The following is a 55,933-nucleotide window of genomic DNA, read 5'->3' as shown; positions in this document are numbered from 1 at the left end:
TGGCCGCCCATCCGGAAGACGCTGCGCAGTACGAGGGCTGCATCGAGTGTGCCGTCGGCGTCGCAGGTCAGGACCGCGCCCGCGTATAGACCGCGGGGATTGCCTTCGAGCGCCCGGATGAGGGGATACGCCTGGGCTTTGGGGATGCCGGTGGCGGTGACGGCGGGGAAGAGGGCCGCGAACGCGTCCCAGCAGCCATGGCCAGGGAGGAGGCGGCCGGTGACGGTGGAGGCCAGGTGCTGGACGGAGCCTCGGTCGAGGACGGTCATGTACTCGCTGACACTGGTGTCTTCGCATACCTCGTCGAGGTCTTGCAGCGCGAGTTTGACGGAGATGGCGTGCTCGTGGATCTCCTTGGGGTCGCCGAGGAGATCAGAGCGCAGCCGGGCGTCGTTCCCGGCCGTTCCCGTCCGGGCTCGGGTGCCGGCCAGAGGCCGGGTGGTGACGTGGCCATCAGTGGTGACCTCTGCGACCGTCTCCGGGCTGAACCCGGCCGCCTGGATACCGCCGAGGTCGAGCAGGAACGAACGGGCCGGGGTGTTGGCCCGCCGCCCCGCGACGTAACTGGCGACCAGATCCACCTCCCCGGGTACTGGAACCCGCCGGGAGAGGATCACCTTCTCCAGCGGGCCTTGCCCCTGCAGTTCCACCAGGGCTGCCGTAACCGCCGCCTCGTAGGTGCCGGTGTCCTCCAGGGGCAGCGCAATCCGCCCGGCCGGTACCGGCGGGACCTCGGCGTCCCCTTCCCGCACGTGGTCGACGAGCAGATCCAGCCGTTCGGCGGTCAAGGAACGTACGAGGACGTGTGTTGCGTCGCAGCGCAGCTCGTCCGATGGCACGATCAGGTTTAGCAAGGTTTCCATGCTTTCCGGGTCTGCTCCGGCGAGCACAGCTCCTAGCTCGAACTTCACCCAGCCGTAGGCCCGCCAGCCCGCCACCGGGACCTCTGCGAGCCGCGCCCCCACCTTGCCGAGGTCCCTGGCCTCGTGTCCACTCAGCCGGACTGAAGCCAGGACGTCGCCGGCCAGGGACCAGCCGGAACCGTTCTCATACACGACGTACTGGTCGAACAGGCCACTGCGGACCAGCCGAGCCATCAGCAGCAGCGGATCTTCCTGCAGCGGCAGGCGCACTTCCAGGTAGGTGTTGCGCGTCATCACGGCACTTCCTTCTCGTGCGGCCGACGGCCCCGCGCACTGATCAGCGGGTAGGAGTTGACGACGAACTCCGGGCGCTTCAACAGCGCCCGGAACTCATCCAGGTCACCGGCGCTCACGCCGGATGCGGCCAGCCGGTCGGCGACCTGGTCGGTGTTGTGGCGGTGCAGGGCAATGCCTGTACCCCCACCCGGCCACGCCTGGGCGTACGTGGTCGCCGTGAGCTCCTGCAGCCCGGCAACCGCCATCGCCCCCAGCACCCGCCGCCCCCACAGCGGATCGGCACCGGCCTTCTCGAGCAGGCCCATCAGCGCCGTGTGGACCCGGTCGAACAACAGCACCGACGCGTCGTCGGGAGCAGCCAGTACCGGCGTCCAGCCGCAGTCGAACTCCTCCAGCACCAGCCACCCGCCCGGCCGCAGGGCCGCCACGAGCCGCGTGAGCACCTCGATCCGCTGCGGCAGGTGCAGCAGCACCAGCCGGGCGTGGATAAGGTCGTAGTCCTTTCCCGGCAGCGGGTCACGGACGACGTCGTGCCGCAGCAGGCGCACGTGATCCGGGCGCTGCCGGGAGGCGGCCCAGCGCGGTTCGAGCTCGGTGACTGTCACCTCGCCCTGCGGCCCCACACGCTCACCCAGCCAGTCGCCCAACGATGCACTCCCCCCGCCGATTTCCAGGCATCTCCAACCCCTGGCGAGCCCGGTCAGCTCCAACTGGCACCGGGAAACAGGGTCATAGCAATTCTCCAGAACGGTGAAACGGCCGACGGCATGAACGTCGGCACTGTCGAAGAGGTAACGGGACACAGGATTCCTCAATGCGCAGAAGGGGGCAGTGCCCTCACACGGTCACGATGCAAGAGACACCAAATCGCTGCAGGCCCCAGGGGCCCGTGCCTCCCGTAACGCCATGCCCATCAGGCAACGGCCCATCCGAATCAGCGGGGGCGCATGACAGCATTACGGCGGCGCCATCGCGCGCATCCATCTCATTTCGTGAGGGATGTTCCCTATGCATCCGATGCCGCGTGGGCAGTGATCGGGCCGCCTTGCCGCCTGCGGGCCGGGCTCGTGGACGGTGGCGGCCTGCGAGCAGAGCCAGAAGCCGTTGTCGTTGCTGGTCACGGCGGGTCAGCGGGGTGACAACCTGTCAACGGCCATTGGGATGCCCAGGTGGGTGGCCGTTGGGTGTCCAGGCTGGCGGCCATCAGAAACCCAGGTGTGTGGCCGGTGGTGCTCCTGGGGGTGGGGGTCAGTTCAAGGGGACCACTCCTTTCCCGGTGAGGGCCTCGGCTAGGCGGGTGTGAGTCGCCGGTGGTGGTCACGAGGTGAGCGTGGCATGAGGCGATCGGTGCTCGCGCCCGCGAGAGTCTTCGGCATGATCGTGTCGAAGCCCGAGGGGTGAATGTTGCTGGTCACCGGGATGGACCGGCGTTCGTAGGCGGCGTCGATGATCCGGTAGAACGTCTCGGCGGCGTCTTCCCCGACAGGCAGCAGGCCGATGTCGTCGATGACGATGAGGTCTGCGCGGCAGATCCGGGCGACGGTCCGTGCGGTGGACCCGTCGACCTTCGATTTCCCGATCGCGGCGCTCAGCGTTTCCAGGGTGAACCAGGACACCCGCAGGTCCTTCTCGATCGCGGCCTGGGCCAGGCCCTCGGTGAAGTGGCTCTTGCCCGTCCCCGACGGGCCGGCGATCACCAAATTCTCGGCGCGGCCGATCCACTCCAGGGTGATCAGGGAGTTCTGGGTGGGTTCGGGGATGGTGGAGTCCTCGGCCCGCCAGGAGCCCAGGGTCTTACCGGTGGGGAAGTTCGCCGAGTGGCGGCGTCGCGGCCGGTGACCTCCTCGGCGATCAGCAGCCGCAGGACCTCGGCGGGGTCCCAGCGTTGGGCTCGGGCGGTGGCCAGGACGTCCGGGGCCGCTTTGCGCATGTAGGGCAGGCGCATGCGGCGCATGAGCTTGTCGAGCTCCTCGGGCAGCGCCGGGGCCTGGGGAAACGTCATGGTCGTCAATTCCTTCGTCGGTCGGGGTGAGCGCCGATAGGTTCGGCGGATGATCAATATGTCGGTGCGGGGCGACCGCGGGAACGTCGTGGCCCGGGCCCAGGGTGGTGTGGAGTGGACCGCTGCATTCGCGGATCTGGACCCGGCGGAGTTTCCGATGCTCTGGGCCATGGACCCGTATGGCGACGCGGTCTTCAACCACCGGCAGGTGCCGCTGCTGCTGGCGGAACTCGACCGGCTCCCGGCCGCTCGCGGCGGTGACTGGGTCGGGCAGACCCGCGAGTTGTGCCAGGTCCTCCAGCAGAACGGGCACCGGTATCTGTGGTTCGTCGGGGACTGACCGCGGTCAGCCGGCCGTCAATTCCCTGGGGACGGGTGACGGTTGACCGAGGGCCTGCCAGCCGATGGTTCCGTTCTGGACGGAGTGGGCTTCGTCCGCGCGGACGACCTCGCCAGCGGACTTGCTGTCCGCGATGTGTCCCAGGACCGAGAGCAGGTCGTCGTCGGCGAAGCACCCGGCCGTGGCCGCCAGACCGAGGGCCTGGTCGACTTTGTCGTTGCCCAGGACGGTGGCCAGCTCAACCGCGCGGGCCGTCTTGGCGCGGATGCCGGTGGCGCCGGCGGGTCCGGCTTCCTCGAGCCAGCGGCCCGCTCCGGGGCCGATGCCCACGAACGCGATGAGGGCGAATACGATGAGGGCGAATGCGGACCTATCGATTCAAGGTACAGAAGAGCGGCTTCGGGCTGTTTCTCGGGATCGCAGCCGAGGCCACCCGCCTGACGACCCCGCCGACCATAGGCGCCCGCGTCAGCGACCGGGTCTGGCTGGACGCTTCCGAAGTCAACAACGCCTACTACGGGAACCGGCTGGCACTCAACGAACGCGAACTTGCCTGGTTGCGGCTCGGCCTGGGCAAAGTAACCGGCGGCGTCGAGCTCGTCGACACCAGTCCTTACGTCCTGATCTCAGTCCGGACGCTGCAGATCGTCGAGGTTGACTACGCGGAGGCGGCCCTTGCTCCGGCGATCGCCGGGTGGGTGGCAGCGGAGTTCTCTCTGGCGCCCGTCCGCTGCAACGTCAGCCGCGATAGCTCCACGGGCCAGTTCACGTTCGACTGGGGCGAGTGCCCTACATGACTACAACGGAGCCAGTGATCGTGGCCAAGCCCCGTGCATTCGGACAGGTCTGCTGCTCTCGGACCAGCCGCGTGGTCAGTTGCGGCGGACACGTGATGCCAGTGCCTGGGAGGGTGTGCAGAGCCACTCCACGATGGTGCTGGTCACGGCGAGGTAGTGGACGCTGACCTGGCCGTGTTCCTTGTCGACTGGGGCCGGTGCGCCGTCGCGGTAGATCCAGCGTACGTAGCGGCTGCGCAGGTGAGCCCCGGCCACAAGGAGGACCGGGGAGGCGATGACGGCCGCCAAGGCCGCTCCGGCCCTGGTGGCCGTCACCTTGGCAGTCTCATCGATGCGCATGGCATCAGTGTCCTCGGTAGGTGCTGTGTCCAGTAGTGCAGCGCCGCATTGATCTTGCGGGGGCATGTGCCCTGCCGTCAGCGGCGAGGCGGGCTGCTGACGGCGGGCGGTGATGCGTCAGTTCTTGACGAGCACGGTCGCGAGGGCGGATAGCGCGGAGTTGACCTGAGCTGCGTCGAAGGCTGCGGGGTCGAACTGGTCGGCAGAGTCGAGGCCCAGCCATTCCAGGCGGTCTTCGTGTTCTTCGTGGCGGGGGTCGGCAAGGATCTCGATGAGGTAGTCGTATCCCCAGATGCCGCCGCAGTCCTCAGGCGGGCAAGCCCGGCGGCCGGTGAGGCATCGGGGGTAGGCGGTGCCGGCCTCCGGCGCGGTGACGTCCTCGACAAGGATGTCGTGTTCCCAGTCGTCGCCGAAGTCGTAGGTGTAGCGGAGCCGGTCGCCGACGTGGGGAGCCACCTGGCCGAGCCGCTTGGAGGCGGCGTTGCGGATGCCCAGGTCGCGGTCAGCGACGCCGTATCGGTCCCGTCCGCTCTCGAAGGCCCACATGTGGTAGTCCTCCCAGCCGAAGACAGCCTGGATGACGTCGTGCAACTCGCGCAAGGTGATGCCTGACGGCACCTCCAAGCGGCGCCAGATCGGAGGCCGGGAGTCCCGCAAGGTGATCTTGATCTTGTGTGCGGTCTGACCCGGTGCCGTCCGCGAGTTCGGCCTCGCGCTCCTGCTGTTCGCCATGGCGGCCATCCTGCCACCCGCGCTCGCCCTGCCCTGGCGGGACGTGTGCCCCTTCCCACCACAATGATCACCGCGATGCATGGAGTCGAAGGGGTGGGGGCACGTGCCGGTGGCAAGTCCGTTCCAGGTGGCCTGGGACGGTGAACAGCGCAAAGTACTGGAAGAGTTGACGCGTTCGCGGACCGCGCCGTTGCGCCGGGTGCAGCGGGCCCGAGCCGCGCTGGCCTGTGCAGAGGGTGACACAAACGCGGCCATCGCCCGCGCCCTCGGCGTGCATCTGGACACCGTACGGCGCTGGCGTAAGCGATTCGGTACCGAGGGCCTTTCCGGGCTGGAGGACCGGCCCCGGGCGGGCCGCTCCCGCCGCTACGGACCCGAGGTGCACCTGGCCATCGTCGCCACCGTCACCTCCGCACAGCCCGCCACCGACAGCCACTGGACTCACCGCGCCATCGCCCATCGCCTGGCCTCCACCGGGATCTCAGCGTCCCAGGTCGGGCGGATCCTGGCCGACCTCGACCTCAAGCCCCACCTGGTCCGCGGCTGGCTCACCCGCCCGGATGACCCGGACTTCCACGCCAGGGCCGCCGAAGTCTGCAGCCTCTACCTGCTCTGCCCACCGCACTCGGTGGTGCTCAGCGTGGACGAGAAAACCGCGATGCAGGCTCGCTCCCGCCGCCACCCGACCCGCCTGGTGAAGCCCGGCCAGATCGAGCGGCGCGAGTTCGAGTACCGCCGCCACGGCACCGCCTCCATAATCGCGACCCTGGACGTGCACACCGGCCAGGTCCTGGTCGAGGACATCATCCGCAACGACTCGGCCGCCTTCATCCGCTTCCTGCGACTGCTGGATCAGAGCATCGACCCGGCCCTGACCATCCACTTGGTCCTCGACAACGGGTCCTCCCATGTCTCCAAGGCGACCCGGCCTGGCTGGCAGCGCACCCGAGGTTCGCCGTCCACCACACACCCAAACACGCCTCCTGGCTCAACCAGGTCGAAATCTTCTTCTCGATTCCGGCCCGCCGGCTGCTGCGACGCGGCGAGTTCACCTCGCGCCAGGACCTCATCGACCAGATCCGCGACTTCACGCTCGCCTACGACGACGAGGCCCGCCCGTTCCGCTGGACCTACGACGGAACCCCACTCAAAGCCGCATGACCCTCGCAAGATCAATGCGGCGCTGCACTAGCCACCGGGACAAGTGCCGCCCCAGGCCATCGGCGCCTTCCACGGCCCATCGTCGCTCGGGCCATTTCCGGGCCCAGGCCAGCAGCCTGCGGTAGTCGCCCAGGGTGGCCTCGATCCGGATCGTGGAGATCGGCCGATTGGCCGTCGGATCCACCGCGGTGGCGGTGTGCGTGGACTTGTGCGGGTCGACGCCGAGCAGAATCATCGGCTGCGGCTCCTCAGGACGGGACGGCAGGAGATCCGCAGCCGACACGCCGACTTCCGGAACCAGCCAAGCCGGGTCACGCCTCTGTTGAGGCAGGCCGCGGACGGGCACCGGATGGGGAACACACCCCGGGAGAGCCATAGTTCGGCAAGCGGTTCACGAGTCACCCCAGCCGGCGCCCTGCAGCACGTTACGGACGATCGTTTCGGCCATGTACTGCTCCTGCTGAGTCCGCGCCTGCCCCGTTGCATGGGCTGCCGGCCGCCCGCAGTCCGGTGTTTCGGAGCCACGCGCATTCCCGGTCAGCGACTTCGAGGCCGTCGGCCGCCTTGCCGTTCGTCACGGATGGTGACGGCTCGCAAGACAGATTGCCGACGTCATCACAGGGATGCCGGGTCGGCGTCGGCGAGGGCGGCATCGACCAACGACTCTGCTATGGATCGCGCGCACGCACCGGTGTCGCTGCTGTTGAGTACGGTGCCGCGTGCGGCCGCGCCGTCGAAGAGCAGTGCCAGTTGCTCACCAAGAGTTTCCGGGTCTGCGGCCCCGGCCCGCCGTGCGATGTCCGTGAGGCGGCGGGCGAACTCCCTCTTGTACGCCGCGGCCAGCTGGTGGGTGGAATGCCCGGGGTCCGGTACTTCGACGCCGACGTTCAGGAACGGGCATCCCCGGAACGGAGCGGTGGTTTGCGGCAGCTCCCAGTCGAAGACGCCGAGGAGTTGCTCACGCAGGCTCGGTGTCGGTTGGGCGGATGACGGGGAGGCGGGCAGGAGATCGTCCACCAAGGACTGCAGGTAGGCCTCGACGAGCTCGTCCTTGCTCGGGAAGTGCGTGTAGAGAGTGCGTTTCGACACTTCGGCGACGGTCGACAGCTGGTCCATCCCGGTCGCATTGATCCCCTGCGCCGTGAACAGCTGGGTCGCCGCCTTCAGGATCCGTTCCCGGGCACCACGCCCTCGCCGCCGACGCACGGGGTGAGATTCGGTCACACCCTAAGGATACCGATCGTTTTACATAAGCCAGGCAGGGCAGCTACGGTGGAGGCTTAAGTAGACCGATCATCTTACTTACGCACGCCCCACATCCCGCGGTACGCGGATGGGTGGTTCGCCGGCGCCGGACCCGCCACCGTCCGCCCCAGCCGTCGATGCGAGATCAGCACCAAGGAGACCTGATGCGTTACACGACCTTTGGACGACGGACCGGACTGCGCGTTTCCGAGTACGCACTCGGCACGGGGAACTTCGGCACCGGCTGGGGTGCCGGTGCCGAGCCGGACGAAGCGCGCCGGATGTTCGACAGGTTCGCCGAAGCCGGCGGAACGTTTCTCGACACCGCGGACGGCTACCAGTTCGGCGAGTCCGAAGAACTGGTGGGGAAGTTCGTCGCCGCCGACCGGGACCACTTCGTCCTGGCCACCAAGTTCACCAACGGGGCCGGCCCCCAGCCCGGCATCTCCAAGACGGGCAACAGCCGCAAGAACATGGTCACTTCGCTGGAGGCCAGCCTGAAGCGCCTCGGCACCGACTACATCGACCTGTACTGGGTCCACTTCCCCGACGACCTCACCCCCATGGAGGAGATTCTGCGCGGAATTGACGACCTGGTCAGCTCCGGCAAGATCCTCCACGCGGGCCTGTCCAACTTCCCCGCATGGCGTGTCTCCCGCGCCGCCACCCTCGCCGACCTCAAGAACTGGGCACCGGTCACGGGCATCCAGATCGAGTACAGCCTCGTCGAGAGGACCCCCGACCGCGAGCTGCTGCCGATGGCCGAGAGCCTGGGCCTCGGCGCCGCCCTGTGGTCTCCGCTCGGCGGCGGACTGCTCACCGGCAAGTACCGCCGCAGCACCGAGGGACGGCTGAGCGACTTGAAGACGCTCGTGCACACCGAAAGCACCGACCAGAAGACCGCCGTCGTCGACACCGTCCTGGCCATCGCCGAGGAGACCGGCGCGACGCCCGCCCAGGTGTCGGTGGCCTGGCTGCGTGAGCGTGCCGCCCGGGCGTCCACCTCGTTCGTGCCGATCATCGGCCCGCGCAGCCTCATCCAGCTCGACGACTATCTGGGCGCGCTGGACGTCCAGCTCGCCCCGAAGCAGTTCGCGCGCCTGTCGGACGTCAGCGCAATCCCCCTCGGAGTGCCCCACGAGGCGACCGCTCGCGCCCGAGACGCCGTCCAGGGCGGTGACGCCTCCCTCGTCATCCAGCCCGCAGTGCCCGCGGCCTGAGCTGCGGATCCTGCCGCGGGCGGCCCCATGCCGTCGACGCCCCTTCCGTCCCGCATCGTGCGCACAATTCGGGGCGGAGCCGTTCGCCTGGCCGCGCCACGTCACCGCCAGGTGTCACAGCCCCATCGTGTCGCTCGATTGACGACGGTGTCTCGGCTATACCGAGCGGGCTCCACGACCAGGACGAGGGCTCACGAGGCATCTTCCTCGGCCACCACCTCGGATCTCCCCAACAAGGGATCAGGGCCCCTTGGCCGCTCGAGGTCGCGAAACCGATCCGAGCACCAACGGGCCCTGTTCCCGCCGCGTCGAGCACCCCGCTACATGTTGATCATGTGGCCCGCGAGGCCGTGGACGGCCTCCTTGACCGCCTCGCCCAGCGTCGGGTGGGCGTGGACGTTGCGGGCGACCTCGTGGACCGTGAGGTCCCACTGCTGGGCCAGGGTCAGCTCGGGGAGGAGTTCGGTGACGTCGGGGCCGATGAGATGGGCTCCGAGGAGTTCGCCGTACTTGGCGTCGCTGATCAGCTTCACGAAGCCGGTCGCGTCGCCCAGGCCGTGTGCCTTGGCGTTCGCGGTGAACGGGAACTTGGCGACCTGGACGTCGAAGCCCTTCTCCCTCGCCTGCGCCTCGGTGTAGCCGAAGCTGGCGATCTGCGGCTGGCAGAAGGTGGCGCGCGGGATCATCGCGTAGTCCAGCTCCATGGTCTCCGCGTCCGCGATCGTCTCGGCGGCGACGACGCCCATCGCCTCGGCGGCGTGCGCGAGCATCAGCTTCGCGGTGACGTCGCCGATGGCGTAGATGTGCGGAACGGAGGTGCGGCAGCGGCCGTCGACGTCGATCGCGCCGCGCTCGGTGACGCGCACGCCGGTGTTCTCCAGGCCGTAACCGGTGACGTTCGGCGCGAAGCCGATCGCCTGCAGGACCTTGTCCGCCTCCAGGATCTGCTGGGCGCCGTCCTTTCCGGTGACCGTGACGCGGACCTGCGGGCCGGACTCGTCGATGGACTCGACGCGGGTGGAGGTGAGGACGTCGATGCCCAACCTCCGGTACTGCTTGGCCAGTTCGGCGGAGACCTCGGCGTCCTCCAGTGGGGCGATCCGGTCCAGGAACTCCAATCGCCGCTGCGGCGGACCGGGAGGACGCCCTGACCCGGACGTTCCGGGCGATCACCTGCTGATGTCGGGCCTGGCGGCCGAGGGCATCAGCGCCCGTGGTTGACCTGAACCGGCGCTTGGTGGACTGCGTCGGTGCAGGGCGACCCACCTCGGCCGGCATGGCCTGTCGCTACCGTGCCGCCTCCTCCTCGATATCGCGAACCAGGTCGATGGCCCGACCCAGGGTGGCGAGTCGGGCGTCGAGGGTCTCGCCGGCGGGATAGAAGCGAACGGTGTCGACACCGGCGTCGCGCCACACGCGCAGCCGCTCGCGCACGATGTCCTCGGTTCCGATCAGCGTGGTCGCCAGCACCATCTCGTCGGTGACCAGACCGGCCGCGCCGTCCCGGTCCCCGGCCTGCCACCGGGTGCGAACCTCGGCCGCCACCTCGGCCCATCCCTGGCGGCTGTAGGCGTTGTTGTAGAAGTTCGTGGTCGCGGAGCCCATGCCGCCGAGACTGAAGGCCAGTTCCTTCTTGCGTCCGGCCACCATCGCGCGCAGCGCGTCCTCATCGTCCGCGAAGGCGACCTCGGCGCCCTGGCAGATGTCGAGGTCGGCCCGCGTACGACCGGCGTTGGCCAGGCCCCGGTCCAGGTGGTCGAAGTACGCTTCCTTGGCGCCTTCAGGTACGAAACTGGTGCCCAGCCAGCCGTCGGCGATCTCACCGGTCAGGTGCAGCATCTTCGGCGAGAGGGTGGCCAGGTAGACCGGGATGTCATGCTCTGCGCGCATGGACAGGCGCATGGGCTTGCCGTCCCCACCCGGCAGCGGGATCTGGAATTCACGCCCGGAGTGGGAGACTTTCTCCCCCGTGGCGGCCTGCCGAACGATCTCGACGGTCTCGCGCATCCGTGACAGCGGCCGGGCGAAGGGCACGCCGTGCAGCCCTTCGATCACCTGTGGTCCGGAGGGGCCCAGCCCGAGGAGGAAGCGCCCCTGGGAAATCTGCGACAGTGTGATCGCGGCGCGGGCTATGGCCGTCGGAGTGCGGGTGCCGAGCTGGATGATTCCCGATCCGAGAAGCATGCGCTCCGTCTTCGCGGCGAGATAGCCCAACGGCGAGGGCGCCTCGGAGCCCCACGCCTCCGCCACCCAGCAGATGTCCAGACCGAGTTTCTCCGCCTCGGTGACGTAGTCGACGATCTCCCGCCAGTCGCCCCCGGAGGCTTCGATGGTGGTGGAGGTACGCATCACAGACCCGCCTCGCCCGAGGTTCGGGCGCTCTCGGCCAGCTTTTTGATCTCTCCGAGGGTGAAGGTCATGTTGGTCTCGAACTCCCGCATGCGCACGAAGACGATCTTCTGTTCCTTCTCCGGCATGCGGTCGATTGCGAAGGAGAGACCCGAGCGGGCCGGGCCCATCTGCATCCATTCCCGCAGCAGAGTGCCACCGTCCTGCGGCTCCAATGTGAACCGCCAGATCGCCGTCGGGTGCTGCGGATCCTCGACCGCCCAGGCGAGCCTCCTCGGCGGCTCGTACTCGACGATGTGGGACGTGGTGGTCCACTCCCCCAACGCTTCGTGCTTGCTCCGGCCGACGAACCGGGCGCCGAGCGCGGGGCCGCACCTGCCGTCCAGCCATTGCACCGACCGCAGCTCGGGGCTCATGCGCGGCATCACCTCGATGTCGGACACCAGCGCCCACACGTGTGCCGACGCGGCGGCGATCCAGGTGTGGACCTCCACCGTCGGCTTGTCCGCATAGCGTGCGCCCGTCCACTCCATATCCCGATCCTCCTGCCCGCCAAGAACGCTCACGTGAGCACCTGAACAGTAAAGTTGCGTAGATAGACTTAGCTGTCAAGGGTGCCATGGCCACCACAGGACTGCCGATTCAGCCCGCGAATCGCTCCCGCACATCCGGTCGCTCGGCCAAATGTGACGGATAGCCGGGGCCCATCCGGGGGCGGGTGTTGTCCGCGGTCATGGGCTCGCCGCAGGCGTCGCACACCACCTCGGCATGGGTCTCCTGCCCGCACACCTCGTGCCGCATCGCCACCGGCGGGCCCGCCTCACCGGCCAGCCAGCGGTCTCCCCACCGGTTCATCACCAGCAGCACGCCGAAGAAGTCGCGCCCCTTCTCGGTGAGCACGTAGTCGTACCTGACCGGCTCCGTCTGGTACGGCCGCTTCTCCAGCAGTCCCTCCTCCACCAGCCGGCGCAGCCGGTCCGCCAGCGTGTTGCGGGCGATGCCGAGCGACTCCTGGAACGCGTCGAACCGCCTGATCCCGTAGAACGCCTCACGCAGCACCAACGGCGTCCACCAGTCCCCGAGCAGGTCCATGGTCCGCGCGATCGAGCAGGGCCACTGCGCAAAGGATGTCCGTCTCATGACTGCCAGCATAGGTTCGTCCAGTCATGAGACCCAGCAGGTAACTCGAGCAGCGGCCGGTGCGCGGTCTCTTGTGTTCCATCAATAACGAAGTTATGTTGCCGCCATGAAACGTGACTTGCAGGGCAGAAAGCTGGTTGTCACCGGAGGGGCACGCGGCATCGGCGAGAAGGTGGCCCGACTGTCTGCCGCGCGAGGCGCTCATGTGACCGTGATCGGACTGGAACCCGATCGGTTGCGCGACCTCGCCGCGAACCTGGGCCCCGCCGCCGCCTGGCGCGAGGCCGACGTGCGTGACGGCGCGGCTCTACGGTCGGCGATCGATGAAGCCGCGGAGATCATGGGCGGCATCGACCTCGTCGTCGCCAACGCCGGGGTCGTGGCGTACGGGACGGTGCGCCAGACGGACGAGGCGTCGTTCGAGCGGGTCATGGACATCAACCTGAACGGCGTCTTCCGCACCCTCAAGTACGCGACGCCCCATCTGGAGCGCAGCCGGGGTCACGTGCTGGTCGTGGCGTCCGCGCTGTCGTTCATGCCGCTGGCCGCGATGGCCTCGTACGGCGCGAGCAAGGCGGCGGCCGAACTGCTCGCCCTGACCTATCGCCAGGAGGTGGCACATCTCGGGGTCACGGTCGGCCTGGTGCACCCCTCCTGGATCGACACCGACCTCGTCCGGGGCGCCGAGGCGGACCTCCCCTCGTTCCAGGGCCTGCGCAACCGGCTGCCCTATCCGGGCAACGTCACCACGAGCGCCGACCGGGCTGCCGCCGCGATCGTCGACGGGCTCGTGCGCCGACGCAGCCGCGTGTACGTGCCGCGCGCGGTCGCCGTGGCCAACTGGGCGAAGGGAGCGCTGAATTCACCGCTGGCCTGGCCCTGGGCGCGACGCTTCGCGGCCCGGGCGGTTCCGTCCCTCGAACGGGAGGTCGCGGCGCTGGGAAGGCATAACCAGCTCACGCCGGGTACCCATGCCCGTGGTGCGGGGACCAGGTCGTCCTAGCCGCCCGCGGGACTGCACCCAACCGCCCGGCTTCTCACTCGCCTTGGAGGATGGAGTCGTACAGGCGCGCGCCGGCCTCGTGCGAGGCCTCGGCACGTTCACGCTTGTCACCCAACCCGACAGAGAAGTTAACGCCCATCGGCAGGAGCACCTGCATCACGGCGTCATCGAACTCAACGAAATGCTCGGCCAGTTCAAGGGTGATGTAACCGTGCACGAAACTCCACAACTGGGCGGCCATGACCTCGGGTTCCTGCCGCTCGACCCTGCCTGAGTGCACGAGCCGTTCGCAGGCCGCAGCGACATGAGCGTGGGCTTCGCGAAAGGCCGGGGAATGCCCACTCCGACGAAGGTCCGCATCCGACAGAGGCCGGTACGTCGCCCGGGTGGACAGCCCGAACATCAGGTCGTAGAGGTGAGGGTTCTCGCGGGCCAGCCGACGACAGGTCAAGGCCATGGCGAAGAGATCCGCGATCGGGTCCTCCGTCACCGGTACCCGGGCGAACGCCCTGCCGAGTTCCTTGAACCCATGGTCGGCAACAGCGCTCATCAGCTCGGGGATCCCACCGAAGTGGCTGTAGACCACCATCGTCGACAGTCCACTCGCGGAAGCAACCGTGCGCGCCTTCACAGCCGACGGCCCCTGCTCGGCCAGCAGACCGATGGCCGCCCGCACAAGCCGTTCCGGTGCATCGTCAAGCCTCGCCCGCCCTGCCATGTCTCGCACGCCTCCAGCATTGACACGCTCAAAATAACTTGGTTATGTAAATCTTCACGGCAATAGTACACATCGCACGTGACGTGCCGTCCCGGATACACGCGTCCGTCCTTGAACGCGTCATCACGCGCTGTTCCAGTCTCGTGCCGCCTGTGCGGACCCAGCCCGTTGGGGCGAAAACCGACCCCATCGCCGCGACACGCATCCGCGGCTGTCCCACGCACTTCCCACCCCCATGAACTCAGCACGGGAGCAGATTCATGCCGTACAAAGACAAGGGCCATCTGGAGATCGAAGATCGCGGGGCCGTCATGATCGTCCGGGTCGACGGCGGCCCGCACCAGGAATTCGGCCTCGACATCGCCAATCAGCTGGACAAGGTGGTGGCCGGGGCCGACCGCGATCCGAGCATCCGTGCCGTCGTCTTCACCGGGGCGCATCCCGAGCGGTTCATCAGCCATGCCACGGTCCGGTGGCTACAGGAAGAGGGCGCCGCGAGCCCCACAGTCGGCCGACGCGGTGCCGCCGCCGTCGTGCGCATGGCGAAGCATGTGGACCGGTCCCGTCTCCTCGGACCCGTCATGCGCAGGACCCCGATGCGGGGAGCCCTCCAACTGGAGCGTCTGCACACGACCTTCCTCCGGATGAACGCCAGCGGTGTCCTCTTCGTCGCCGCCCTCAACGGTTCGGCTCTCGGCCTCGGCGCCGAGTTCGCCTGGGCGTGCGATCTGCGGGTCATGGCCGACGGGGACTACTTCATCGGCCAGCCGGAAATCCTCCTCGGCATCATCCCGGGTGGAGGCGGCACCCAGCGGCTGACCCGCCTCATCGGCACCCACCGGTCCCTGGCCGCGATCCTCGAAGGCAAGCCGTTCACGCCCGCGGAGGCTCTCGCCAACGGAGCGGTCGACCAGGTCGTTCCGCAGCACAAGGTCGTCGCCCAGGCGGTCGAACTCGCCGAGCACTTCGGCAAGCGGTCCAAGGGTTCGGTCGCGGCCGCCAAGAGGTCGGTGTACTTCGGCGGCTCGATGTCGCTGGAGGACGGCCTGCACGTCGAACGCGCCGAGTTCTTCACCAGAGTCATGTCGAAGGAGGGGCAGGAACTGATGCTCGACTACATGGAGACGACGGACGCCACCGGCGAACTCCCGCTCTACCGGCCGGACACCTACGCGCAGGCGCTCGCCGCGGGCAGTGTGCCCGGGCGCCGCTCGACGAAGACGAAGCGGCGGTGAGCCGGCGATGACCACCGCGCACTCCTTCACCCGTCACGACATCACGTTCCCCGCCGGCGACAGCACCTGTGCCGGGTGGTTCTACCTCCCCACGGGCGTCACCTCCCCGCCCGTCGTCGTCCTCGGGCACGGCCTGGGCGCCACCCGTGAAATGCGCCTGGACGCCTTCGCCGAGCGTTTCGCGCAGGCCGGCATCGCCGCCGTGGCCTTCACCTACCGGCACTTCGGCGACAGCGGCGGCCACCCGCGCCAGCTTCTGTCGATCAAGCGTCAGCTCGTCGACTGGGATGCCGCCCTCGCCTACGTCCAGGCCCGCCATGACGTCGACCGCTCCCGTGTCGCGGTCTGGGGCAGCTCCTTCGGCGGCGGCCACGCCATCACCGTCGCCTCACGCCATCCCGAACTGCGCGCGGCCGTGGCCCAGTGCCCGTTCACCGACGGTCTCGCCTCCGCGCTCGCACTGGGCCCGCTCGCCTCACTCAGGATGACTCCCGTGCTCGCCCGGGATCTGGCGACGAGGGTCCGAGGCAGGGCGCCCGCGATGGTTCCCATCGCCGCCGCCTCCGGTTCACCGGCGCTCATGAACGCCCCGGACGCACTGCCCGGATACCAGGCGCTGCAGCCGCCCGGGACAACGTTCCGCAACGAGGTGGCGGCACGGGTGATCCCGACCATCGCCGCCTACCGGCCCGGGCGTGCGGCGAAGAAGGTCACCATGCCGATCCTCTTCTGCGTCAGCAACACCGACTCGGTCACACCCCCCGCCCAGACCCTCCGGTACGCGGCCACCGCGCCCCGGGGAGAGATCAAGAGGTACGACGCCGGCCACTTCGACTTCTACACCGGCGACGCCTTCGAGCAACTGGTCCGCGACCAGATCGAGTTCCTCACCCGCCAGCTGCACCCGGCACCCGCCGCATCGACTCCCTGACCGGATCGCATCACACCGAGACAGGTACGCCTCGCCATGAACTTCGCTTCCCTGCCCGACCGCCGTGCCGAGCTCGACCCCCACGGGGCCGCGGTCTCCGACGGGCACCAGTCCCTCACCAACACGCAGCTGCTGAGCCGGGTCCGCATGGCAGCGCGTCAGCTCCAGGACCACGGAATCGGTCCCGGTGATGTCGTCGCCCTCAAGCTGACGAACCGCGTCGAGTTCGTCGTCCTGCTCTTCGCCGCCTGGCGGCTCGGCGCCACCATCACACCGGTCAACCCGAGCATGACCTACGTCGAAGTGGTCCGACAGCTCAAGGACTCCAGTGCACGCCTGCTGGTGGTCGAGGACGACGGGGCGGTAGCGGCGCACGGTATCGCCGTACTCGCCGTCGGCGAACTGTACGAAGGAACGGTAGAGCCGGATCAGGCACCGCTTCTGAACCCGGCCACGCTGGCCCTGCTCATCTACACCAGCGGTACGACCGGGGTGCCCAAGGGCGTGATGCTCGACCACGCCAACATCGACGCGATGGTGGAGATGGGGCGCCAGGCGTTGGAGGTCGGGCCGGCCGACCGGTGCCTGCTGATCCTGCCGCTCTTCCACGTCAACGGCATCGTGGTCAGCGTCCTTCTGCCGTTGCTCGTGGGCGCGAGCGTCGTCATCGCGGGCCGGTTCGATCCCCGTACCTTCTTCGATCTCGTCGAGCAGGAGCGCCCCAGCTTCTTCAGCGCGGTGCCGACGATCTACAGCATGCTCGCGGCACTCCCGGACCACGTCCGGCCCGACACATCGTCGCTACGCTTCGGCGTCTGCGGCGCCGCCCCCGCCTCCGCCGAACTGCTGACCCGGTTCGAGTCCCGCTACGGATTCCCCCTCATCGAGGGATACGGCCTGTCCGAAGGAACCTGCGGCTCCACCATCAACCCCGTCAACGGCCCTCGACGCGCCGGAACCGTGGGACTTCCTTTCCCCGGCCAGGAGATCCGGATCCTCGGCGCCGACGGCAGCGAAGTGACACCGGGCAAGGACGGAGAAGTCGCCGTGCGGGGCCCCAACGTCATGCGCGGCTATCTGGGCCGTCCGGACGAAACGGCCCAAGTCATCGTCGACGGCTGGCTGCACACGGGCGATGTGGGCCACCTCGACGCCGAGGGCTATCTGACCCTGGTCGGGCGCTCGAAAGACATGATCATCCGTGGCGGAGAGAACATCTACCCCAAGGAGATCGAGGACGTGCTCGCAGGCGACCCGTCGGTGCTCGAGGCCGCCGTGATCGGCGTACCCGACGAAAAGTGGGGAGAGGTGGTTGTCGCCTACGTCCAGCCACGACCGGGGTCGACCGTCGAGCCGTCGGCACTGAAAGCCCTCTGCGCGCGCAGCCTCACCGGCTACAAGCGCCCAACCGCGTTCTTCGTGGTGGGAGCCATCCCGAAGAACGCGGTCGGCAAGATCGACAAGGTCTCGTTGCGTGCCGGCCACACCGTACTCTCGGCTCCGTCCTGATGATCAAGTGGATGAGCGACGCGGCAAGCAGGTACCACGCTACGAATCCGGGCATCGGCGAGCCAGCCGGACACCCCCGCAACACCGCCGCCGGTCAGCCCATAAGGCGCAGCCCGTCCTCGAAGTCGACGCGCGCGAGATCGGCGCGCGAGAGGATACCGAGCTTGGGGAACACGTTGGCCAGATGATGACCAGCCGTACGAGGGCTGATCAGCAGCTGTGCCCCGATCTCCCGGTTGGTGAGCCCCTCCGCCGCCAGCCGTGCGACTCTCAGCTCCTGCGGGGTGAGGATCGTTGTCGTGTCCCGGGCCGGTGCGGAGTCGTGGCGCGGTTGCTGCCCGGTCAGCTCCTGTTCGGCCCGGGTGCGGGCGAGCAGCGGAGCCGCGTTCAGTCGCCGGAAGGTTTCCGCGGCTTCGGCCAGCTGTGTCCGGGCGTCGGTACGGCGGCGGGCCCGCCGCAGCCACTCGCCGTACAGCCTGGCGCTGATCCCGCTCGCCCTGCTGCGGCTGGACGAGAGCCACGGCCCGAACCCGACCCTCGACCTCGTCGGCACCGTCCTTGCCAGCGGCGGCCTGTTCGGCATCGTCTACGCCCTGGTGCGCGGCAACGCCGACGGCTGGACCAGCACCCCGGTGCTGGGCGGCTTCTTCGCCGGTACCGCCCTGCTCGTCGGCTTCGTCTTCTACGAACTGCGCGCCGAGCACCCGATGCTGCCGGGCTGATCCCGCGCTCTGGGTCGGAGCCGGTGCCGTCGCCCTGGCAGCGGCTGTGGCGTTGCTCATGCCCCGGCAGCGCAAGGCCGACGGCACGGCTGCCGGCCTCGCTGCAGGGAGTGCTCCGGCCGGCGCCCCGGCCGCGATCTGAAGCCGGGGCTGAGGGGCGGTCCAGCCGGCTACGGCGGGGCCGCCCCTCAGCTGTCCTGCCCTGGCCTCCAGGCTCGTTCGTCGGGGTCATCACACCGTGGGTCGAAGCCCCCGGACAGGGCTCCCCTCGGGTCGACGCTGAAGGGCCTGGGGGGGCACCGCTTCCGTCACCGTGGGGCTCGCCGACTCGTCCTGCCGGCCAGGAAAGGCCGCAGATGCGCCAGCAGCGCCTCCGGTTGCTCCTCCGCGATGAAGTGGCCGCACTCCGGGATCTCGGCACCGGTCACGTCGTCCGCGTAGTCACGCCAGATGTCCAGTGTCGGCAGGCGGGCAGGCAGCCCCGCGGAACCCCACAGCGCCAGCAGCGGCATGGCCAGGCGGCGGCCTTCGGCGGCGTCGATGTCGTCGAGGGTGGTGTCCTCCTCCATGGCACGGTAATCGTCGAGGCTCGCGCGCAGGGCACCCGGGCGGGAGAACGCGCGGACGTAACCGTCGACTGCGTCGGCTGTGAGTCCGTGGCGGTTGTAGCTCCAGCGCTCGAAGAAGTACTCGAGATATCCGCGGACGTCGCGTTCCACGAGGCGCTCGGGCAGATCGGGCTGCATGTGGAACAGCCAGTGCCAGTACCCGGAGGCGAGTGAGGCGTCCAGACGACGGAACATCTCCCGGGTGGGAACGATGTCGAGCACGGCCAGCCGCTCCACCTGATCCGGGCGGTCCAGCGCCCAGCGGTGCCCCACACGAGCGCCGCGGTCGTGGCCCACGACCATGGCCCGCTCGAAGCCGAGCGCCTCGACGAGGCCTGCCATGTCGGCGGCCATACGACGCTTGTCGTAACCGGTGGTGGGCTTGTCGCTCAGGCCGTATCCGCGCAGGTCCGGCGCCACAACGGTGTAGTCGGCGGCGAGATCCGCCAGCAGCGGCCGCCAGCAGTCGGAGGTCTGCGGCCAGCCGTGGAGCAGGACGAGCAGAGGTCCGGACCCGGCTCGGACGTAGTGCAGGCGGACCCCGTCCACCTGCGTCACTCCGGTCGTCACTGTCGGCTGTCCCATGGATGCGCCTTCCTGACACGAGCTAACCGTCTTAGACGGTTAAGCTAGCGGGCAGAATGGAGACGTGGCAACGGACGACATGTGGATGTGGGACGGCGGACGGGTCTGCCTGGACTTCGTCAACACCCTCCGAAGCCGGTGGAGAACCACTCCGGAGGAGACACTCCGGGGACCGGACGACCTGATGGGCTGGCTCCGGGAGGCCCTTCTGCTCGCACCGGGGAGCACCGATCCCGCCACGGCAGCCGTTCTCATGTCCGCCCGACAGCTGCGCGAGAGCGTCGACCGGGCCGTACTGGCGGTCGCCGACGGCCGACTGCCCACATCCGGCGACGTGACGCTGCTCAACCGATCGGCAGCTGCGGCCCCCAGACCCGCCCTGCAACTCGTCATCACCCACGACCGCCTGGAGCCCGTCGGCACCACGACCCTCGCCGCCGACCCCGCACTCGCGCTGGCGCTCATCGCCCAGGACGCCGTCGACCTGCTCCTGTCCGCCGAGATCCGGCGCGTACGCGTCTGCGGAGCGGACCGTTGCGCACTGCGCTTCCTGGACCGCTCACCGGCCCGCAACCGTCGCTGGTGCTCCATGTCCCGCTGCGGAAACCGCACCAAGGTCCGCCTCCATCAGGCGCGTACACGACAGAGCGGCCGGCATACGGAAAGCTGACGGGGAGTCCTCAGCTCACTCGGACGACCTCATACGAAAGGCTGGGCCGGGGACGCTCTCGATGTCCTTCGCTTGCACCGGATGGCCCTGTTCGCAGCGGATCTGGACGTCGACGTGCGCGCCGCACTCGCGGTGTCGCGCCAGGACCGCCGGCCCCTCCGGGTCGGCGCGGTAACGGTCACCCCACTGCAGCAGCCCCATCACGGCCGGCACCAGATCCATGCCCTTAGGGGTGATCACATACTTCGGCCGACTCCGTGAACCGGGCTCCTTGTACGTCTCGGTCGCCAGGATCCCTTCCTCCACCAGCATCCGAAGCCGCGTCGCCAGAAGGTTACGAGGACAGCCCAGGACACGTTCGAAGTCCCCGAACCGGGACGAGCCGTACCACACCTCACGCAGGATCAGGATCGTCCACTTCTCGCCCACGATCTCAAGAGTCCGCGCGATCGAGCAGTTGGACGTGTCCCGGTCGAGCCGGGGGTCCATACCGGTGTCTTCAAGGACTTCGGTCCATGCATCCATGGGAGCGATTCTAACCGAGTTTGAGTTTACATTTAGATACTCAGCCGACGCCACATTGCCTGACGGGCATAACATTACGTGCGTCAGGCCATGGACTGGGCTCGGGTTGCAAGGCAGCGGTCCGACATTGCTTACATTGCGACGGGAGGAAGCCTGTGGCGCGCTACACCAAGGAGCACAAGCAGGTGACGCGGCAACGGATCATCGAGAAGGCCGGCCGCCGTTTCAAGCAGGACGGGATAGACGGCTCGGGCATCTCGACCCTGATGGCGGACGCCGGGCTCACCAACGGTGCGTTCTACGCCCACTTCGCCTCCAAGGACGACCTCGTCGCCAAGGTCGTCGCCGAGGAACTGCGCACACAGGTGGAGAGGTACGGCACGCTGCGGCCCGGCCGACAGGGACTCGAGGACTTCGTTCGCGCCTACCTGTCGCCCGAGCACCGTGACCGGCCCGGCACCGGATGCCCCTCCGCCGCACTGCTGGACGAGATCGGCCGCTGCGCGGACGGGACCAAGCAGGCCTACACCGAGGGCGCGACGGCCATCGTGGAAGAGATCGCCGCCCGCCTGGCGCCCGCGGATCCGCAGTCCGCTCGGGGCAAGGCCATCGGGCTCTTCACCATGGTGGTGGGGACACTGCAACTGTCCCGCGCCCTCGCCGACCGCAGGTTCGCCGACGAGGTCCTCGAACAGGGAATCGAGAACGCCCTCACGTTCATGCGCTGAGAGGAACGATCGAGCCGAGACAGTGCAGGGGTCGGCCTCCACCGGGCGACGCGCGAAGGCATTGAGCCGAGCCCGGTCGCGATAACCGTTCCACGCGTCCCGGCATGGCCACTCGCGGCCGCTCGGGGCCTCGTGAAGTGGCCTCGGCGACCTCGACTCCGATCCGACCGGTTGACGGACGTCGACCACCCGGCCCGGAGAAGCTTCCGACGCGCCCGGCGCACGTGCCGCCCGCCCCTGACACCCACTACCGCTCGAGGAAGTCGAGGGCTTCCGCCACGAACTGCTCGTGGAACTGGAAGATGCCTCCGTGGCCGGCGTCTGGATAGACGACCACGTCGGCGTTCGGCAGTCGCCGGGCCAGTTCGAACGAGTTCTTCGTCGGCACCATTCTGTCGCTCTCGCCGTTGGCGACGAGCACGGGCTGGTGGATGACGGAGAGGTCCTGGGGCTGCGCGAGCCCCCAGCGGTGGATGGCCTTGAGCTGGGCGAAGTAGGACGTGAGGGAGATCGCCTTGTCCCGGGCATGGGTGCGCTCCTTGAGACGGGCCAGGAACTGCTTTCCGGCTCGGCGCCCGTTCACGGTGCGGGTGAAGAAGAGGAACTGCTTCGGGTCCTGGAGCGTGAACAGGGCCCGGACGGTGTCGAGATGGGACAGTCGGCTCACGTTCTTGATGCCCTCGCCGCCCGCGGGGCCGGTGCCGGTGAGGATCAGCCTGCGGACGAGCTGCGGTTCGTCCTGCGCGATCACCTGGGCGATCATGCCGCCCATCGAGAAGCCGTGAATGTCGACCTGCTCCAGCCCGAGTCCCCGTATGAAGGTGACGGCATCCTTCGCCATCTCCTCGATGGTCTTCGGCGTCGAGCCGCTGGATGCGCCGACGCCTCTGTTGTCGAAGGTGATGACGCGATGCCTGGCGGCGATGCCGTCGACGACCCGGGGGTCCCAGTTGTCGAGCACAGCGGAGAGGTGGTTGAGGAACACCACCGTGACACCGGTCTTCGGGCCCAGGTCGCGGTAGGCGAAGGTCACTCCCCCGGCGGTGAGGGTGCGGGTGGGCGCCTCCTTGTACGACGTCACCACGTCGCCTCGCACTCCATGTGCGTCGTTCACGGCCGTGCCCTTCTGCATGGAGTCTCCGGACTGCGGCTGCAGTCCGTTCGGTCGCCGACAGAACGCCCGCAGGAGTAGGAACCCTGTTCGGTTGAGTCCTTCGGCACGCCGGTCATTGAATTATGACCATACTTCCATGCGCCCGCAAGAGGCACGCTGGAGGCAACGACGGTGCGGTCCCGATAGTGAATCGACCCTTCCGGACGCCCACCCCCTCTCCCGCGAGGCGAGCCCTCGAACCTGAGGCGGCACACGAGGCCGCACCGCCAGGGCGCACCGACCGCCGGCCGGGCCTCACGCCACGGAGCCACAGACCTGCTCGCGCGATATCTCGAAGACGTGCGACAGCGCAATCGCGCGCACGCGGGGGCTCCGACCAAGAGAGAGGGCTGCCATTCAGGCGGACATGTGATCGAGTGGCGACACTCGATCACCCAACGAACAGGCATCGACACCCCGGAACCATTGTATTACGTTCGACATACGATGCAGTGAAGGAGCAGGCGGAGGGCGAGCGGCCCTCCTGGGCAGCGAAGGAGCATGGGGTGCGATACGGGAAAGAGCACAAACCGTTGACCAGGCAGCGCATCATCGAGACGGCCGGACGCCGGCTCAAGCGGGACGGCATCGACGGCTCGAGCGTCTCGACGCTCATGAAGGACGCGGGGCTGACCAACGGCGCTTTCTATACGCACTTCACGTCCAAGGACGAGCTCGTCGCCACCGCGGTCGCCGACCAACTGCGTACACAGAACGTGAACATCGTCGCGCACGCGGCACCCGGCAGCGACGGACTCGAACAGATCGTGCGGTGGTACCTGTCCGCCCAGCACCGCAACAGCCCTGACGACGGCTGCCCGTCCGCCGCCCTGCTCGACGAAATCGGGCGCTGCACCGACCCCATCAAGCAGGCCTACACAGACGGCGTACTGATCGTCATCGACGGCATCGCCGTCCGCCTGGCGCACAGCGATCCACGCTCGGCCCGCACCAGGGCACTGAGCGCCTACGCCATGATGGCCGGGACTCTGCAGCTCTCCCGGGCCCTCGCCGACGAGCAACTTTCCGATGAACTCCTCGAGGAGGGCATCCGTAACACCCTCGATCTGCTGGACGTAACGAACGAGCCCGCCAGGCGGACCTTGAACTGACGCGCCCGCCTTCGCGGCAGCAGCTGCTCCCCCCGTAAGCCCGACGGGGTCGAGCGTCATCACGCAGGGCCCCGCGAGCGACTCCCGATCGGAGCCCCCGCCCCGCCGACCGGCGCCGCGCCCACCACGAGACATGGCGCACACGAGAGAAGAGCCCCTCTTGCGGCCCGCCGACCGGCCATTTAAGATGATGACCGTAATTTAATGAGCGGAGCCCGGTGTCGTCACCCGCAGCCATGACGTGCGGTGAGGCTCCTCCGAAGAGCTCTGCCAACGAGGCGAGCCCCGACCACTGCACCGGGTGCGCCTGACGCGCGCTCGTCATCCCAGGGCTACTGCCCTCTGCCAGCCAGAAACGAGCCACGAAGGGCGTGCGAAGGGCGACCAGTTCGCCTCAGGGACCCCTTTCATCCGGCAACGAGACCGCTCTGACACCCCTACCAGAAGGACCTGGACATGAGCGCACCGCGGAACTCCCCATCCGCCTCACGATCGGCATACAAGAACACGCCGACCCACTCCGTGGCCGTCGACGGGGTGGACTTCGTCTATCGGGAGCTCGGCCCCGAGGGCGGCGTGCCGTTGATCCTCCTGGTTCACATGGCCGGAAACCTGGACAACTGGGATCCCCGCGTCGTCGACGGACTCGCCGCAGAACGCCGGGTGATCACCTTCGGGAACCGCGGGGTGGGCCGGTCGGGCGGCTCCACGCCCGACACGATCGAAGCGATGGCCCACGACGCGGTGCGGTTCATCCGCGCCCTTGGCCTCGACCAGGTCGATCTGTTCGGCCTGTCGATGGGCGGCTTCATCGCACAGGTCATCGCGGAAGAAGAACCGCGCCTCGTCCGCAAGCTCATCCTCGCGGGCACCGGCCCCGCCGGCGGCGATGGCATCGACAAGGTTCCGGCTCTTGCCATCAGGGCGACGATCAACGGCGCCCTGACCCGTCGGGACCCGTTGCCCTCCCTCTTCTTCACCGACACCGCAGGCGGGCGACGGGCAGGACGCGCCTTGCTTCAACGACTGAAGGAGCGCACGGACAACCGGGACAAGGACATCTCACTGCCGACGGTCCGCGCCCAGATGAAGGCCGTCAAACGATGGGGCCGCCAGGCACCGACAAACCTGTCGGCAATTCGCCAACCGGCCCTCGTGGCAAACGGTGAGAACGACCGGATGGTGCCCAGCCAGAACACACTCGACCTGGCCGCACGTCTGCCCAAGAGCGAACTTGTGCCCCTCTACCGCGATGCCGGCCACGGGGCGGTCTTCCAGTACCACGAGGACTTCGTCACAAGGGCACTTGCGTTTCTCGGGTCCTGAGCTTGATCGATACCGCTGGAGCGAGCCCCACCTGGGCCGCATTGACACCCGGACCACGGGCGCGATGGGATCTCCGGCTGATCTCGCACCGGCGGCCCTTCATGAGGGAGTCTAGAAATTAACGTATGATCGTAATAGTATGACCGTTCGTTATTGAGAGGCCAGGGGACCTCCCATCTCTCGGCCTCTGGGCCCGCCACATCAACGCCTACAGAAACGAGGCCCTCCGTGCGTGATCTCCCGTTCCAGTCAGCCGCGGACCAGCTGAGCGCGCTGGCCTCGGGGAAGGTGTCGAGTGAGGAACTGCTCGATGCCTATCTGAGCCGCATCGACGCCCACAACGAGACGCTCAACGCGATCGTCACGCTTGACGTCGAACGGGCGCGGCGGGAGGCCCGGAAGGCCGACGCGAAACGCGCGAGTGGGCCAGAACTCAGCCCGCTGCACGGCCTGCCGATCACGCTGAAGGACAGCTACGAGACCGCTGGTCTGCGGACCGTCTGTGGTCGGCCCCACCTCAAGGACTACGTGCCCGAACAGGACGCCGAGGCGGTGCGACGGCTGCGTGCCGCAGGTGCGGTGATCATCGGCAAGACCAACATGCCCGCGGGGAACCAGGACGTCCAGGCGGACAACCCGGTGTTCGGACCAACGCTGAACCCGTGGAACACGGCCCGCACGTCCGGAGGCTCCGCAGGGGGCGGCGCTGTGGCTACGGCCGCGGGGCTGACCGCTTTCGACTTCGGCTCGGAAATCGGCGGATCCACTCGGATCCCAGCACACTTCAACGGCCTCTACGGACACAAGGCGACCTGGCGGTCCATCCCGCTCATCGGCCACGTGCCGGGCGGACCCGGTGTCGGGCGGTGGGGGGAGATCGACCTCGCCTGTGCGGGCGCCCAGGTACGTGAGGCGCGCGACCTTGTCCCCATCCTCCACGCGACGGTGGGACCGCCCGAGCGCGACGGCGGATTCAGCTACACCCTCGCACCCCCCAGGGCGAGCGAGCTGGACGGCTTCCGGGTCGCGGTGTGGCCCGAGGACCCCTCGTGCCCCGTCGACCACGACGTCGTCACCGCGATGGACGACGCCCTCAATGCCCTCAAGGCGGCCGGCGCGAAGGTCGAGGTGCGACCCTCCGCCCTCCCCGATGACATGGCCACCAGTCATGACATCTTCCTGCGCCTGCTCTTCGGTGCGTTCACCTACGACCGATCCGGACTGACAGCGGCCTCCAACACTGCGCTCCTCGCGCGTCTTGCCCAGCATCCTCGTGGAGAGGCGCTGTACGCCTTGCGAGGAACCTTCCAGTCCCACTACAGCTGGCTCCAGGCGGACGTGGCACGCCATGAGCTGCGGCAGCGGTGGACCGAGTTCTTCCGGGACTTCGATGTCCTGCTCATGCCGGTCACACCGACCGCGGCACCGCCTCATCACAACAAGCCGATCGACAGATTCGGACGGCGGATCCAGGTCGACGGGCGGTCCCGCCCGTACTGGGACCAGGTCAAGTGGAGCGCCATCGCCAACGTGGCCGGCTCTCCGGCGACGACCGTTCCCGTCCGAACCGGCCGGGACGGTCTGCCTGTCGGGCTCCAGGTGATGGGTCCGAGCGGCGGCGACCTCACCACGATCAAGTTCGCCGAGCTCCTCGGCCGGGAACTCGAGGGCTACCAGCCCCCTCCGGCCTTCATGTGACGGTCCGCCGACCCGCACTCCCCCGAACCCGCCCCCAGCCACTCCCGGCTGACCCCGACCACACCGAAGAAGAGCCCGGATGAATACGCTGGACACCCCCCTCACTCTCCCGAACGGCCAGATACTGGCCAACCGCCTGATGAAGTCGGCGCTCAGCGAGTCGCTGGGAAACAGGAACAACGCACCCGACGGACGCCTCGGCCGTCTGTACTCCACATGGAGCCGAGGCGGCTACGGCCTCATGATCACCGGCAACGTCATGGTCGATCGCGCACAGCTCGGTGAACCGGGCAACATCGTCATCGAGGACGAGCGTGATCTCGACGCGCTCTCGCGCTGGGCCAAGTCAGCCCAGGAATCGGGCGGTTCGATCTGGGCACAGCTCAACCACCCCGGACGCCAAGCCAACCCCCTGGCGATCGGACATACGTCGGTGGCCCCCAGCCCGATCCCGCCGAAACTTCCCGGGGCCACGACGCCGCGCGAACTGCGACCGACCGAGATCGAGGAGATCATCGAGCGCTTCGCCACGGCCGCGGCCGTGTGCGAGACAGCCGGCTTCAACGGCGTACAGGTGCAAGCGGCCCACGGGTATCTCATCTCGCAGTTCCTGTCACCGCTGTCGAACCGGCGCGACGACGACTGGGGCGGCGATCCCGAGCGGCGGATGCGTTTCTGCCTCGAGGTCGTCCGCCGCATCCGCGGCCGCGTCAGGCCCGGCTTCGCGGTGGGTATCAAACTCAACTCGGCGGACTTCCAGCGGGGCGGATTCACCGAGGACGAGTCCCAGGCCGTGCTGGCCGCGCTCGCCCGCGAAGGCATCGACCTCATCGAGGTCAGCGGCGGTACTTACGAGTCCATGGCGATGAGCGGCTCGGCTGCCACCAGTACCAGGGAACGCGAGGCGTACTTCTTGGAATACGCCCGCACCGTTCGCAAGCTCGTGGGCGACATCCCACTCGCCGTCACAGGCGGATTCCGCACCCGCGATGCCATGCAGCGTGCCGTACAAGCCGGCGAATGCGACGTGGTCGGCATCGGCCGGCCGGCGATCACCACGCCGGACGCGGCCCGGCTCATCCTCGAAGGGCAGACCGAGGCACTCACGGCACACCAGGTGCGCTACGGCATGCGAACCCTGCTTGGCAAGATCGCCGACCTCAAGTCCCTGGACGGGGTGCTGGACATCAGCTGGCACACCGACCAGATACATCGCCTCGGGAACGGCCTGCACCCCGACCTGAATCGCGGCAGCCTTGCAGCCACCGTGGCGATGGTTCGGCGAAACGGACGCACCTCGTTCCGCACCAAGCGAGGCGGGTCATGAGCGCCCGCACCTTCAACGGGCTGGAGCCCACGCTGAGCGCGCCTCGGGAAGGGCTGCACCACCCGATGGGGTATCTCAGCGCCGATCACCGGCTCCGACAGCGGCGCCTGGCTGTTGCCTGAACCCCACCGGGTCCAGCGCGACCTCACCGGCCCCATGTCACTGGAGGTCGTGGTGAACGCCTCACATGCCCTTCCGCCCATGGTGCTGATCCCACCTGGGTCCCCTCCCCGAGCCTGAGACGTCATCCGCTTTCCGCTCGCGAGGGTTTAGTTCTGGTGGGCATGAACTCCGGTCGGCTGCGGGAGAGATGGGAGTGGTTCGTCCACTTGTACGGCTCGCCGTCGGGGCGTCTGACGGTCTCCACCGCTAGGCGGAGCTTCTCAGCTGCCCAGTCGATCAGCCGCCTGGCACAACCGGCGTCCGCCCACACCAGGCGGATCGGGTCCTCGTTCTTTCCCCTTATCGACGGTGTGCAGAGTCATCCGGCCACCCGGCGGGTGGTCGGCGTCGAGAGTGGGGACGCTTACAAAGCGGACGCGTCTCGCGGACCAGATCTGGCAGCGAGACGTCGGCATCCCACACTGCCCAGATCTCGACGGACGTCCACAGCGACCGCGAGGTCGCCAGGGAGGCCGACCCCGAACCCCCGGGGCGACTTCGCGGCCGGTCTCCGACCCCACCACTCAATGCTTGCCCTTGCCCAAGGGTTGTCCCGTAAATGATCTACGGCGTGCTGGTGGCCTGCTGGTTTCTGGGTCACCCTGCCAGGACGAGGTTGTGCAGGCGGGCGATGCCGAGCATGGCGTGGTGAACGCCGTCGCCTTTCAGGCGGCAGTCGCGGAGGACGGGCGCGTGCTGTGTGGCGATGGCCTTCCCCCGGCCGTGGCGGTGCGCCGGTTCATCACCGCGTACGCAGAGCGGTGTGTGTGGTGGCGCTCAGTGCGTGGGGGTCAGGGTGCCGCGGAAGGTACGCCGGTAGGCGAGCGGCGAAACGCCAATGGCGGCATGCAGGTGTTCTCGTAGCGATGTGCCGCCGGCAAAGCCGACTTGGCCAGCGATCTCGTCCACCGGCAGGTCGGTGGTTTCCAGGAGGTGTCGTGCGCGGTCGACGCGCTGCCGGATCAGCCAGCGTCCCGGGCTCATGCCCACCTCTTCCGTGAAGCGACGGACGAAGGTCCGCAGGCTCATGTGGGAGTACTCGGCGAGGTCCGTCAGAGTCATGGGCTCGTGGAGGTTCTCCAGGGCCCACTGGCGGGCGGTGGCCGTTCCGGTGGCCGTGGCCTCGGGTACCGGGTGCTGGATGTACTGCGCCTGCCCTCCGTCGCGCCACGGAGGGGCGACGCATATACGGGCCACCTGGTTGGCGACTTCGCTGCCGTGGTCCTTGCGGATGATGTGCAGGCAGACGTCGAGCCCGGACGCGGCGCCCGCTGAGGTCACTATGTCCCCGTCGTCGATGAACAGGGCGTCCGGATCGAGTGCGACCTGAGGGAAGGATGCGCGGAAGAGGTCCGCGACCATCCAGTGGGTGGTGGCCGACCGGCCGTCGAGGAGACCGGCGGCGGCGAGGACGAAGGCGCCGGTGCAGATGGACACGAGGCGGGTGCCGGAAGTTACGGACGCGAGCGCCTGGACCACGGTTTGCGGCACTTTTGGGGGCACGGCGGTGGTGGTGAAGGGTGGGATGACGACGGTGTCGGCGGCGCGCAGCGCCTCCGGTCCGTGCTCGACGGTGATCGAGAAGTCGGAGTTGGTGCGTACCGGGCGGCCGTCGACGCTGCAGGTGAGGACCTCGTAGCGGCCGTCCGCCGCCTCGAAGACTCGGCTGGGAATGCCCAGTTCGAAGGGGTACACACCGTCTACGGCCAGAACGACGACTCGGTGAGTGGATGCCATGGCGTGATCCCGTCGAAAGTTGGCATTCACGCCATGGTATCGGACGGTGACGGCGACACGCTGGACGCATCACGCACAGCGTCACCTTCCCCAGGTCACCGTTGATGGCACCGTTCCCGCCGTCCGCATCGTCAAGGGCATGCAGACCGCCGCCCACGGACAGAACGATGCCGGGCAGGCACCCGATCGTATGGATCACCCTTCGGCGGGGCAGTAGCCCTCCGGCTCGGAACGTGGCCCGCCACTTTGAGCGCGGACCGACGCGATCCCCGACCCGCTGTTCACGTGTGCCGGCACCTTACAGCTCCCCTCCGTACGCACTCGCACAGGAGCAGAGGCCATGGCACACCAAGCGAGAGAGCAACCTGGTGATCCGATCCACCACCGGGACGCGTACGCGAAGGTTGCCGCTGGGGGCAGCATGCCCGGAAGCGGTCCGAACCAGCGGCTGCGACTGGCCGGATCGGCCTGGTTCTTTTTCCCGAGAGCGGCCCAGGCCATGGCAGACATGGGGGGAGGTGACGGCCCCTCCTATAGCCGAGGGCCGTCGTCACTCCCCGGGCCGACGGCCTCCTACAGTGCGGCATTCTGTCCGGCGCCCAGCTCTCACGCCCGACCGACGCCGCGGTGCGCAGGTGATGGACGCCCTGGTTCTCCCTACTCGGTGCCCATCTCGCCTTACCGGCTGACAACGTTCGACTGCGGACCTCCAGGGCCTCACCGGAGTCGACGCTCACCGGCGAGGCAGACTGTCAGACAGTGTGCTCACAGTGCCGGCACCGGGAAAGGCAGGGACGCCTTGGCGCCCGTTACCCGTGTTGGCGCCGGGCTCACGGCCCGCACCACGGCCCGGGTCCGGCCACGGGCGAAGACGAATACACGCAGTACCAGGAAACGTCCGATACCGGCGAGCCCGGCGGCGGTGAGGTAGACGACCTGCTCGTAGAGCACTCCGGCCGAAGGCCGCACGAGGTGCAGGACGAGCACCGCGGTGGAGGTCACCACATAGGCAGCTGTGGCCGACCCCGCGGACTGCCAGTGCTGGCGCCATCCGGCATGCCCTGCCCCGAAGGTGAAGCGTGCGTGGAGCTCTGTGCTGAGGAGAGTCGAGGCGACGGTGATCAGAACATTCGCCACAGCCCAAGGCATCAGTCCGGCCAGCCCGGCCACGGCAGCGCTGGACGCGACCCCGACACCACCACCGAAAAGGACGAACCTGGCGAACGAGGCGAGTGGACCGGGGGCACCCGGGTTCCGTCGCCCCGCGGCCGTTTCGGCGTCCGCCCGTTCCGCACCCCACGCCTCGCCCACTGCCCCTGGCGTCACCTTCGGCAAGACCAGCGCCTTCATGGCAGTCCCTTTCGACTGAGATTACTGCTGGGCCTCTGTGGCCAGAGGCTTCGCAGGCCGCTGCGGCCGTACGCTCGCTGGACTTTCACATTACGACCGTACGACAATAAGCAGGGGGTAGCTGTGCGGACAAGGACCTGACCAGATTTTGGATTATGACCGTACTCACATGTTTGGCGAGGGAGCAGATTCACCACGGCACTCACGCCCGGTGCAACGACCGCTCGGCTACTGCGAGGCCACCGGCTCGGGTGGCCTCGCATCCTGCCCGTGGCTTGCCACCGATGCCCCTCCACGCGCAACCTGCAGCGGCACGGGAACAGGGCTGCCGCCGAACCGGGAAGACTCCGCTACCGACCGCCGCACGCAGCAGCCCCCGGCTGCGGCAGCATGAGCAGACGGACGCCTTCGTCTCGACGACGGCCTGCCACGACGGTCTTCCTCGTCGGACGCCACGTCGCATGAGGGGCCGACGAGGCCGACTTGACCGGGTGAACTGACCCAACGTGAAACGGAGGCCCAGGTGGCGTCGGTCCTGACGGCGCTCCCCTGCGCCTGCGCCTGTCCCCGCTCGCCGCACCTCCGCGGCTTCGGCTCGCCCCTCCCCTCTTCCCAAACCTGCGCCGCCTCGGGAGAAGCCCGCGAGGCCGGAGCAACTCGTCCCGATCCAGGTACGCAGGTACGCGGGATCCGAGTGCGCAGCACTTTGCAGGTGCCGAGGCCCGTAACGCGAGGAAGTTGGCAGGCACGTGCCAGGAGGACATCGCCGACCGGCAACTCGTTCGTGCTGGGCAGCAGGTACTGCGCCGAGGCGCGCAGCACACTTGCGTCGAATCCGTATCCCGCGAACACGAATGTGCCGTAGCTGACCAGGAGCCCGGCGAGATGGGCGAAGATCACCGGCCGTGGGTGAACAACCGCATGTCGACCAGCGACTCTGACACCTGCCGCTCGACCAGCACCCATACGGCGCCCAGGGCGGCGGCACCGGCGAAGCAGCCGATCGTGCTCAGTGAGCCGACCCGGGGTGCCTCTGTATCTGTCAACCGGCTTGCAGCAGTCGTCTCTGGTTGCGCCGTTCGTCAGTGAGCATGACGCGCCAAACGTGGTCGGCCAGGGGACGCTTGAGACAACGCTTGGCTTCCTTGGCGGTCTTGCCTTCAGCGATCTTTCGCTCGTAGTAGGCCCGTCCGGGAGTATCCGACATCCGGATCTGGATCATCGCGATGGTATGCAGTACCGAGTTGAGCTGCCGGTGCCAGCGCGGGAGAGGCGATGGCGGGCCTTATCCGCGCTCGCGATCTCCACCGGTGCAGTCCCGCAGTAGTTCGCGTAGGCGGCTGCCGCGGGGGAACCGGGTGGGTCGCCCTGTGCGGACGATCGCTTCGGCCACGTACTGCTTCTGCTGTACAAGTCGGCGGTTCACTGCTCGGCGTCCAACAGGGCGAGAGCGTTGCTTATCCCCTGATCGAGGAGCTCGTGGGCGAGTTGACTGTCCGTCAAGGCGCGCGAGAGCTGCAGTGTCCCGGCCATCAGGCCGAGGAGGCTGAGCGCCTTCACACGCGCTGAGGACGGGGCGTCGGGCGCCATGCGGGCGGCAATGCCGTCGATGAGGACCAGCACGCCGTCGGTGTATGCCCTCCAACGCCGACCGGAAGGGCCGGTTGACCTTCACCTACTTCGCCCATTCTATGGTATTGCGAACGTAATCCAAAAAATCGACAGCGACGACGGCCGGCCACCTTGTCGCCAGTTGCCCGCCGGCCGCACCGGCCTCCGGATCTCCCCCGGCAACCCCTTCAACGACATCGCCGAGAGCGACACCCACGAGCTGTACCCCGCCCTCGTACGTGCTCTCGCCCCGCTCAACCTCGCCTACCTGCACATCGCCCACGGCGGCGACGACGAACTCCTGCACACCCTCCGCAAGTTGTGGCCGACCACGCTGCTCCTCAACCGCGCCGGCACCGACATACCCACTCGCGTCAAGGACATCGAAAACGGCCTGGCCCACGCCGTCACCGTGGGCTCGATGGCCCTCGCCAATCCCGACCTGGTCGAGCGCGTACGCACCGACGCCCCGCTCAACACCCCCGACCCCGCCACCTTCTACGGCGGCGGCGCAGTGGGCTACACCGACTACGCCACCCTCACCGCCTGAGCAGAACACCCGGGCGCCCGAGGGAAACGTCTCCCCCCGGACGCCCGGGCATGGCTGCGACACACCAGCCTCACAACCGACGAGTCACCGGGGGCAGTGGGCCGCCCGCCGAGCGGACTTCTGTGCACTCCCCGTTGTCCCAGCTGCCCCCGCGTAACCGAGGGCCCTGCCTGCGGAGTCACGCCCGAGGGTCAGGCACCGGGAAGAGCATGCAGCTGCTGGTGGCGTGGGCGAGCAGTCGGTCCTTCTCGTCGACCAACTGCGCCTGGGCAAGGGCGGTTTGGCGTCCCTTGTTGACGACCGTGCCGATGGCGCGTACCGGGCCCGTGTCCACGGTGATCGGTCGCAGGAACTTCACGGTCAGATCGAGCGAGGTGTACGCCATGCCCTGCGGGAGGGTGGAGTGGACAGCGGCGCCCGCCGCCGAGTCGAGCAACGTGGCGAAGATGCCACCGTGCACGCTGCCGATCGGGTTGTAGTGCTCCTCCCCCGGCGTCAGGGAGAAGACCACCCTGCCGGGCTCCACCTCATCCAGAGTGAAGTCGAGGGTGTAGTTGACAGGCGGTCCCGGCAGTCGTCCCGTATGCAGGTCACGCAGGAAGTCGACGCCAGCCATGCGGCCTGCGGCTTCCGCCAGGATCGCGGGATCGTCCCACTGAAACGTACGCGCTCGCCCCACGACCCAGCACCTTTCATCTGACTTTTATAAATGAAGCTAACCGCCCGTGCACTTGACTGTCAATGACGAAGCCAGGCTCTACGATGGCGGGATGGAGTGGCTTGAGGCGAGCACGGAGAACTGCCCCGTCCAGCGCACGCTCGACGTGATCGGGGAGAAATGGACGCTGCTGATCCTGCGTGACGCCGTCAACGGCGTCCGCCGCTTCGACGACTTCCACCGCCACATCGGCCTGTCCGAGGCCGTCCTCAGCGACCGCCTCCGCAAGCTGACCTCGGCCGGCATCCTCAAGACCGTCCCCTACCGGGAGCCCGGCAGCCGCTCCCGCAACGAATACCGCCTGACCCGCAAGGGCTGGGACCTGTGGCCCGTCCTGATGGCGCTGAGCCAGTGGGGCGAGGCATACGCCCTCGGCCCCGAGGGTCCGGTACTGGACGTCCGCCACACCGACTGCGACGCCCCGGTCCGCGTCGTCGTCGAATGCTCCACGGACCACTCCACCCTCACTCCCCGCGAAGTCACCGCCCGGCTGGGCAAAGGGGCCCGCCTCCGGTCGTGAGCCATCGACCTCACGGTCGCGGGCCAGACTGCGGTGAGACATCGGCTGAGTGCCGTGGGCTCAGCACACGGTCGGCTTCGTCGCGCCGGCCGAACAAAGCCCGATGGGCGCTCCGGTCGCAGGGCTTAGCGCCTTCGCCGTCCCCGCCATCGCCAGCGCGCCGACCGCACCGATGAGCGGTTTTACGGTGAGCGTCAGACCTGTGAGGTTCCCCCGAGACGCGGGGATGGGTGACAGAGGGGCAGATGGGTCTCATGAGAGGAGCCCCACTGGCCTCGGCATCCCCGGCGAGGCTGTACTCGCGGATCATAGGGATGTCTCCGCCGGCCGAGTTCCTGATGTCGGCATGGATCAAGTCGCAGACGCGGTCGTGCTCGTAGCAGATGACGTCCCGCAGTTGCTCGCCGGTCGGCGGGTCGCGGTCATGCCAGCGGTTTGGTCCTCGCCGCACGAGAATGCAGTGCACGGTGGCTGGCGCGACCTGGACGCCATGCAGCCGCTTGAGGTCGACAGCAGAGCGAGCGGGCCCGTGCATGGTCTGCCGCCGCAGCGCTTCTACCAGGTTCGCGATGTTCTCTGGGCTGGGGCTGCTGGCCGGCCGGGAGGAGTGATCCAGCGGACCGACTTCGTCGTGCGCTTGCCGGCGGGCGTACCACTTCGCCAGGCGGCGGTGGGATATCCCGGCCACAGCGTCGACGTGCGCGATCGGACGCCCAGCGTCCCCACGTTCTCATAATCGGCGACGCCCTTCCGGCGTCAGCGAGGAATGGGGATGCCCCGCCATATCAGCCCGTCCTGGTTCCAGATGCGAGCACTCATCCGTTTCAGCATGCACCTGGGCACGGACAATGACCCCGGACCGAGGGCGCGCGACGTCAACGTGCATCGTGATCATTCCCAGGCGCGAGCCGATCGATCCGCACGCTGATCCCCGGTCCGCGGCTGTCAGGGAGTCATCCGGTTGAATTTGCGCACGAGCTTGTCGAAGGTCCGGGCGGGGACGATGCGGCGCAGCACTTTGAGGCGTGGGGCAAGCGAGCCGGCGGGATAGCTCAGTTTCGGCTTCCGGTCCGTCGCTGCCGCGACGACCACCTTGGCGATGACGGCGGGATCGTCGCCGCCCCTCAGCTGCTCCTGCGTCACCTCGTCGTAGATGGCCCGTTGGCGGGCGTATACCGGTACAGGGGTGTCGGCCTCCACCGAATTCGTGTCGAACGGAGTGTTGAGGGGGCCGGGCTGGACGCGCAGGACCCGAACGCCATGCTCGCGGATCTCGTGGTCCAGGGACTCGGTATAGCCCTCGACCGCATGCTTGGTCGCGATGTAGACGGACATGAAGGGGTTGCCGACGAACCCGCCCAAGGAGGAGATGTTGATGACGCGTCCGCGGCCCCGGCCGCGCATGTGCGGCAGGACGGCCCTGGTCATGCGCATGAGGCCGAAGACGTTCACATCGAACACGCGCTGCGCCTGGGCGACGGAGATTTCCTCGGCGGCGCCGTCGATGCCGAGCCCGGCGTTGTTGACCAGGACGTCGATCCGCCCGAACCGCTCGATCACCTGCTGGACGACGCTGCTCACCGAGTCGTCGCTGGTCACGTCGAGGGCGAGGAACGTCACACCGCCGCTGGAAGTGCCCTCCGGCGTCTTGCGGCTCGTCCCGACCACGTCGAACCCCGCCTCGGCGAGTGCGTGCGCTGTCGCCTTGCCGAGACCCGAGGACGCGCCCGTCACGAGTGCCACCGGCCGATTTGATGTCATGACTACCTCCCGAAGCTTTTATATTACGATCATACTGCCATGGAGGTCTGCTCGGGACACCCTGATCGCGATCGCCGACATCCCCGCACCTGCTTCAGCCGTGCACACCCCTGACCGCTGCGCACTCGCACCCACGGCCGTCGACCCCGTACACGTCCCGCGCCGCACCCCGCCGCCCACGAGGAGAACCGAGGGAAGCGATCCGGACGCCGTGCAAAATCGGTCGTCGCTGAACTTGCGCCCGCAGGCCGTGCAGACGGGCGGCCGGGCTTCGTGTGCCGCGGCTTCCTGTTCTTCGCGGCGCCATGCCCTTCCCTGGCGGCCTGACGGCGGTGGGCGAGAGGGGCGTCCCGGCGGGGGTTGCCGATCGCGTCCGGCAGCCGCTTGCGGTGGTCGTGGCCGACGCCAGAACGAGGGCCCGGCCTGGCCCTGCTCCCGCAGCAGCTCCAGCTCGGACAGCACCTCGCCTACAAGGCCCGCCGGGCCGGGGTGCCGTTCCTGGAAATGGATCCGGCTTACACCTCGCAGCGCTGCCCGCGACGCGGGCACACCGAGCGGGCCAACCGGCCCACCCGGGATCGCTTCTGTAGTCGGTGCAGCCTCGTTGGGTCCGCCGATGTCGTCGCCGGGGTCAACGTGCGCAACCGTGCATGCTCGGCGTGGGTGTTCGTCACCACACCTGTCCCCGCACCAGCCCGAACAGGCCGGACCGTGGGGAGCAGCGACCCGTGACCGTCCCGTCGCAGGGGGTAGACGGGAGCGCGACAAGGTCGTGAACGGCCGAGTCCACAAGCTCGGCCGTTCACCGCTGAGAAGGTGACAAGTGGCCCACCTGGGAGACGCAACCTCAGTGACACTGCTTACGAAGCGCCAACCGAAGCAGTCGGCCGAGCCGCCCCGGGCTCCGGCCGGGGCGAGGCCCCAGGTCCGCACCTGTCCGCCGAGCAAGTCGACGCCCGGCAGAGGTGGGTGGGACATGGTCGTGGGTGGGACATGGTCGACCCCTCTACGCCTTCCCTGCCCCCTCCACAGTCAGCACGATCTTGCCGGTGGTACGGCCGGTCTCCCCCAAGGCGTGAGCCCTGGCGGCCTCGGCGAGCGGGAAGGTGGCCTCGATGTGGACGCGCAGGGCGCCGGTCTCGACGAGGTCGGCGATGGCTTGCATGCCTGCGCGGTCGGCCTCGACGAGGAGACTCTCGAAGCGGACACCCCGCTCGGCGAAGTCGGCCATCTCGTCGGGGCCGACCGGTGCCACCGGAAGGATCGAGACGAGGGTGCCGCCCGGGCGCAGGACGGCGAGGGAGCGGGCGCGGGCGGCGGTGTCCAAGGAGACCGAGTCGAGGACCACGTCGACGTCCTTGACGGCCTCGGTGAAGTCGACCGTGTGGTAGTCGATGGCCTCGTCCACTCCCAGGGAACGCAGGAAGTCGTGCTTGGCGGCACTGGCCGTCCCGATGACGTACGCGCCGCGGGACTTGGCGATCTGGACGGCGAGATGGCCGACGCCGCCGGCGGCCGCGTGGATGAAGACGCGCTGCCCGGACTGGACATCGGCGGTGTCGACGAGTGCCTGGTAGGCGGTCAGGGCCGCGAGCGGGAGCGCGCCGGCCTGCACGTGGTCTATACCGGAGGGCTTGTGGACGAAGGCGCGGGCCGGCCCGGTCACGTACTCGGCGTGGGAGCCGACCCCGTGGGGGTAGGGCAGCATGCCGAAGACCTCGTCGCCCGGCTTGAACAGGGTGACACCGATGCCGACGGCCTCGACGACTCCGGAGACGTCCCAGCCCAGGATCAGGGGCAGGCCGGTGGCGGTCATGGGCTGGGCGCGGTTCCACCAGTCGGTCGGGTTGACGCCGGCCGCGCGGACGGCGATCAGGATCTCACTCAGCCCCGGCTCGGGCCTGGGAAGTTCGACTTCCTTGAGCACCTCGGGGGAACCGTGGGTGTCCTGGCGGATGGCGCGCATGGTGGCGGTACTGGAATTCGTCATGCGTCCAGCGTCGCGGCCCGTCACTCCTAGACGCCATGGCATGAATGACAACTTTCGACGGGATCACGCCATGGCGCCAGGACGGAGGCAGGCGATCTACGAGTCACCGCCTGACGAGGCGGCGGCGCCTCAGGTGTGTTCTCAGTGCCCAGCAGGGCCTTCGCCGCTCAACGCGGTCACGGCCCAGCTGGTCATGGTCGGCGACTCCCCATACTGCTGCCAGGTCGCAGGCACCGGTGACCGCGAGGCAGGCGGAGGGTCCACGTACCGTGGCTCAGCTCTACAACGTCTGTGGTGCGGCCCGCTCCCGGCCGTAGCTCAACCGGTCGTCCGGCAAGCCTGCTCGTGCGAACTCGCCTCGTGGGACGACACGACGTTCGGGTGCCGCCCGGGTCCCGGCGCGCCCCGTCCAGGCACTCGGCCACGGTCGGTCGGGGGCACACCTGGATCCGGAGACACACGGCTTCCCGGCCATCCACGATCGCTGCCACCCTCGCCCGACGGCAGGGAGGAGTCAGTCAGGGTTGTGAGGTGATCAGTGGAAGCGCGTTGAACACGTGGTCCTGCCAGAGGCGGCGCGAGGCATCCGCCGGGTAGGTGGTGGTCATCGGCTTGGTGTCGAGGATGTGCGTCGGGCGGTGCTCGGTGTCGTAGGCGGGCCAGCCCGGATCGCCGGTGGCCGCGAAGGAGGTCCAGGCCGTGCGGACCAGACCGGACAGGGCATCGGCCTCGTCGAGGTGCGCGGGGCCGATCAGTTCTCCGCCGAGGCCGCCGAACGTACCGAACACGAGCGGGATGTCCAGCGCGTGGCAGGCGCCCAGGGCACCGCCGCTCGCCGGTGCGGCCCAGGTGAGTTCGTAGAGGTGGACCCGGCCGCCTCCCGCCACCTGGGCTTCCGCGAGGTGCAGTGAGGGCATGCGAAACAGCCAGTCGGACTGGACGAGCTCGAAGAGGCGCTCCGCCGGAGCATCGGGGAAGGCGGTGCGGTAGGCGGGCCCGGGGTCCGCGCCCGGCCCGAACGTATGCAGCGCTGCGCCCGCCATTTCCTCGCCGACCTGGCCGAGGAGCCCGCCCAGTGCCATGAACAGCCGGTACTCGTCCCGGGTGTGCCCGACGATCAGCTTCACCTGGCGTGCGGCGCCGTCGGCGAGCGCCTGCCACGGTGCGGTTGGCAGGACCTCTCCGTCGACCACGGGGGAGTAGGCCGTCAGCGTGTGGGCGATCGGTCCCCAGCGGTCCGCGTACTGACTCATCCGGGCGCCGAGGGCGGCCCCCGCCCCTGGGAGTTTGTGCGGATCCACCGCCGAGAGGTCGCTCACCGTGGGCCGCAGCCCGAGCTCGCCCGCCAGGGCGGTGGCGATGTCGGTGGCCAGCTCGTCGGAGAAGAAGGTGCCGCACACGCTCTGTGCGATGGCACGCCGGAACAGGCCTCGCGCGCTCGGCATCGCCAGCAGAGCGGCGACGGACCCGGCGCCGGCTGATTCGCCGAACACGGTGACCTGACCGGGGTCGCCGCCGAAGGCGGTGATGTTCTCCCGCACCCATGTCAGGGCCGCGACCTGGTCGAGCAGTCCGCGGTTCGCCGGCGCCCCCTCGATGCGGGCGAACCCCTCCATGCCGACTCGGTGGTTGAAGGTCACCACGACGAGATTCCCGTCACGGGCCAGCCGGCTGGGATCGTAGGCGGGGTCGTCGACGGAACCGAACTTGTAGGCCCCGCCGTAGATCCACACCATCACCGGGCGCTTCGTCGCCGGGTCCGGATCCGGTGTCCAGACATTGACGGTGAGCCAGTCCTCTCCTCCGGGCGTGGGAGCGGGTATGGCGGGGCTCAACGGCTCCTGCGGTGGCGGGGGACCGAACACGAACGTCTCGCGCGTGCCCTCCCATCGGCGCACCGGCCGCGGTGCGGCGAAACGCAAGCTCCCCACCGGGGGTTCGGCGAACGGGATGCCCCGGAAGACCGCGAGACCGTCCTCGTGGCGGCCGCGCACGACGCCCCCCACGGTGGCGATGTCGGGAATCGGTTCTGTGGTCACGACACTCCTCATTGAGCTCTACCGACGCCATGTGGTCGCTGTACGAAAACCAGGCGTCGGCTGCGTGGTTCTTCGGGGTCCCGGACGGCCGCGCGGGTTTGATCGTGGAGCCGGGGCGACGACGAGATCCTCGTCCGGACGGACCGGCGGGCGGACAGGCGGGCGGGCGGACAGGCGGAAAGGCCGCGCATCATTCTCAGGATCGTGCGGTCCGAACGCGCGGGGGCTGCCTGTCCGCGACGGGCGGGCACCTCAGGCGAGCGAGGTCCACACGCTCTTGACCTCCGTGTACGCGTCGATGGCTCCGCTGCCCATCTCCCGGCCCCAGCCGCTGGCCTTGAACCCGCCCCAGGGGGCGGAGGCGTCCACGGGGTTGGGCATGTTGATGAACACCGTGCCCGCCCGGATGGAGCCCGCCACGCGGTGCGCCGCGCCCACGTCGCGGGTCCATACGGCCGCCGCCAGGCCGTACTCGGTGTCGTTGGCGCGGGCGACGGCCTCGTCCTCGTCGTCGTACGGCAGGATGGACAGCACCGGGCCGAAGATCTCCTCGCGGGCGATGCGCATGTCGTCCCGTACACCCGTGAACACGGTCGGCTGGTAGAAGAAGCCCGGCAGGTCGTCGACGGGGGCCCCGCCGGCGAGCAGCTGGGCGCCTTCCTGGAGCCCGCTGCGCACCAGTGCGTGGACGTGGTCACGGTGTTCGCCGGTGACCAGGGGGCCGAGTTCGGTGTCGGGTGCGTTGCCCGGGCCGAGACGCATCCCGCTGACGGCCTTGGCGCAGCGTTCGGCGAACTCGTCGGCGAGGGAGCGGTGGACGAGGAACCTTGTGTAGGCGGCGCACACCTGGCCGCTGTTGAGGAGCGCGCCCTGAAGACAGCCCGTCACAGCCGCGTCCAGGTCGGCGCCGGGCAGTACGAGGCTCGGTGCCTTGCCGCCGAGTTCGAGCGAGACACGCTTGAGGTTGCCCGCGGAAGCCCGGACGATGTCCCTGCCGGTCTCGGTCGAACCGGTGAAGGAGACCTTGTCCACGCCGGGGTGTTCGACGAGTGCGCGGCCGGCCTCGGGACCACCGGTCAGCAGGTTGATGGCGCCGTCCGGCACACCGGCGGCCCGGCACAACTCGACGAGCCGCACCGTGGTCATCGGGGTCTGTTCCGCGGGTTTGACGATCACGGTGTTCCCGCAGGCGAGGGCCGGTGCGATCTTCCAACTCGCGATCATGAGCGGGAAGTTCCACGGGGTGATCAGCGCGCACACTCCCACCGGCTCGCGCTTGGTGTACTGCAGCACGCCGGGGATGGACAGCGGCGCCGTCTCGCCGTAGATCTTGGTGACCCAGCCGGCGTAGTGGCGGAAGTGCTCGGCAGCCGCGGCGACGCTGACCGCTGTGGAGACGCCGAGCGGCTGGCCCTGGTCGCGCGTCTCCAACTCGGCCAGTTCCTCGGCGTGTTCCTCGATGAGGTCGCCGACGCGCCACAGGATCCGGGCGCGGGCGGCCGGGGTGAGTCCCGCCCACTCCGGGCTCTCGAAGGCGGCGCGGGCGGCCCGTACGGCCGCGTCGGCGTCCACGGCCCCAGCCAGGGACACCTGGGCGTGGGGCTGCCCCGTCGCCGGGTCCAGGGTCTCGAACTCCGCTCCGGAGGCCGCGGCTTGCCACTCGCCACCGATGAAAAGGGTATTGGTCACAGCTGTGCTCCCAGGATGAAGTCGGCGCAGCGCTCGCCGATCATGACGGCAGGTGCGTGGGTGTTGCCGGAGGTGACGGAGGGCATGACGGAGGCGTCCGCGACGCGCAGCCCGGCCACGCCGTGGACGCGCAGCTGCGGATCGACGACCGCCATCCGGTCGATGCCCATACGGCAGGTGCCCACCTGGTGGTGATAGCTGAGGAGGGTCCGCTTGATGTACGCGGCCACCTCCGCGTCCGTACGCACATACGGTCCGGGTGCGACCTCGCGGGCCCGCCAGTCGCCCAGCGACTTCTCCTCGCCGATCTCCCGCACCTGCTGGACGGCCCGCACCATGGCCGCGAGGTCCGACGGCTCGGAGAAGTAGGCAGGGTCCAGGGCAGGAGCCTGGGTGGGGTCGGCCGAGCGCAGCCACAGGCGGCCCCGGCTGAGCGGACGGATCGTCCCGGCGAGGACCGAGAAGCCGTGGCCTTCTTCCGGCACGTTCAGGTCGGGCACCGGCAGTGGCAGGTGAGACATCAGCGGCTGCAGGTCCGGCACGGACAGCGCCGGGTCGGACTTGGCGAAGTAGTGGGCCTCCAGTTTGTTGGCCGTGCCCTGTGGCACCGGCCGGGCCGACTCCCACACCACCGGAGCGAGGGTGTGGTCGTGCAGGTTCGCGCCCACTCCCGGCAGATCAGCGGTCACCCCGATCCCGAGTGTCCGCAGCTCGTCCGCCGGCCCGACACCGCTGCGCAGGAGCAGCTGGGCCGATCCGATGGTGCCGCCGGACAGGATCACGTCCGCTTCGCAGCGGATCTCCGTCGTACGGCCTTCGCGCAGCAGCTCGACGCCCCGCGCCCGGCCGTCGGCCACCAGGACACGCGTGACCGCCGTGCCGGTCATCACGGTCAGCAACTCACTGTCGAGCACCGGCTCCACGAAGGCGGTCCACGCGCTGACGCGCCTGCCGTCGCGGATGTTGCGGTGCAGCAGGTTCACGCCGAGCTGGTCCTGGCCGTTGCAGTCGTCGTTGTACGCGATCCCGTAGTCCTGGCAGGCCTCCACGAAGGCGGTGGTCACCGGGTTCGGGGAGTGGTTCCGGCTGACGGGCAGGGGACCGCCGGCCCCGTGGTAGTACGACGCGCCGTCCTCGAAGTCCTCCGAGCGTTTGAAGTACGGCAGCACCTCGTCGTACGACCAACCGGTCGCTCCCTGGTAGGCCCAGCTGTCGTAGTCGGCCCGGTTGCCGCGGACGTAGATCATGCCGTTCAGGGCGCTGGAGCCACCGAGGACCTTGCCGCGCGGCCAGAACACCTGGGTTCCGGAGGCGTGCCGTTGGCGTTCGGTGGTGTACGCGTGGTCCTGCGGGGAGTTCCACAGCTCCCACAGGCGCCCGGGGTCGTGGATGGCCGGGTTGTCGTCCCGGTCGCCCACCTCGATCAGCAGAACGGTCCGGCCGGCGTCCACGAGTCTGCGGGTGAGGGCACAGCCGCCGGAGCCGGCGCCCACCACGATGTGGTCGTAAACGGTGTGTGTTGCTCGCATGACGGGAGGGTCACAGGCCAACGGGCCGCCCGCTTGTACCGTCGTGCACGGGCTGTTGCGGAGGCGGGCACGAAGGGCTGTGCACGGGCGGACGGACCGGCCCTGTGGCCGGGCGCCACGGTGCCCGTGCAGGCCTATGGGCGATCTGGCAGCTGGGGTGGGTGACCGGGCTGGACCGCGCGGGTGAACGGCTGGTCCGAGGCAGCACGCGACGGGCCAGGACCACCTCGGTGGTCCTGGCCCGTCGCGGGAGTCGCAGACAGGGGCGGGTCAGGACACGGCGGCTTCGCTCGTGGTTCGCTCCGCAGCGCCGGCGCGGACCGCCGCCGCGTTCTTCCTGCGCAGGACGGCGGGAGCCGTCTCCTTCAGCCCGAGCGCGAGCAGGACGACCAGCCCGGCACCCGCCGCTGAGATGTACATGGCCGTCTCAAGCCCCCAGTTGTCGGAGGCCCACCCGGCGATCACCGGAGCGAGGAAACCGCCGGCCAGCTCCCCGATACCCATGACCAAGCCCAGGGCGGTCGCCAGCGCGCCACGGGGGACGGTCTCCGCGGGGATGGTCGCCATGAACAGGGTGAAGCAGCCGAGACCCGTGTACGTGAGCACGACCACTGCGCCGAGCACCAGAGGACTGCTCACATACACCACGGCCAGGGGGCAGAGCGCGGCCATCACCGTGAAGACGATCAGCGTGTTCTTGCGGCCGAACCGGTCCGAGATCCCCGGTGTGACGAAGCCCCACACGACCCACGCCACCCCGAGGCAGGTCACGACGCCGCTCATCGTCGCGGGTGAGAAGCCCTTGACCGAGGTCATGTAGACGGGCGCGAACGTGATGATGACGAAGAACCAGGTCATGTACGCGCAGGCGATCAGCACGCAGAGGATGATGTTGCGCTGCCGGAGGATGCTGCCGATGCTCGGCTTGGCCACGGCATCCACGGATTCCGCCGCGGGCTCCGTCATCGCACGGCCACCCGGCGGTTCCTCCCGTACCGACCGCCAGATCCACAGGGCGATCAGCAGCCCCGGGACGATGGTGATGACGAACGCCAGTCGCCAGCTGTACTGCGTGGCGATCCACACCACCGCGAGCGGGCAGAGGATGCCGCCCAGCAGTCCGGCCGATGAGCCCTGTAGCAGACCCATGTTCAGGCCGCGCCGGTGCTCCTGGGATGCCTCCACCATCAGAGACTGCGACACCGGCAGTACGGCACCTTCCGCGAAACCCATCAGCGCTCGGGCCGCCAGCAGTGCGCCGAATCCGGCGACCAGTCCGCTCGACGCCGAGAAGCAGGAGAACAGCACCACCGCGATGATGATCACGGGCTTGCGACGGCCGAGCCGGTCGGACAGGCGACCGGAGATCATTCCGGACAGGGCCCAGGTCAGCGCGAGGACTCCGGAGAGCGTGCCCAGGGCGGTGTTCGAGAGGGGGATGTCCTTGCTGATGAAGGGGACGAGGAAGAGAAGTGCCTGCCGGTCGAAGAAGACGAGGCCGAAGCCCAGGAAAAGGATGACGAGCAGCTTGTTCTCGTAGCGGCGGGCGTCGGGGCCGGGGCCACCGAGCGGAGGGGGCGCAGCGGATCGCTTGCTCAGCATGAATGCCTCATTCGTCGGACGAGCGGGAGCCGGAGAGGCAGGAAGGGAGAGTGCCGTGGGGAGAAGAGACAGCACGGGGCTGCCGATCAGCGCAGTGATGCTCTTCGGCCCTGGGGAGGTCGGGACGTCAGCCCGTGCTTGTGTCTGTGGACGTTCCTGCGTAAGCCGCGCACTGGCGCCCGCGAGGCGGGCATGTGAGGAGTGTGCGGCTCTCTCTCACGACCGGAGGGTGCACCTCGGCGGCCCACTCCGGCTTGCGTGATCGTGCACCGACTCTTGCAGGGGCGGGCACTATCAGCAGATCCGCCGTGTTCGGGACGTACTACGACAGGCAGCGAAGGGCAGCGAAACCGCGTGACCGCCGCTCAGCACTCGCTAAGCACCCAGCGCCGTGCGCCCGGCCCCGCGTGCCTCCGACGGGCTCATGCCGTAGGCGCTCTTGAAGGCGTGGCTGAAGTGGGCGGGGTCGGGAAAGCCCCAGCGGCTTCCGACGGTGGCGACGGGCATATGGGCGAGCGCGGGGTCCGCGAGGTCGCGCAGACACTCGGCGAGGCGGCGCTCCCGGAGCCAGCCCGAGACCGTGTATCCCCGCTCGGCCAGCAGCTTGTAGAGGAAGCGGCGCGAGATGTGGTGGGCGGCCGCGATCCGGTCGGGTCCGAGCCCCGGGTCGGAGAGCCGCTGCTCCATGTACGTGAGGATCCGCCGGGCCAGCAGCTCCCGCCCGTCGTCCTGCAGCGTCGCGTGCACGGCGCACCGCTCCGAGAGCATCGCGCCGACCAGGTCGACCACGCTGTCCGCGAGCCGCGGCGTGCCGAGAGCGTCCAGTTGCCGCACCTGCCCGGCCAGTCCGCGCAGGAACGGGTGCACCACGGGCCCCAGTCCGTCACTGCACGACACAGTGGTGGCGATCATGCGGGTCAGGTCGCGCTCGGGCAACCGGAGCATGACCCGCGGGAACATCAGCACGAGTGTGCGGTACCGCTGGTCGAAGTCGAGTGTGTACGGATGCCGGGTGTCGTAGACGGCCAGCTCGCCCGGCTTGAGCAGGGCCTGGCGGTCCGCCTGGGTCAGCATGCACTGCCCGGCCAGCTGAAGACTCACCTTGACGAAATCGGCCGGGTCGGAGGCAATGTGCCTACGGGTGTGGGCGACGCCGTGCGGATCCGCGGCCACGACAGACACCTGCACCGCGCCGAGCTGGGCGGTGTGCAGGGAGGCGCGGAAGTCGGGAACCTCGCGCGGCAGCGCTTCCAGCGGCACGAAACTCTGGCCGACCACGTCCCGCCAGAACTCGAAGCGTCCTGCGGAGGTGTCGTCCGACGGAGTCGTCATCGAGTGCATGGGTCTCCTCTGAAGGCCCTTCGGCAAGCCGGCAGGTAGGCGTGCCGCCGGATACTAACCGTCGTATCCGGTTTTTATGAAGTGTGATGAATAGGGTGTATGAGAAGGTCCCGTGTCTGTCGAGGGCGCGGTGAGGGGGCTCGGAAGGGCGCGAAGCACCTCCAAGTCCCCCACCGCCCGGAGTATCAGCCGAGGCCGTCCGCACCCACCTGAACCGCGGACTCGTCGAGGACGGTGTCGGTCACGGGCCGCGGGCGTCCGTCCAGGTCGAGGACGGGGACGGCCTCCTTGTACCAGGACTCGATGACGGCGTTGCCCCAGAAGTCGCGGCGGCGGTCGTCGCGCACGTTCCAGCGGTACGTCTCGTGGTCCGGGTCGCCGGTGTAGTAGTCGGAGGTGTAGATCTCCACGCGGTGGCCGTCGGGGTCCCTCAGGTAGAGGTAGAAGGCGTTGGAGACGCCGTGCCGGCCGGGGCCTCGTTCGATGTGGTGCTCCTTGTGCAGGGAGCCGAAGATGTCGGCCGCGCGCAGTACCTGGTGGGACTCGTGGGTGGCCACCCCGACGTGGTGCAGGCGCGGCCCGGCACCCCCCGTGAAGGCGACGTCATGGACGGTCTGCTTGCGGTACATCCAGGCCGCGTACAGCTCGTGCTCGTCGCCCTCGATCGTTTCCGAGCAGCCGAAGCCGAGGGACTGGTAGTGGGCGTAGGCGGCCGGGATGTCGGGAGTGCAGATGTTGAAGTGGTCCAGGCGGGCGATCTCGGCGCCGTGGCGGATGTCGTAGCGCTGGATGAGGCGCTCGGCGCGGGCGATCTCGTAAAAGAACTCCACGGGGAAGCCGAGCGGGTCGATGACGCGGACCGCGTCGCCGATACCGTGCGTTCCCTCGCCCTTCTTCAACCGCTTGACCGGGCAGCCGAGTCCGGCGAAGAACTTCTCCGCCTTGTCGACGTCCTCGGGGGTGCGGACGCGATAGGAGATGTGGTCGAGGGCCGCGATGTCGCCCTTGCGCAGCACCAGGGAGTGGTGGGTGAGTTCGTCCGTGCCGCGCAGGTACAGCGACTCGGTGTCCTCGTACTGGATGTGGAAGCCGAGCATGTCGACCCAGAACCAGCGGGCGGCGCCGAGGTCGGTGACGGCGAGCTGGGCGTAGGCGGACCGGACGACGTCGGGGGCGTTCGAGGCGGTCATGAGGTGGCTCCGAAGCGGGGGGTGTGCACCTCGGCGAGGGCGACGTGGACGATCTTCGATTCGGTGTAGAAGTCGATGCTGTGGGCGCCGCCCTCGCGGCCGACACCGGAGGCCTTGACCCCGCCGAAGGGAGTGCGCAGGTCACGGACGTTGTGGGAGTTGATCCAGACCATGCCGGACTCGACGGCGTGCGCGATGCGGTGGCCGCGCTTGAGGTCCGAGGTCCAGACGTAGGCGGCCAGACCGAACTGCGTGGCGTTCGCGAGTTCCACGGCCTCGGTCTCGTCGTCGAAGGGGGCGACGGCCACGACCGGGCCGAAGATCTCCTCCTGGAAGATACGGGCGTCGCGTTCGACGTCGGCGAAGACGGTGGGCTGGAGGTAGTTGCCGTCGGCGAGGTGGTCGGGGCGGCTGCCACCGGCGACCAGGCGGCCCTCCTTCCTGCCGATCTCCACGTAGTTCAGGACGCGCTCGTAGTGTTCGGGGTGGACCAGTGCGCCGACCTCTGTGGCCGGGTCGGACGGGAGCCCGACGCGTACGTTGGCGGCCCGCTCCGCCAGTCGCCGGGTGAACTCCTCGTACAGCGGGCGCTCGACGAGGACGCGTGAACCGGCCGTGCAGCGCTCCCCGTTGAGGGAGAACACGCCGAACACCACCGAGTCCAGCGCGGCTTCCAGGTCCGCGTCGGCGAAGACGACGACCGGGGACTTGCCGCCCAGCTCCATCGACACCGTCTTCAGGTGCTCGGCGGAGGACCGGATGATGTGCCGACCGGTGTCGGAGGAGCCGGTGAAGGAGATCAGCGGCACGTCCGGGTGGTCGACCAGGGCCTGGCCGGCCTCCTCGCCGATGCCGTGCACGATGTTCACCACCCCGGCGGGCACGCCTGCCTCGTCGAAGATCTCCGGCCACAGCGACGCGGACAGCGGGGTCCACTCGGCCGGCTTGAGGATCAGCGTGCAGCCGGACGCCAGCGCGGGTGCCAGCTTCCAGCTCTCCAGCATGAACGGGGTGTTCCACGGCGTGATCAGCCCGGCGACCCCCACCGGTGTGCGCACCACATAGCTGAACTGGTCGTCGCCCTGCCGGAACGCCTCCTCACCGAGGGCCACGATGACATCCGCGAAGTAGCGGAAGTTCTCGGCGGCCCGCCGCGCCTGGCCACGGGCCTGCGTGATCGGCAGCCCGGAGTCGTACGACTCGAAGGCGGCGAGCCGGTCATGACGGGCCTCGACGGCGTCGGCGATCCGGTACAGGACACCCGCGCGTGCCCGGTTGGACAGCCCGGCCCACTCCGGGAACGCGACCCGGGCAGCCGTCACCGCCCGGTCCACGTCGGCCGCGGAGCCACGCGCGGCCTGTGCGTAGGCCGTGTTGGAGACCGGGTCGGCGACATCGAACGTGCGGCTGTCGGCCGCGTCCACCAGTTCGCCGCCGATCCAGTGCCGGATCACGGAGGGAAGGTGCTCAGGAGTGGTGCTCACTGCGCGGCTCCGATCTGCTGGGTGAGGTCGCCGCCCTCGGCGAGCAGCGCCCGGATCTTCGACAGGCCCGCGTCGGTGGGAGAGGTGAGCGGCGGGCGGACATGGGGCGACGCGATACGTCCCTGCTGGTGCAGCACCCACTTCGCCGGCGCCGGGTTCGTCTCGACGAACAGGAGGTCGACGAGCGGGTGCAGGCGGTAGTGGAGATCGCGGGCACCGTCGAAGTCGCCCGCCTCCCACAGCTCGTACATCCGAGCCACCGCACCGGGAGCGAGATTCGCCACGGCTGAGACGAACCCCGCACCGCCGAGCGCGAGCAGCGGCAGACAGAGCAGCTCGATGCCCGACCACACGAGCAGTGAGCGCCCGCAGGCGTGCAGCACGCGCGAGAAGTGCTCGAAGTCCTTGGTGGTCTCCTTGACGCCCACGAAGTTCTCGAAGTCGGTGAACAGCCGCTTCACCGTCTCGGGCGCGATGTCGACGGCCGTGCGCGAGGGCACGTTGTAGGCGACGATCGGCAGATCCGGGAACTCCCGTGCGACGGTCGCGTACCACTGGTACAGCGCCTCCTGCGTGGGGCGCGCGTAGTACGGCGTGATGACCAGCGCCGCGTCCGCGCCCAACTCCTTTGCCGCCGCAGTGAGTTCGAGGGTCTCGTCGAGCTTGTGGGATCCGGTCCCGGGCAGGAACGGGACGCGGTCGCCGATCTCCTCGACCGCCGTCCGCATCCCCGCGATCCGCTCGCCGACGCTCTGCGCGCTGGGCTCGCCGGTGGAGCCGCCCAGCGAGATGCCGTGCGAACCGGACTCCAACTGGAAGCGGATCAGCGCGCGCAGGCTGTCGTGGTCGACGGCTCCGTCCGAGGTGAAGGGGGTGATGGCGGGAGCGATGGAGCCGCAGATGGCGGACGGGTCGCTGCGGAATTTCATGAGTGCTCTCCTTGCGTACTGTGCTGCTTGCGCCACCGCTCGTACATCTCGTGCCAGTCGGGACCGAGGGGATACAGGCCGTCGATGCCGTGCCCGGCGCGCACCTGCTCGGTGATGAAGTGCTCCCGCTGTTCCTGCTCCCGGCAGTCGGTGATCAGGTCCTCGGCCAGCTCGGGCGGCACGACGACCACGCCGTCCGCGTCTCCCACCAGCAGGTCGCCGGGCTGCACGAGGGCTCCGCCGCAGGCGATCGGCACTCCCGTGTCCCACGGCACATGGCGGCGGCCGAGGACGGAGGGGTGGGCTCCGCCGTGGTAGACGGGCAGCCCCAGTTCGGTGACGGCGACGCTGTCGCGCAGACCTCCGTCGGTGACCACCCCGGCCGCGCCGCGCTGCTGGGCGCGCAGGGCGAGGATGTCGCCGAGCGTGCCGGCGGAGGTGTCCCGGCGGGCGTCCATGACCAGCACATGACCGGGTCGCAGCTGCTCGATGGCCCGCTTCTGGGCGTTCATGCCGTTGCCGTACCGCTTGAACAGGTCCTCGCGCAGCGGAAGGTAGCGCAGCGTGTGGGCGACGCCGACCATCTTCGTGTCCGGCTGTGTGGGACGTACCCCGTCGATGGACATGTGCGGCAGTCCGCGCCCCCGCAACTGGGCGCTGAGGGTGGCGACCGCGACCGAACGCAGGCCGTCCTCGATGCGTTCGTCGAGCAGTGGCTCGGGGGTGAACGCGGCTCCGTGGGCGGCCTCGCGTTCGGCCGCGTCCGTCCTCGGCATCGCTCCGTACGTCTCCAGGGCGGGCCCGGAGGCGATGGGGTTGCGCAGCCGCCCGGTGGACTGCCCGCTGCCGGTGACCTCGACCTCCACCGTGTCGCCGGGGGAGACGACGGACGCGCCGGCCGGAGTGCCCGTCAGGATCACGTCCCCGGGCTCCAGCGTGACCAGTCTCGACAGATCGGCGACGAGCTGTCCGAAGGGGAAGAGGAGCGTGTCGGTGGTGCCGTCCTGCACGAGTTCGCCGTTGACCCAGGTACGCAACTGGAGTGCGTCCGGGTCGAGTTGGCGGGCATCGAGCAGCCGCGGCCCGATCGGGGTGAAGCCGTCCGCGCCCTTGGAGCGGAGGTTGGAGCCGCGGTCGGCATACCGCAGGTCGTAGACCCCGGCGTCGTTCGCGGCGGTCACCCACCGCACGTGGGACCAGCCGTCCTCCGGCCGCACCCGCTGGGCCCGGCTGCCGACGACCAGGGCGATCTCGCCTTCGAACCCGAGAAGTTCACACCCCTCCGGGCGGACGATGGCCTCCTGGGTGCCCGCCAGCGACGAGGGGGGCTTGAGGAAGTAGGAGGGCTGGGCCGGGATCCGGCCGCGCTCCTTGGCCCGGCTGGGGTAGTTGAGATGGACAGCGATGATCTTCGACGGGGGGTTCCCCAGGGGGTGCGTCATCAGGAGCGCTCCAGGCTGTGCTGATCCAAGAAGGCCTGGACCTTCGCCTTGTACGGCTCGCGGTCGTAGCTCTTCACGTACGCGCCGGCCATGCGGACGGGGTCGCCGAAGAAGTAGTACTCGTACAGGGCCTGGCGGCTGGAGAAGGCGGAGATGCAGGTGTCCCAGACGAGACGGAACAGCTTCACGCGCTCGGCGCCGGTGAGGGTGGCCGACTGGAGGTAGGCCTCGATGTCGGCGGCCGCCGGGCCGGTGATGTCGAGTTCGGTCGGGGTGGCCATCAGGCCGGAGGCGCCGAGCTTGCGCAGGATCTGCGGGAAGCGCTGGTAGAGCTTGGGATAGAGGTTGCGGGCGGCGTTGAGGGGGGCCCAGGCCGGGGTCAGCACCCCGTACTCGTTGACCTCGGCGTCGGCTTCTGCCGCGCGCAGGAAGGCGCGCAGCGTCTCCAGGGTGGTGATGATCTCGGCGATGTCCTCCTGGACGTGCTGGAACTGCTCGATGCCGATGGCCTCCGTGAGCAGGGTCACCAGTCCGAGGATGTACTCGGTCTTGGCGGTGGTGCGGGTGACGACCTGGTGGGTCATGTGCACCACGGAGGCGGTCTGGGAGTAGAAGCCGTTGCACAGCTCGGCGTCACCGAGGGCGAAGCAGCGCTCGAAGGGCACGTGCACGTCGTCGAAGACGACCACGCAGTCCGATTCCTCGAAGCGGGAGGCGAGGGGGTGGTCGTGGCGCGGGCGGTCGTAGTCGAGGGGCTCGCGGGCGATGTAGCGCAGGCCGGGGGTGTCGTTGGGGATGGCGAAGGCGTACGAGTACGGCTTGTCCTCGGGGGTGCCGCGGAGCACGGTCGAGGGGAAGACGAGCATCTCGTCGGCGAAGGGGGCGATGGTGGCGAGCATGCGCGCCCCGCGGATCACCACGCCGTTGTCGTCCTCCTTCACGATGCGTGCCGCGAGCTTGCCGCCCGCCTGCTGGGTACCCGCCACCGCCCGGTTGACCTGCGGCGGGATCAGCGTGTGCGTGCACAGCAGATCCTCTTCGCGGGCCTTCTCGTAGTAGCGGCGGATGTTCTCGCCGAAGGCGGGGTTGGCCTGGGCGAACCAGTCGGCGGCAGAGGCGAGCGCCATCAGGGAGCTGTTCATGTAGTCGCCGGTGCGGCCGAGCATGCCGTTGCTGTGGTCGGCCCACACCTTGAACGCCTTACGGCGCTTGACCAAATCGTCCGATGTGCGCGGAGTGAGGAAGGACGTGCCGACCGGCTCACCGGAGGTGGGGGACGCGTACGTGAGGACGTCCTTGTGTTCGTCGCTGTGCTGGAGGTCGTACAGCTCGGCGTAGGTCCGCACCACGTTGCGGAAAGCGGGGTGCTCCTGGATTCCTCCGGTGAGCGTCTCGCCCTGGATGTGCACGGTGGGGCGGGACTGGGACAGGCGCTCGAGGAATTCCTTGCCGGTGCGTGCGGCCATGGTCGTTCTCCTGGGGAGTGCGGGGCTCGAGAGGGGGAGGGGGTGGGACGGGCGGAAGAGCTTCAGAAGAGGTGCTCGATGCCGTCGGTCGACTCGGTCGTGGACGCGAATCGGCTCCAGGCGTAGGTCAGGGCGTCGCCGTCGCGGTGACCGAGGTCGGTGACGCGGCCGAGGACCAGGGTGTGATCGCCGCCGTCGTACGTACGCCAGGGCTCGCACTCCACCCAGGCGAGCGGGTCGGCCAGCCGGGGAACCCGCGCGCCTTCTGCCCAGCGGGGCTCCGCGGTGCTCTGTGCCCCCGCGAACAGCCGGGCCAACTGCTCCTGTTCGGCACCGAGGATGTTCACGCAGAAGGGCCCGTCGGTCAGCTGGTCGTGGCAGCGGGCCCGGCGGGCGACGCTGACCAGGACCAGCGGCGGTTCGGCGGACACGGACGTGAAGGAGTTCATGGTGGCGCCCCGCGGACCGCTGTCGGTCGAGTACGACACCACCGTGACGCCGGTGGCGAAACGGGACATGCAGGCACGCAGCGCGCCGGGACTGGGGGGAGCGAGTGCTTCGGGCATACGAGGTTCCTTGCGCATCGGGACGCACGGCCGGGAGGAGACCTGTCCCCTGGCAGACCCAGGGGACGAAACAGAACAGCTCCTACTCAGGGCATGTAGTCAATGCTTTGATTAATTGGGGACCGTACCCCCGTCGACATCTCTGGGGAAGCCCTCGGGCGAAGGTTTTCTACGTTTCGGAAACCTGGACGGTGAGTGCCGACGCGTCCCGCTTCCCGACCTAGACTCCGGCTGTGACCCAGGAACCGGAACCGCTGGATGCCGACCACCTGCACTTCTGGTCGTTCATCGACCACGCCGTCGACCGGGCCTCGCGGGAACTCCCCGGCATCGACCCGCTCGCCATGCGGCTGGTGCTCACCCTCCACCGCGCGGCCAACATGCTCGTCTACGACCTCGAATCCGCCGTACACCGGCCTCGCGGCTGGTCCTGGCCGGGCTTCCGAGTGCTGTTCGCCATCTGGCTGTCGGGCCCGGTCGAGGCGAAGAAGGTCGCGGAGCTGTCCGGCATGAGCCGAGCCGCCGTGTCGGCGCTGGTGAACACGCTGGAACGGGACGGCCTGGTGAGCAAGGAGCGCGCCTCCTACGACGGGCGCGCGGTACAGCTCGGCCTCACCGAGGCCGGTCTGCATGCGATCACCACCGCCTTCCAGGCGCACAACGCACGCGAACAGGAGTGGGCGGGCGCCCTCAGTGAGGACGAGCAGCAGACCCTCATCGAGTTGCTCGGCAAGCTGACCGCGCACTCCGCGCACTTCGACGTACGGCATCGGACCTGAGGGCTTCCCCCAGGGCAAAGAGCCAATGGCGGGCGTCCTACCTGGCGGACGGCGACTGTGACGTACTCGTACCTCTTCATGAAGGCCAGCGCGACCAGCTCCGCGCAGACCCGTGAAGCCATGGCCCGCCTCGAGCAAGGACGCACCAAGGCCGGCGAGGTCGTCATGCGCGTGACATGACCGCGCCCGACCTGCCGCCCCCGGGCGCCCGGCCGGCACGCCGAGCACCGGAAACCATCGAGGCCCGCACGCGTTGTTCGATCCCGAGATCACCAAGCAGCTGAAAGAGTTGGTCGATCGCGCAGACCGCGATCCGGACATCCGCGCGGTCGTCTTCACCGGTACGCATCCTGACCGCTTCTTGAGCCATAACCGCCTCGATGTCCCGATCCTGAAGGGTTTCGGCATGCCGGAGGCCAGTGGGGTGGCCACCTTCGACTACCGGGACCGTCCCCGCAACCAGGGCTCGGCCGGCCTGCCCCTCTGGGTGCCCACGTCCGAAGTGGTGCGCGAGGACGGCACCGAGGCCGTCGTCGACGAATGCGGCCGGTGATGCGAGGACCGGCGGTTGCGGTCTCGGTCACCTGCTCGTCGTCCGCTCGTGGTCTTTCCCGTACCGCGCCCAACGTTTTCGGATCCTTTGCTGGATCGCCGGACGTGACCACTTGCAATCGACCGACGATCCCCATATGGTCGTACGAACGTAAGCCATACGAACGTAAGGCAAATCGAGGGAGTACGTGATGGCGGCAACTCGGCCGGTGGCGCTCGTGACAGGAGCCTCATCAGGCATCGGCAGGGAGACGGCCCGCGCCCTCGTGGCAGCGGGTTTCGAAGTAATCGGAACCGGCCGGAGAACCTCGGGACTCACCCCGCCCGCCGGGGTGACGTACCTCGACCTTGACGTGGCGAGCGATGAATCCGCCACCGCCGTGGTCGAGCAGGCGATCGACCGGTTCGGGCGGATCGACGTCCTGGTCAACAACGCCGGTATCGGCTCAGCCGGTGCCGTCGAGGAGAACTCCGTCGCCCAGGCCCAGAGCGTCTTCGACATCAACGTCTTCGGTGTCATGCGTATGACGAAGGCGGTCCTGCCGCACATGCGCGCCCAGGGAGGGGGACGCATCATCAACGTCTCGTCCG

The 55,933-nt window shown here is 68.7% G+C and carries 58 protein-coding genes and 3 pseudogenes (2 of these 61 only partly in view); 22 read left to right on the top strand and 39 right to left on the bottom strand.

Going from position 1 to position 55,933, the window contains the following annotated elements; genetic code table 11:
* From JIX56_RS46920 to JIX56_RS47780, 4 genes are all read right to left on the bottom strand, one after another.
* A protein-coding gene (locus JIX56_RS46920) for a salicylate synthase (protein ID WP_257550516.1) crosses the window boundary here: on the bottom strand, positions 1-1,157 show its 5' portion. It extends 133 nt beyond the left edge of the window; 1,157 of the gene's 1,290 nt are visible here — the first part of the coding sequence; it begins with the start codon at positions 1,155-1,157; its stop codon lies off the left edge, out of view.
* A complete protein-coding gene (locus JIX56_RS46915; protein WP_257550514.1) occupies positions 1,157-1,963 on the bottom strand; it encodes a methyltransferase in 807 nt (268 codons plus the stop codon). The genes JIX56_RS46920 and JIX56_RS46915 overlap by 1 nt, the downstream gene beginning before the upstream one ends.
* A 486-nt stretch (positions 1,964-2,449) precedes the next feature.
* Positions 2,450-2,920 (bottom strand): ATP-binding protein, encoded by a 471-nt coding sequence (locus tag JIX56_RS47785; protein ID WP_306819957.1) that lies wholly within the window; start codon positions 2,918-2,920, stop codon positions 2,450-2,452.
* Entirely contained in the window at positions 2,893-3,162 is a 270-nt protein-coding gene (locus tag JIX56_RS47780; RefSeq protein WP_306819958.1) for a hypothetical protein, read from the bottom strand. Before JIX56_RS47780 ends, JIX56_RS47785 begins: the two co-directional genes overlap by 28 nt.
* Positions 3,163-3,211: 49 nt before the next feature.
* On the opposite strand from JIX56_RS47780, the gene JIX56_RS46905 reads away from it, so the two are divergent.
* Complete coding sequence (locus JIX56_RS46905; protein WP_257550512.1) at positions 3,212-3,502, top strand: hypothetical protein; 291 nt, start codon at positions 3,212-3,214, stop codon at positions 3,500-3,502.
* A gap of 6 nt (positions 3,503-3,508) precedes the next feature.
* Here JIX56_RS46905 and JIX56_RS46900 read toward each other — a convergent pair whose 3' ends face one another.
* On the bottom strand, positions 3,509-3,832 hold the full coding sequence (locus JIX56_RS46900) for a hypothetical protein (RefSeq protein ID WP_257550510.1): 324 nt from the start codon (positions 3,830-3,832) through the stop codon (positions 3,509-3,511).
* 32 nt (positions 3,833-3,864) lie between these two features.
* Between JIX56_RS46900 and JIX56_RS46895 the strand changes: the two genes are divergently transcribed.
* The gene (locus JIX56_RS46895) at positions 3,865-4,299 is read left to right on the top strand and encodes a hypothetical protein (RefSeq protein ID WP_257550508.1); all 435 of its coding nucleotides are present in this window, start codon (positions 3,865-3,867) and stop codon (positions 4,297-4,299) included.
* Between the two features lie 75 nt (positions 4,300-4,374).
* Here the strand turns inward: JIX56_RS46895 and JIX56_RS46890 are convergent, their stop codons facing one another.
* Both JIX56_RS46890 and JIX56_RS46885 read right to left on the bottom strand, forming a co-directional pair.
* Positions 4,375-4,638 carry a hypothetical protein gene (locus tag JIX56_RS46890; RefSeq protein ID WP_257550506.1) on the bottom strand — a complete coding sequence of 88 codons (264 nt, stop codon included), beginning with the start codon at positions 4,636-4,638 and terminating at the stop codon, positions 4,375-4,377.
* A 117-nt stretch (positions 4,639-4,755) separates the two neighbouring features.
* Positions 4,756-5,370 carry a plasmid pRiA4b ORF-3 family protein gene (locus tag JIX56_RS46885; protein WP_257550505.1) on the bottom strand — a complete coding sequence of 205 codons (615 nt, stop codon included), beginning with the start codon at positions 5,368-5,370 and terminating at the stop codon, positions 4,756-4,758.
* Between the two features lie 103 nt (positions 5,371-5,473).
* Here JIX56_RS46885 and JIX56_RS46880 point away from each other — a divergent pair, with 103 nt between their 5' ends.
* A complete protein-coding gene (locus tag JIX56_RS46880) occupies positions 5,474-6,562 on the top strand; it encodes an IS630 family transposase (RefSeq protein ID WP_257550503.1) in 1,089 nt (362 codons plus the stop codon).
* Here the strand turns inward: JIX56_RS46880 and JIX56_RS46875 are convergent.
* Positions 6,518-6,766 (bottom strand): IS110 family transposase, encoded by a 249-nt coding sequence (locus JIX56_RS46875; protein ID WP_257550501.1) that lies wholly within the window; start codon positions 6,764-6,766, stop codon positions 6,518-6,520. The two genes, JIX56_RS46880 and JIX56_RS46875, sit on opposite strands and share 45 nt — an antisense overlap.
* A 380-nt stretch (positions 6,767-7,146) precedes the next feature.
* Entirely contained in the window at positions 7,147-7,755 is a 609-nt protein-coding gene (locus JIX56_RS46870; protein ID WP_257550499.1) for a TetR/AcrR family transcriptional regulator, read from the bottom strand.
* Between the two features lie 185 nt (positions 7,756-7,940).
* Between JIX56_RS46870 and JIX56_RS46865 the strand changes: the two genes are divergently transcribed.
* Positions 7,941-8,996, top strand: a complete 1,056-nt coding sequence (locus tag JIX56_RS46865) for an aldo/keto reductase (RefSeq protein ID WP_257550497.1) — start codon at positions 7,941-7,943, stop codon at positions 8,994-8,996.
* A 320-nt stretch (positions 8,997-9,316) separates the two neighbouring features.
* Here the strand turns inward: JIX56_RS46865 and JIX56_RS46860 are convergent.
* The 4 genes and pseudogenes from JIX56_RS46860 to JIX56_RS46845 form a co-directional block, all read right to left on the bottom strand.
* Positions 9,317-10,114 (bottom strand): annotated as a pseudogene (locus JIX56_RS46860) (dihydrolipoyl dehydrogenase family protein); the annotation flags it as partial.
* Between the two features lie 169 nt (positions 10,115-10,283).
* The gene (locus JIX56_RS46855) at positions 10,284-11,345 is read right to left on the bottom strand and encodes an LLM class flavin-dependent oxidoreductase (protein WP_257550495.1); all 1,062 of its coding nucleotides are present in this window, start codon (positions 11,343-11,345) and stop codon (positions 10,284-10,286) included.
* On the bottom strand, positions 11,345-11,878 hold the full coding sequence (locus JIX56_RS46850; RefSeq protein ID WP_257550493.1) for an SRPBCC family protein: 534 nt from the start codon (positions 11,876-11,878) through the stop codon (positions 11,345-11,347). The genes JIX56_RS46855 and JIX56_RS46850 overlap by 1 nt, the downstream gene beginning before the upstream one ends.
* A gap of 109 nt (positions 11,879-11,987) precedes the next feature.
* On the bottom strand, positions 11,988-12,485 hold the full coding sequence (locus JIX56_RS46845) for a winged helix-turn-helix transcriptional regulator (RefSeq protein WP_257550491.1): 498 nt from the start codon (positions 12,483-12,485) through the stop codon (positions 11,988-11,990).
* 106 nt (positions 12,486-12,591) lie between these two features.
* On the opposite strand from JIX56_RS46845, the gene JIX56_RS46840 reads away from it, so the two are divergent.
* Complete coding sequence (locus tag JIX56_RS46840; RefSeq protein WP_257550489.1) at positions 12,592-13,488, top strand: SDR family oxidoreductase; 897 nt, start codon at positions 12,592-12,594, stop codon at positions 13,486-13,488.
* Positions 13,489-13,522: 34 nt separating this feature from the next.
* Here JIX56_RS46840 and JIX56_RS46835 read toward each other — a convergent pair whose 3' ends face one another.
* Positions 13,523-14,206: a TetR/AcrR family transcriptional regulator gene (locus JIX56_RS46835; RefSeq protein ID WP_257551528.1), complete on the bottom strand. Its 684-nt coding sequence runs from the start codon at positions 14,204-14,206 to the stop codon at positions 13,523-13,525.
* Between the two features lie 260 nt (positions 14,207-14,466).
* Here JIX56_RS46835 and JIX56_RS46830 point away from each other — a divergent pair, with 260 nt between their 5' ends.
* From JIX56_RS46830 to JIX56_RS46820, 3 genes are read left to right on the top strand one after another with little or no spacing between them, the layout of a single operon-like run.
* On the top strand, positions 14,467-15,441 hold the full coding sequence (locus JIX56_RS46830; protein ID WP_306819928.1) for an enoyl-CoA hydratase/isomerase family protein: 975 nt from the start codon (positions 14,467-14,469) through the stop codon (positions 15,439-15,441).
* 7 nt (positions 15,442-15,448) lie between these two features.
* Complete coding sequence (locus JIX56_RS46825; protein WP_257550487.1) at positions 15,449-16,372, top strand: alpha/beta hydrolase; 924 nt, start codon at positions 15,449-15,451, stop codon at positions 16,370-16,372.
* Positions 16,373-16,408: 36 nt separating this feature from the next.
* Positions 16,409-17,881 (top strand): class I adenylate-forming enzyme family protein, encoded by a 1,473-nt coding sequence (locus JIX56_RS46820; protein WP_257550486.1) that lies wholly within the window; start codon positions 16,409-16,411, stop codon positions 17,879-17,881.
* Between the two features lie 94 nt (positions 17,882-17,975).
* On the opposite strand, the gene JIX56_RS46815 is transcribed toward JIX56_RS46820, so the two are convergent.
* The gene (locus JIX56_RS46815) at positions 17,976-18,464 is read right to left on the bottom strand and encodes a helix-turn-helix transcriptional regulator (protein ID WP_257551524.1); all 489 of its coding nucleotides are present in this window, start codon (positions 18,462-18,464) and stop codon (positions 17,976-17,978) included.
* Here JIX56_RS46815 and JIX56_RS46810 point away from each other — a divergent pair.
* A pseudogene (locus JIX56_RS46810) lies at positions 18,349-18,597 on the top strand (MFS transporter); the annotation flags it as partial. The gene JIX56_RS46815 and the pseudogene JIX56_RS46810 overlap by 116 nt on opposite strands.
* Positions 18,598-18,911: 314 nt before the next feature.
* Here the strand turns inward: JIX56_RS46810 and JIX56_RS46805 are convergent.
* Positions 18,912-19,796, bottom strand: coding sequence for an alpha/beta fold hydrolase (locus tag JIX56_RS46805; RefSeq protein ID WP_257550484.1), 885 nt, complete (start codon positions 19,794-19,796; stop codon positions 18,912-18,914).
* A gap of 64 nt (positions 19,797-19,860) precedes the next feature.
* On the opposite strand from JIX56_RS46805, the gene JIX56_RS46800 reads away from it, so the two are divergent.
* Positions 19,861-20,466, top strand: coding sequence for a CGNR zinc finger domain-containing protein (locus JIX56_RS46800; protein ID WP_257550482.1), 606 nt, complete (start codon positions 19,861-19,863; stop codon positions 20,464-20,466).
* Between the two features lie 15 nt (positions 20,467-20,481).
* Here the strand turns inward: JIX56_RS46800 and JIX56_RS46795 are convergent, their stop codons facing one another.
* Positions 20,482-20,955, bottom strand: coding sequence for a winged helix-turn-helix transcriptional regulator (locus tag JIX56_RS46795; protein WP_443032096.1), 474 nt, complete (start codon positions 20,953-20,955; stop codon positions 20,482-20,484).
* 191 nt (positions 20,956-21,146) lie between these two features.
* On the opposite strand from JIX56_RS46795, the gene JIX56_RS46790 reads away from it, so the two are divergent.
* Positions 21,147-21,719, top strand: coding sequence for a TetR/AcrR family transcriptional regulator (locus JIX56_RS46790; RefSeq protein ID WP_257550478.1), 573 nt, complete (start codon positions 21,147-21,149; stop codon positions 21,717-21,719).
* 247 nt (positions 21,720-21,966) lie between these two features.
* Here JIX56_RS46790 and JIX56_RS46785 read toward each other — a convergent pair whose 3' ends face one another.
* Positions 21,967-22,851: an alpha/beta fold hydrolase gene (locus JIX56_RS46785; RefSeq protein WP_257550476.1), complete on the bottom strand. Its 885-nt coding sequence runs from the start codon at positions 22,849-22,851 to the stop codon at positions 21,967-21,969.
* Positions 22,852-23,378: 527 nt separating this feature from the next.
* On the opposite strand from JIX56_RS46785, the gene JIX56_RS46780 reads away from it, so the two are divergent.
* The 4 genes from JIX56_RS46780 (at position 23,379) to JIX56_RS46765 (ending at position 28,335) form a co-directional block, all read left to right on the top strand.
* Complete coding sequence (locus JIX56_RS46780; RefSeq protein WP_257550474.1) at positions 23,379-23,984, top strand: TetR/AcrR family transcriptional regulator; 606 nt, start codon at positions 23,379-23,381, stop codon at positions 23,982-23,984.
* A gap of 522 nt (positions 23,985-24,506) precedes the next feature.
* Positions 24,507-25,310 carry an alpha/beta fold hydrolase gene (locus tag JIX56_RS46775; protein WP_257550472.1) on the top strand — a complete coding sequence of 268 codons (804 nt, stop codon included), beginning with the start codon at positions 24,507-24,509 and terminating at the stop codon, positions 25,308-25,310.
* 228 nt (positions 25,311-25,538) lie between these two features.
* Positions 25,539-27,008 (top strand): amidase, encoded by a 1,470-nt coding sequence (locus JIX56_RS46770; protein WP_257550470.1) that lies wholly within the window; start codon positions 25,539-25,541, stop codon positions 27,006-27,008.
* 79 nt (positions 27,009-27,087) lie between these two features.
* A complete protein-coding gene (locus JIX56_RS46765; RefSeq protein ID WP_257550468.1) occupies positions 27,088-28,335 on the top strand; it encodes an NADH:flavin oxidoreductase/NADH oxidase family protein in 1,248 nt (415 codons plus the stop codon).
* Between the two features lie 759 nt (positions 28,336-29,094).
* Here the strand turns inward: JIX56_RS46765 and JIX56_RS46760 are convergent.
* The 7 genes and pseudogenes from JIX56_RS46760 to JIX56_RS46735 all read right to left on the bottom strand — a co-directional run.
* A pseudogene (locus JIX56_RS46760) lies at positions 29,095-29,184 on the bottom strand (IS5/IS1182 family transposase); the annotation flags it as partial.
* Between the two features lie 90 nt (positions 29,185-29,274).
* Complete coding sequence (locus tag JIX56_RS46755) at positions 29,275-30,234, bottom strand: GlxA family transcriptional regulator (protein WP_257550466.1); 960 nt, start codon at positions 30,232-30,234, stop codon at positions 29,275-29,277.
* Between the two features lie 765 nt (positions 30,235-30,999).
* The gene (locus tag JIX56_RS46750; RefSeq protein WP_443032095.1) at positions 31,000-31,545 is read right to left on the bottom strand and encodes a hypothetical protein; all 546 of its coding nucleotides are present in this window, start codon (positions 31,543-31,545) and stop codon (positions 31,000-31,002) included.
* Between the two features lie 935 nt (positions 31,546-32,480).
* Positions 32,481-32,630: a hypothetical protein gene (locus JIX56_RS46745; RefSeq protein ID WP_257550462.1), complete on the bottom strand. Its 150-nt coding sequence runs from the start codon at positions 32,628-32,630 to the stop codon at positions 32,481-32,483.
* Complete coding sequence (locus tag JIX56_RS46740) at positions 32,627-32,806, bottom strand: hypothetical protein (protein ID WP_257550460.1); 180 nt, start codon at positions 32,804-32,806, stop codon at positions 32,627-32,629. The genes JIX56_RS46745 and JIX56_RS46740 overlap by 4 nt, the downstream gene beginning before the upstream one ends.
* Positions 32,803-32,997 (bottom strand): transposase, encoded by a 195-nt coding sequence (locus JIX56_RS48280; protein WP_443032008.1) that lies wholly within the window; start codon positions 32,995-32,997, stop codon positions 32,803-32,805. The genes JIX56_RS46740 and JIX56_RS48280 overlap by 4 nt, the downstream gene beginning before the upstream one ends.
* 9 nt (positions 32,998-33,006) lie before the next feature.
* Complete coding sequence (locus JIX56_RS46735) at positions 33,007-33,207, bottom strand: hypothetical protein (RefSeq protein ID WP_257550458.1); 201 nt, start codon at positions 33,205-33,207, stop codon at positions 33,007-33,009.
* Positions 33,208-33,337: 130 nt separating this feature from the next.
* Between JIX56_RS46735 and JIX56_RS47775 the strand changes: the two genes are divergently transcribed.
* Entirely contained in the window at positions 33,338-33,745 is a 408-nt protein-coding gene (locus tag JIX56_RS47775; RefSeq protein WP_306819927.1) for a hypothetical protein, read from the top strand.
* A gap of 178 nt (positions 33,746-33,923) precedes the next feature.
* Here the strand turns inward: JIX56_RS47775 and JIX56_RS46725 are convergent, their stop codons facing one another.
* Complete coding sequence (locus tag JIX56_RS46725; protein ID WP_257550457.1) at positions 33,924-34,424, bottom strand: PaaI family thioesterase; 501 nt, start codon at positions 34,422-34,424, stop codon at positions 33,924-33,926.
* Between the two features lie 91 nt (positions 34,425-34,515).
* On the opposite strand from JIX56_RS46725, the gene JIX56_RS46720 reads away from it, so the two are divergent.
* The gene (locus tag JIX56_RS46720; RefSeq protein ID WP_257550456.1) at positions 34,516-34,983 is read left to right on the top strand and encodes a winged helix-turn-helix transcriptional regulator; all 468 of its coding nucleotides are present in this window, start codon (positions 34,516-34,518) and stop codon (positions 34,981-34,983) included.
* A gap of 945 nt (positions 34,984-35,928) precedes the next feature.
* Here JIX56_RS46720 and JIX56_RS46715 read toward each other — a convergent pair.
* Complete coding sequence (locus JIX56_RS46715; RefSeq protein WP_257550455.1) at positions 35,929-36,744, bottom strand: oxidoreductase; 816 nt, start codon at positions 36,742-36,744, stop codon at positions 35,929-35,931.
* Positions 36,745-37,104: 360 nt separating this feature from the next.
* Between JIX56_RS46715 and JIX56_RS46710 the strand changes: the two genes are divergently transcribed.
* Complete coding sequence (locus tag JIX56_RS46710) at positions 37,105-37,476, top strand: zinc ribbon domain-containing protein (RefSeq protein ID WP_306819926.1); 372 nt, start codon at positions 37,105-37,107, stop codon at positions 37,474-37,476.
* Between the two features lie 274 nt (positions 37,477-37,750).
* Here the strand turns inward: JIX56_RS46710 and JIX56_RS46705 are convergent, their stop codons facing one another.
* From JIX56_RS46705 to JIX56_RS46650, 12 genes are all read right to left on the bottom strand, one after another.
* Positions 37,751-38,710: an NADP-dependent oxidoreductase gene (locus tag JIX56_RS46705; protein WP_257551520.1), complete on the bottom strand. Its 960-nt coding sequence runs from the start codon at positions 38,708-38,710 to the stop codon at positions 37,751-37,753.
* A 542-nt stretch (positions 38,711-39,252) separates the two neighbouring features.
* Positions 39,253-40,773, bottom strand: coding sequence for a carboxylesterase/lipase family protein (locus JIX56_RS46700; protein ID WP_257550454.1), 1,521 nt, complete (start codon positions 40,771-40,773; stop codon positions 39,253-39,255).
* 252 nt (positions 40,774-41,025) lie between these two features.
* Positions 41,026-42,462, bottom strand: coding sequence for an aldehyde dehydrogenase family protein (locus JIX56_RS46695; protein WP_257550453.1), 1,437 nt, complete (start codon positions 42,460-42,462; stop codon positions 41,026-41,028).
* A complete protein-coding gene (locus tag JIX56_RS46690; RefSeq protein WP_257550451.1) occupies positions 42,459-43,991 on the bottom strand; it encodes a GMC family oxidoreductase in 1,533 nt (510 codons plus the stop codon). Before JIX56_RS46690 ends, JIX56_RS46695 begins: the two co-directional genes overlap by 4 nt.
* Before the next feature lie 270 nt (positions 43,992-44,261).
* A complete protein-coding gene (locus tag JIX56_RS46685; RefSeq protein WP_257550449.1) occupies positions 44,262-45,593 on the bottom strand; it encodes an MFS transporter in 1,332 nt (443 codons plus the stop codon).
* 375 nt (positions 45,594-45,968) lie between these two features.
* On the bottom strand, positions 45,969-46,925 hold the full coding sequence (locus JIX56_RS46680) for a helix-turn-helix domain-containing protein (protein WP_257550447.1): 957 nt from the start codon (positions 46,923-46,925) through the stop codon (positions 45,969-45,971).
* A gap of 194 nt (positions 46,926-47,119) precedes the next feature.
* A complete protein-coding gene (gene hpaD / locus JIX56_RS46675) occupies positions 47,120-48,124 on the bottom strand; it encodes a 3,4-dihydroxyphenylacetate 2,3-dioxygenase (protein ID WP_257550446.1) in 1,005 nt (334 codons plus the stop codon).
* Positions 48,121-49,608, bottom strand: coding sequence for a 5-carboxymethyl-2-hydroxymuconate semialdehyde dehydrogenase (gene hpaE, locus JIX56_RS46670; protein WP_257550444.1), 1,488 nt, complete (start codon positions 49,606-49,608; stop codon positions 48,121-48,123). The genes hpaD and hpaE overlap by 4 nt, the downstream gene beginning before the upstream one ends.
* Positions 49,605-50,537 carry a 4-hydroxy-tetrahydrodipicolinate synthase gene (dapA, locus tag JIX56_RS46665; RefSeq protein WP_257550442.1) on the bottom strand — a complete coding sequence of 311 codons (933 nt, stop codon included), beginning with the start codon at positions 50,535-50,537 and terminating at the stop codon, positions 49,605-49,607. The genes hpaE and dapA overlap by 4 nt, the downstream gene beginning before the upstream one ends.
* On the bottom strand, positions 50,534-51,979 hold the full coding sequence (locus JIX56_RS46660; RefSeq protein WP_257550440.1) for a fumarylacetoacetate hydrolase family protein: 1,446 nt from the start codon (positions 51,977-51,979) through the stop codon (positions 50,534-50,536). The genes dapA and JIX56_RS46660 overlap by 4 nt, the downstream gene beginning before the upstream one ends.
* Positions 51,979-53,445, bottom strand: coding sequence for a 4-hydroxyphenylacetate 3-monooxygenase, oxygenase component (hpaB, locus tag JIX56_RS46655; protein WP_257550439.1), 1,467 nt, complete (start codon positions 53,443-53,445; stop codon positions 51,979-51,981). Before hpaB ends, JIX56_RS46660 begins: the two co-directional genes overlap by 1 nt.
* 62 nt (positions 53,446-53,507) lie before the next feature.
* A complete protein-coding gene (locus JIX56_RS46650) occupies positions 53,508-54,011 on the bottom strand; it encodes a flavin reductase family protein (protein ID WP_257550438.1) in 504 nt (167 codons plus the stop codon).
* A 233-nt stretch (positions 54,012-54,244) separates the two neighbouring features.
* Between JIX56_RS46650 and JIX56_RS46645 the strand changes: the two genes are divergently transcribed.
* The 4 genes from JIX56_RS46645 to JIX56_RS46630 form a co-directional block, all read left to right on the top strand.
* Entirely contained in the window at positions 54,245-54,790 is a 546-nt protein-coding gene (locus JIX56_RS46645; RefSeq protein ID WP_257550437.1) for a MarR family winged helix-turn-helix transcriptional regulator, read from the top strand.
* A 57-nt stretch (positions 54,791-54,847) separates the two neighbouring features.
* Positions 54,848-54,970: a hypothetical protein gene (locus JIX56_RS46640; protein WP_257550436.1), complete on the top strand. Its 123-nt coding sequence runs from the start codon at positions 54,848-54,850 to the stop codon at positions 54,968-54,970.
* 73 nt (positions 54,971-55,043) lie between these two features.
* Positions 55,044-55,343, top strand: a complete 300-nt coding sequence (locus JIX56_RS46635) for a hypothetical protein (RefSeq protein ID WP_257550435.1) — start codon at positions 55,044-55,046, stop codon at positions 55,341-55,343.
* 190 nt (positions 55,344-55,533) lie between these two features.
* Positions 55,534-55,933, top strand: the 5' portion of a protein-coding gene (locus tag JIX56_RS46630; RefSeq protein WP_257550434.1) for an oxidoreductase. The gene runs 416 nt beyond the window's last position; the window shows 400 of its 816 coding nt (coding positions 1-400); the start codon lies at positions 55,534-55,536; its stop codon lies beyond the right edge, outside the window.

The organism is Streptomyces sp. CA-210063 (genome assembly GCF_024612015.1).
Taxonomy (GTDB): Bacteria; Actinomycetota; Actinomycetes; order Streptomycetales; family Streptomycetaceae; genus Streptomyces.
The sequence above is the reverse complement of the archived record's forward strand: the minus strand, read 5'-3'. Positions and strand labels throughout refer to the sequence as shown.

Bases quoted from the DNA above. Each gene is read 5' to 3' on its own strand.
- JIX56_RS47780 (WP_306819958.1), bottom strand. From the start codon at position 3,162: ATGACGTTTCCCCAGGCCCCGGCGCTGCCCGAGGAGCTCGACAAGCTC.
- JIX56_RS46905 (WP_257550512.1), top strand. From the start codon at position 3,212: ATGATCAATATGTCGGTGCGGGGCGACCGCGGGAACGTCGTGGCCCGG.
- JIX56_RS46895 (WP_257550508.1), top strand. From the start codon at position 3,865: ATGCGGACCTATCGATTCAAGGTACAGAAGAGCGGCTTCGGGCTGTTT.
- JIX56_RS46890 (WP_257550506.1), bottom strand. From the start codon at position 4,638: ATGCGCATCGATGAGACTGCCAAGGTGACGGCCACCAGGGCCGGAGCG.
- JIX56_RS46885 (WP_257550505.1), bottom strand. From the start codon at position 5,370: ATGGCGAACAGCAGGAGCGCGAGGCCGAACTCGCGGACGGCACCGGGT.
- JIX56_RS46875 (WP_257550501.1), bottom strand. From the start codon at position 6,766: ATGATTCTGCTCGGCGTCGACCCGCACAAGTCCACGCACACCGCCACC.
- JIX56_RS46865 (WP_257550497.1), top strand. From the start codon at position 7,941: ATGCGTTACACGACCTTTGGACGACGGACCGGACTGCGCGTTTCCGAG.
- JIX56_RS46855 (WP_257550495.1), bottom strand. From the start codon at position 11,345: ATGCGTACCTCCACCACCATCGAAGCCTCCGGGGGCGACTGGCGGGAG.
- JIX56_RS46850 (WP_257550493.1), bottom strand. From the start codon at position 11,878: ATGGAGTGGACGGGCGCACGCTATGCGGACAAGCCGACGGTGGAGGTC.
- JIX56_RS46845 (WP_257550491.1), bottom strand. From the start codon at position 12,485: ATGAGACGGACATCCTTTGCGCAGTGGCCCTGCTCGATCGCGCGGACC.
- JIX56_RS46840 (WP_257550489.1), top strand. From the start codon at position 12,592: ATGAAACGTGACTTGCAGGGCAGAAAGCTGGTTGTCACCGGAGGGGCA.
- JIX56_RS46835 (WP_257551528.1), bottom strand. From the start codon at position 14,206: ATGGCAGGGCGGGCGAGGCTTGACGATGCACCGGAACGGCTTGTGCGG.
- JIX56_RS46830 (WP_306819928.1), top strand. From the start codon at position 14,467: ATGCCGTACAAAGACAAGGGCCATCTGGAGATCGAAGATCGCGGGGCC.
- JIX56_RS46825 (WP_257550487.1), top strand. From the start codon at position 15,449: ATGACCACCGCGCACTCCTTCACCCGTCACGACATCACGTTCCCCGCC.
- JIX56_RS46820 (WP_257550486.1), top strand. From the start codon at position 16,409: ATGAACTTCGCTTCCCTGCCCGACCGCCGTGCCGAGCTCGACCCCCAC.
- JIX56_RS46815 (WP_257551524.1), bottom strand. From the start codon at position 18,464: ATGCCGAACAGGCCGCCGCTGGCAAGGACGGTGCCGACGAGGTCGAGG.
- JIX56_RS46805 (WP_257550484.1), bottom strand. From the start codon at position 19,796: ATGGGACAGCCGACAGTGACGACCGGAGTGACGCAGGTGGACGGGGTC.
- JIX56_RS46795 (WP_443032096.1), bottom strand. From the start codon at position 20,955: ATGGACCCCCGGCTCGACCGGGACACGTCCAACTGCTCGATCGCGCGG.
- JIX56_RS46785 (WP_257550476.1), bottom strand. From the start codon at position 22,851: ATGCAGAAGGGCACGGCCGTGAACGACGCACATGGAGTGCGAGGCGAC.
- JIX56_RS46765 (WP_257550468.1), top strand. From the start codon at position 27,088: ATGAATACGCTGGACACCCCCCTCACTCTCCCGAACGGCCAGATACTG.
- JIX56_RS46755 (WP_257550466.1), bottom strand. From the start codon at position 30,234: ATGGCATCCACTCACCGAGTCGTCGTTCTGGCCGTAGACGGTGTGTAC.
- JIX56_RS46740 (WP_257550460.1), bottom strand. From the start codon at position 32,806: ATGATCCAGATCCGGATGTCGGATACTCCCGGACGGGCCTACTACGAG.
- JIX56_RS46720 (WP_257550456.1), top strand. From the start codon at position 34,516: ATGGAGTGGCTTGAGGCGAGCACGGAGAACTGCCCCGTCCAGCGCACG.
- JIX56_RS46715 (WP_257550455.1), bottom strand. From the start codon at position 36,744: ATGACATCAAATCGGCCGGTGGCACTCGTGACGGGCGCGTCCTCGGGT.
- JIX56_RS46705 (WP_257551520.1), bottom strand. From the start codon at position 38,710: ATGCGCGCCATCCGCCAGGACACCCACGGTTCCCCCGAGGTGCTCAAG.
- JIX56_RS46690 (WP_257550451.1), bottom strand. From the start codon at position 43,991: ATGCGAGCAACACACACCGTTTACGACCACATCGTGGTGGGCGCCGGC.
- JIX56_RS46685 (WP_257550449.1), bottom strand. From the start codon at position 45,593: ATGCTGAGCAAGCGATCCGCTGCGCCCCCTCCGCTCGGTGGCCCCGGC.
- JIX56_RS46680 (WP_257550447.1), bottom strand. From the start codon at position 46,925: ATGACGACTCCGTCGGACGACACCTCCGCAGGACGCTTCGAGTTCTGG.
- hpaD (WP_257550446.1), bottom strand. From the start codon at position 48,124: ATGACCGCCTCGAACGCCCCCGACGTCGTCCGGTCCGCCTACGCCCAG.
- dapA (WP_257550442.1), bottom strand. From the start codon at position 50,537: ATGAAATTCCGCAGCGACCCGTCCGCCATCTGCGGCTCCATCGCTCCC.
- JIX56_RS46660 (WP_257550440.1), bottom strand. From the start codon at position 51,979: ATGACGCACCCCCTGGGGAACCCCCCGTCGAAGATCATCGCTGTCCAT.
- hpaB (WP_257550439.1), bottom strand. From the start codon at position 53,445: ATGGCCGCACGCACCGGCAAGGAATTCCTCGAGCGCCTGTCCCAGTCC.
- JIX56_RS46650 (WP_257550438.1), bottom strand. From the start codon at position 54,011: ATGCCCGAAGCACTCGCTCCCCCCAGTCCCGGCGCGCTGCGTGCCTGC.